This window comes from Saccharothrix mutabilis subsp. mutabilis (genome assembly GCF_039521145.1).
In the GTDB taxonomy this organism is placed as follows: domain Bacteria; phylum Actinomycetota; class Actinomycetes; order Mycobacteriales; family Pseudonocardiaceae; genus Actinosynnema; species Actinosynnema mutabilis.
In genome coordinates this window covers 171,176-228,846 of sequence record NZ_BAAABU010000006.1, presented here as the reverse complement: position 1 = coordinate 228,846, position 57,671 = coordinate 171,176, and the positions used below count along the sequence as shown (strand labels likewise).

The following is a 57,671-nucleotide window of genomic DNA, read 5'->3' as shown; positions in this document are numbered from 1 at the left end:
GTGTTCGTGCAGGTGGAGCCGGGCGTCTCGGTGCAGGACGTGCAGAAGCGCGTCGAGCCGCTGTTCGCGGACAACCCGGAGATCACGGTGCAGGACCGCAGCGCGTTCGTGAAGCAGCAGGCGTCGCAGCTGGACACGGTGTTGCTGATGATCCAGATCCTGTTGGCGCTGGCGATCCTGATCGCGGTGCTGGGGGTGATCAACACGCTGGCGCTGTCGGTGATCGAGCGGACGCGCGAGCTGGGCTTGCTGCGGGCGATCGGCATGCGGCGGGCGCAGGTGATGCGGATGATCACGGTCGAGTCGGTGGTGATCTCGGTCTTCGGCGCGTTGCTGGGTCTGGGCGTGGGGACGGCGCTGGGCATCGGGGCGGTCCGAGCGCTGAAGGACGAGGGCTTCACGGACCTGGGCATCCCGTGGGCGCAGCTGGGCAGCTACCTGCTGATCGCGGCCCTGATCGGCGTGGTGGCGGCCATCCTGCCGGCGATCCGGGCGGCACGGCTGAACGTGCTCCAGGCGATCTCGTACGAGTAGCCGATCGCCAGACGAACGCCCCGCCACTCATCCGGCGGGGCGTTCGCCTTTCCTGTCGTCCCCCTGCCGCCCCACCCCCACAGCCGCTGCCCGCGAACGTTCTCCGCCGCCGAGGACGGCAGTGCCCGCACGTCACCCGGCCCGGCAGTGGCCTCCAGCAGGGTCATCGTGTCCTCACCGTCGCCGGCAGCGTGAACGTGATCGTCTCCCGGGTCGTCTCGCGCACCTGCACGTCCCAGGCGCCCAACGCCTCGACCACCTCGTCCACCAGCCGCGGCGGCGCCGACGCCCCCGCCGACAGGCCCACCACCCGCACGTCGGCGAGCCACTCGGGCCGGATGTCGGACGCGTCGTCCACCAGGTGCGCCGGGACGCCCTGCCGGCGGGCCAGCTCCACCAGTCGCACCGAGTTCGACGAGTTCGCCGACCCGACCACCAGCACCAGGTCCGCCTCGCCGGCGATCTCGCGCACCGCGTCCTGCCGGTTGGTGGTGGCGTAGCAGATGTCGTCGGACGCCGGCCCGCGCAGCGCGGGGAACCTCGCCCGCAGCGCCGCGACCACCTCGGTCGTCTCGTCCACCGCCAGGGTGGTCTGGGTCAGGTAGGACACCCGCGTCGGGTCGGGCACCTCCAGCGCCGCGACGTCGGCCGCGCTCTCCACCAGCACGATCCGCTCCGGGTCCTCGCCCAGCGTGCCCTCGACCTCCTCGTGCCCGGCGTGCCCGACCAGCACCACCGTGTCGCCGCGGGCGAGGAACCGGCGGGCCTCGGCGTGCACCTTGGTCACCAGCGGACACGTCGCGTCCACCACGTGCAGGCCGCGCCGCGCCGCCTCCGCGCGCACCGCGGGGGACACGCCGTGCGCGGAGAACACGACGGTCGCGCCGTCGGGCACCTCGTCCAACTCGTCGACGAACACCGCCCCGCGCGCCTCCAGGTCGGCCACGACGTGGGTGTTGTGCACGATCTGCTTGCGGACGTGGATCGGACCGCCGCGCTGGGCGAGCAGGCGTTCCACGATCTCGATCGCCCGCTCGACCCCGGCGCAGAACGAGCGGGGCGAGGCGAGCAGCACCACGGGCAGGACCATCGGGCGGGCTCCTTCAGCGGTCTCGGCGGGTGGCCAGGCGCGCCAGGGAGTGAAGCTCCCGCTCGGCGCGGTCGTCGGGGTCGGCGGCGCGCAGGTGCACCCGCGCCCGCGCCACCAGGTCCTCGGCCTGCGACAGGCTCCACGCGCGGGCGCCGGTGGCCTCGATCAGCTCGGCCGCACGCTCCAGCTCGGCCGGGCCGAGCTGCGCGTCGCAGTGGTACAGCTCGTCCAGCTCGCGCGCGGCGGGCGTCCCGGAGGCCAGCGCCGCCACCACGGGCAGGGACTTCTTGCGGTTGTTCAGGTCGGAGTACACCGGCTTGCCGGTGACCGCCGGGTCGCCCCAGATGCCCAGCAGGTCGTCGGTGAACTGGAACGCCAGGCCCACCAGCTCGCCGAACGAGCGCAACTGCTCGACCTGGTGGCCCTCCGCGTCGCCGTAGAGCGCGCCCACCGCGCAGGCCGCGCCGATCAGCGCCGCGGTCTTGTTCTCCGCCATCCGCACGCACTCGGCGACCCGCACGTCACCGCGCTCCTCGAAGGCGAGGTCGGCGGCCTGACCGTCGTTGAGCCGCTGGGTGGCGTCGGACAGCGCCCGGATCGCCCGCGCCGCCGACGGGTGCCCGCTGCCCGCGAGCACGTCCAGCGCGAGGGTCAGCAGCGCGTCGCCGGCGAGGATCGCCGCGTTCACGCCGAACACGCTCCACGCCGTGGGCCGGTGCCGCCGGGTGGTGTCGCCGTCCATCACGTCGTCGTGCAGCAGCGAGAAGTTGTGCACCAGCTCGACCGCGACCGCCGCGGGCAGCGCCGTCGCCGCCGCGCCGCCCACCGCCTGCGCGGCCAGCAGCGCGAACGCCGGCCGGATCGCCTTGCCCGGGTCCGCGCCGGTCGGCTCGCCCTGCTCGTCCCACCACCCGAAGTGGTAGCCCGCGATGGCGCGCATCGACTCCGGCAGCCGGTCCACCGCGGTGCGCAGCGCGGGGTCGACGCCCGCGCGGCTCCAGCTCAGCACTTCACCCGCGGACCGGCGCGCGGGGGTCACGTCCAGGTCGGTCATGGACTCCAACTCCTGTTGGGGGGAGCGCCTCAACGTCCACACAGGACTGGAACGGGCGCAGGAGTGACCGGGCGGCCGGGTGCGCGCACCCGGCCGCCGGCAGGCGGAACACCGCTAGTAGCGGCCGATCTCGACGTGCTCCAGCACGCCCAGCGCGTCGGGCACCATGACGGCCACCGAGAAGTACGCGCTGACCAGGTAGGAGATGATGCCCTTCTCGTCGATGCCCATGAACCGCACGTTCAGGCCCGGCTGGTACTCGTCGGGGATTCCGGTCTGGTGCAGGCCGATCACGCCGTTGTCGTCCTCGCCCACGCGCATGGCCAGGATCGAGCTGGTCCCGTGCTCGGTGATCGGGATCTTGTCGCACGGCAGGATCGGCACACCGCGCCACGTCGAGACGTGCGTGCCGTCCACCAGCGCGGTCGCCGGGTAGAGGCCCCGCTTGGACGCCTCGCGCCCGAACGCCGCGATCGTCTTGGGGTGGGCCAGGAAGAACGCCGTCTTGCGCCGCCGGGCGAGCAGGTCGTCCATGTCGTCCGGGGTCGGCGGGCCGCTCCGGGTGTGGATGCGCTGCTTGAGGTCGGCGTTGTGCAGCAGGCCGAACTCGGGGTTGTTGACCATCTCGTGCTCCTGCCGCTCGCGCAGGGCCTCGACGGTCAACCGCAACTGCTGCTCGGTCTGGTTCATCGGGTGGTTGAACAGGTCCGACACGCGCGTGTGCACCCGCAGCACGGTCTGGGCGACGCTCAGCTCGTACTCGCGCGGGTGCAGCTCGTAGTCCACGAACGTGGTCGGCAGGTCCGGCTCGCCCTCGTGGCCGGACGCGATCTCGATGGCCGCCTCGCCGTGCTTGTTCTGCGGCTTGGCCCGGCCCCGCGCGAAGTCCTCCAGGTGGGCGCGCAGCGCGCCGGCGTGCCCGTTGAGCTGCTGCACCGCGCGCAGCGGCAGCCGCAGCACGATCACCGGGGTCACGGCCTTCGCGGTGAACTCCCACTCGGTCTCCTGGCCGGTGAGCACCTCGGCGCCGAAGTACTCGCCGTTGGCCAGGGTGTCCAGCACGGTCTCGTCGCCGTACTCGCCGCGCCCGCGCCGGCTGACCTTGCCGTGCGCGATGAGGTAGACCTCGTCGGCGGGCCTGCCCACCTCGACGATCGTGTCGCCGGGCTGGTAATGGCGCTGCTCGAACCGGTCGGCCAGGGCGGCCAGCACCGACTCGTCGGTGAAGTCGCGCAGGCCGGGCAGCTCGCGCAGCTCCTGCGGGATGACCCGGATGTCCGAGCCGGTGCTGGTGAAGGTCACCCGCCCGTCGCCGAGGGCGTAGGTGAGCCGGCGGTTGACCCGGTACGTGCCGGCCTGGGTCTGCACCCAGGGCAGCTTGCGCAGCAGCCACCGGGGCGAGATGGCCTGCATCTGCGGCACGGACTTGGTCGTGCTGGCCAGGTTCCGCGCGGCCTTCGTGCTGAGGCTGTGCCGCTGCTGCTCGGCCTCTTCCGCGCTGAGGCCGGGGTCTGTCACGGTCACGTCAGGTACCCAATCTCGTTCGGGGGACTAGTCTTCGCGGCCGATTTCCACGTGCTCCAGCACACCCAGGGCGTCCGGCACGAGGATCGCCGCCGAGTAGTACGTGCTGACGAGGTAGGAGATGATCGCCTTGTCGTTGATGCCCATGAACCGCACGTTCAGGCCCGGCTGGTACTCGTCGGGCAGGCCGGTCTGGTGCAGGCCGATGACGCCCTGGTTGTTCTCGCCGGCGCGCAGGAGCATCACCGAGCTGGTGCGGTGCTTGCTGATCTCGATCTTGCTGCACGGCAGGATCGGCACGCCGCGCCACGCGGGCACGCGGTGCCCGTTGAGGTCGATGGAGTCGGGGTTGATGCCGCGCTTGTTGAACTCGCGGCCGATCGCCGCGATGACCCGCGGGTGGGCCAGGAACGCCGTCGGCTCCTTCCACACCACGGCGAGCAGCTCGTCGAGGTCGTCCGGGGTGGGCGGGCCGTTGCGGGTCGGGATGCGGTTGCGCAGGTCGGCGGCGTTGAGCAGGCCGAAGTCGCGGTTGTTGACCATCTCGTACTCCTGGCGCTCGCGCAGCGCCTCGATGGTCAACCGCAACTGCTGCTCCACCTGGTCCATCGGGTGGTTGTAGAGGTCGGCGACGCGGCTGTGCACGCGCAGCACGGTCTGGGCGACGCTCAGCTCCAGCTCGCGCGGCTTGAGCTCGTAGTCCACGTACGTGCCGGGCAGGTCCGGTTCGCCCTCGTGGCCGGACGCGATGTCGATCTCGGCTTCGCCGTGGTGGTTCTGCTTGCGCGCGCCGGGCGCGGACAGGCGCTGGATGTGCGCGCGCAGCCCGCCCGCGTTGCCGTTCATCCGCTCGAAGTCGTCCCAGCTCAGCGAGAGCGCGATGACCGGGGTGACGGCCTTGGCGGTGAACTCCCACTCGCCCTGGGGGCCGGCGAGGACCTCCGCGCCGAAGTACTCGCCGTTGGCCATGACGCCCAGCACGGTCTGGTCGCCGTACTCGCCCTGGCCGATCTTGTTGACCTTGCCGTGGGCGATCAGCCAGACCTGGTCCTGCGGCCGGCCGCGCTCGACGATGACGTCACCGGGCTGGTACTCGTGCTGCTGGAACCGCTCGGCCAGCGCGGCCAGCGCCCCGACGTCCTCGAAGCCGCGCAGGTAGGGCAGCTCGCACAGCTCCTGCGGGATGACGTCGACGTCCGCGCCGATGTTGGTGAAGGTGAGCCGCCCGTCGCCGACGGCGAAGGTGAGCCGGCGGTTGACCCGGTAGGCGCCACCGGAGGCCTGGACCCAGGGGAGGACTTTGAGCAGCCACCGGGAGGTGATGCCCTGCATCTGCGGAACGGACTTGGTCGTGGTCGCCAGGTTCCGGGCCGCCGCTGTGCCGAGGCTCAGCCGTGGCTGTTCGATGTCCACGTCGGAATCGGTCACAGTCACCAGTACACCGCCAATCGGATTTGTTCATTGGGCCGGATTGACGGTAGTGACGCCGAATAGGCGTTCGGAAGGGGCCGATACGGCGACCTCCCATAGTGCTATGCGGCTGCGCTGCGTGTACGCCGGGTGGAGGTAGTGGTCGGTGCAAGCAATATCGGGTGAGTCTCGGGGACGGTGGAAGCCGTATTCGGCTCGGGCTGGAATGTGTAACTCTTTCGCTGCAACGAATCTCACTCGAAAGTGTTGTTGACCCGGGAGTGGGGTGTCGGTGGGGTCGGTTTTCCGCAATGAGGCGGGCCGGAAATCAGCCATCAGCGGGTACGGCACTGGACTCGCCCCGGTCGCCCCGTCGTAGATCGCTCACAGCCCGCCGCGCGGTTGAACACCCCGCTGTCGGGGCTGCCGCGCGAGCCCCCGCTGGAACGCCGCAAAGCTCCACGCCCGCGTCAACGCGCGCGAAAGGCCGCGGCCACCCCCTGCTCGGGGGTGGCCGCGGTGGTCGGAACCGGTGGGCTCAGGAGTGCGGGCAGGTGTCCCGGTACTCCTCGATCAGGAGGCTGCGCCCCGGGGCCGGGCACAGGAACTGCTCGTAGCGCGTGTCGTTGTCGATGAAGCGCTTGAGCCAGGAGATGCTGTACTTCGCGATCGTCGTGTTGGAGGTGTTCGGCGCGAAGTGGTCCGCCCCGTTCAGCTCCAGGTACGCCTTGTCCAACGTGGCCGGCAGGCTGCTGTAGAACGGCTCGGAGTGCGACGACACCGGCGCGATCGAGTCGTCCTCCGCCCCGATGACCAGGGTCGGCACCCGCACGCTGCCCCACGTCTTGTCGGTGTGCCACCCCGTCAGCGGGATGGCCGCCTGCAGCGCCGGCCGGGTCTCGGCCGCCCGCAGGGTGCCGCCGCCGCCCATCGAGTGGCCCATGACGCCCAGGCGGGTGGCGTCGACGCGGCTGCGCACCGTGCTGCGCTGGGTCAGGTAGTCCAGCGCCGCCAGCAGCTGGGACGCCCGGCTGTCGGGCTGGTCGTAGATCGAGTTCGTGTCGATGGTGAACACCACGAAGCCCTGGGACGCCAGGCGCGGCCCCAGCCAGGAGATGCTCGACTGGGTCCCGGTGAACCCGGGCGAGATCGCGACCGCGCCGAAGGTGCCCTCGGCGGTGCTGGTCGGGTAGTAGATGGTGCCGCCGCCGAAGCCGGTCACCGCCAGCGACGACACCGAGGTCGACGCGGTGGCGAACGGGCCGCGGGCGGCCTCGATGCTGGAGTTGGTCGGTGCCGGACCCCGTTCGTAGGGGTTCTCGGCGGCGATGGCGGTGGGGGTCGCCGCGGTCAGGAGCAGGGCCACCGCGGGGATCAGTCTGCGGAGTTGCACGTCGCTGTACACCTCGCTTGCGCAGGGAAACGGACGCCTCGACCCTGCTCCGGCCGGGGCCGGGCGCGCATCGGTGCAACCACCGGTGTCCACCCGAAAACTAACGCTGGTAGATAATTTTCGCCGCAGGTCTTCCGCCCGGCGGCGGCGTCCGGCGAGACTGGCCGGGTGCTGCACGGACGTGATCGGCAGCGCGTCGCCGTCGACGCGGTGCTCGACCGTGCCCGCGCCGGCCGGGGTGGCGTGCTGGTGCTGCGGGGCGAGCCCGGGTCGGGCAAGTCGGCGCTGTTGGCCCACGCCGCCGCCCGCTACGGCGCGGTGCTGTGCGTGGACGACGCCCACGAGTGCGACGACCTGGACGACCTGCTCGCCCTGGCCCGCGAGGTCGAGGGCACGCGGGCCGCGGTGCTCATCGCGACCGAGGGTCCGCCCTTCGGGCTGCCCAGCGTCACCCTCGACCCGCTGGACCGGGCGGCGAGCCTGCGCGTGCTGCACGACCGCCGGCCGGGCCTGCCCGCCGAACTCGCGGCCGACCTGGTGGACCTTTCGTGCGGCAACCCGCTGGCCCTGGTCGAGCTGGCCGACGCCCTGACCTCGGCCGAGCTGGGCGGCACCGCGCCCGCGCCGACCACCCTGCCCTCGGACAGCGCGTTGCGGACCCGGCTGCGGGCGCGCCTGGACGCCCTGTCCCCGGAGGCGGTGCGGGCGGTGGCGCTGGCGGCGGTGGACGACGAGGTCGACGCCGACGCCCTGCTCACCCTGGGCGTCGATCCCCGCGCGGTGGAGGAGGCCGGTCCGCTGCTCGACCCGCGGCGGCTGATCCGCTCGACCCTGCGCACCGAACTGCCGCCCACCGCGCGGCACGAAGCCCACCGGACCCTGGCCGCCGCCCTGCCGCCCGGACCGCGCCGCACCTGGCACCAGGCCACCCGGGCCCCCGGCCGTGCCGGGGCGTTCGCCGACCGGCTCTTCGAAGCGGCGCAACGGGCCCGGCTGCGCGGCGACCACGTCTCCGCCGCCCGCGACCACGACCGCGCGGCGGCGCTCACCGACGACCCCGGCCTCAAGGCGCACCGGCTGGTCTCCGCCGCCGCCGACCACTGGGCGATGGGCGCGGCGCACCGGTCGCGCGCCGTCCTGCGCGTCGCCGAACGGCTGACCGACGACCCCGACCTCCGCGCGCTCACCGACCTCGTGCGCGGCGGCATCGACCTCGGCGACGGCCTGCCCGACGTCGCCGCCCGCCGGCTCGTGCGCGCCGCGCGGGGGCTGGTCGGCACCCGGCGCGCCCTCGCGATCGCCGCCCTCGGCTTCGCGGGCGAGGCGGCCAGCGTCGCGGGCGACCACCAGCGGCACGCCGACATCGCCGCGTTCGCCGAGCACGTCCGCGAGCCCGACGAGCCGCCCGCCACCCGGATCACCCTGGACCACCTGGTCGGCATGTCGGCCACCTTCGCGGGCCGGCACGAGAAGGCGCTGCCGCACCTGCGGTCCGTGGTGGACCTGGCCGACCGGGTCGCGCACCCGCAGGCCGGCATCTGGGGCGCGCAGGCCGCCTACGTCCTCGGCGACGCCGCCCGCGCGCACGAACTGGCCGCGGGCGCGGTCACCGCCGCCCGCGAGTCCGGTCTCACCGCCCTGGTGTCGTGGGCGCTGGTGTACCGGGCGCTGTCCGCGCTGCTGCTCGACCAGCACGCCGTCGCGCTGTCCGCCGCCACCGAGGGCGCGCACGCCGCCACCGCGCTGGGCCAGCACAACGCCGTGGTGGACCACCTGACGATCCTCGCGCTGCTCGCGGCCTTCCGCGGCGACACCGACACCGCCCTGCACAACATCGACGCCGCCAACGAGCAGATCGTCCGCCGCGGCCTGGGCCGCTCGGGCACGTTCGGCGCGTGGGCGTTCGCGTGCGTGGACCTGGTCCTGGACCGCCCGGCCGACGCCCTGGACCGGCTGCGCCTCAAGGCCGCGGGCGTGCACGCGGGCATCCGGGTGATGGCCGCCCCGCAGGTGGTCGAGGCCGCCGTCGGCTGCGGCCAACCGTCCACGGGGGACCGGGCGCTGCGCCGGTTCGAGAAGTGGGCCGGCGCGACGAACTGCCCGGCGCGCATGGCGTTGTCCCACCGCTGCCGCGGCCTGTTGTCCGAGGGGCCCGGGTCCGACGAGCACTTCCGCGAGGCGATCCGGCTGCACCGCGAGAGCGGCACCGCGATGGAGCTGGCCCGCACCGAACTGCTCTACGGGCACCGCCTGCGCCGCTCCCGCAAACCCCGCGCGGCCCGGGAACTCCTGCGCGACGCGGTGAAGATCTTCCAGTCCTACGAGGCGGACCACTGGGTCGAACGCGCCCGCGCCGAGCTGCGCGCCGCCGGCGAGACCACCGCCCCGGTCGGCGGGCCCGCCGACCTCACCCCGCAGCAGGCGCGCATCGCCCGCCTGGTCGCCGAGGGCGCGACCAACCGGGAGATCGCCGCGCGCCTGTTCCTCAGCCACCGCACGGTGGAACACCACCTGCGCAACATGTTCACCAGGCTGGGCGTGCGGTCGCGGGTGGAGTTGACCAGGATGATCGGATAGGAGGTCGGGTGCGCGCGGACTACCGGCACTGGCAGCGGATCCCCACCAGGTGGGCCGACAACGACGTGTACGGGCACGTGAACAACGTCGTGCACTACGCGTTCATGGACACCGTGATCAACACGTGGCTGATCGGGGAGGCCGGGCTGGACATCCACCACGGCCCCGCGATCGGCCTGTGCGTGGAGTCCCACTGCAACTACAAGTCCTCCATCTCCTTCCCGGAGGCGGTGGACGCCGGGCTGCGCGTCGGGCGCCTGGGCCGCTCCAGCGTGCGCTACGAGGTCGGCTTCTACCCCGAGGACCGCGACGACGTGGTGGCGGAAGGGCATTTCGTGCACGTGTTCGTGGACCGGGGGTCGCGCAAGCCGGTGGAGATCCCCGCGGGGCTGCGCGCCGCGATGGAAGGGCTGGTGGTCGCGTGAAGTCCCGGGGCGCGGTGCTCACGGCGGTCGGCGAGCCGCTGTCGGTCGTGGAGTTGGAACTGGACCCGCCGGGGCCGGGCGAACTGCTGGTGCGGGTGCGCGCGACCGGGTTGTGCCACTCGGACCTGTCGGTGATCGACGGCTCGCGGCTCAGGCCGCTGCCGATGGTGCTGGGGCACGAGGCCGCGGGCGAGGTCGTGGAGACCGGGCCGGGCGCGGAGTTCGCGGTGGGCGACCACGTGGTGCTGTCGTTCGTGCCCGCGTGCGGCGCGTGCCGGCGGTGCGTGTCCGGCCGGCAGGCGCTGTGCGAGCCGGGCGCGGCGGCCAACCGGGAGGGCACGCTGCTGGGTGGCGCGCGGCGGTGGCGGCTGCCCGACGGGACCCGGCCCAACCACCACCTGGGCGTGTCCGGGTTCGCCGAGTACACCGTGGTGTCGGAGAAGTCCGCGACCCGCGTGGACCCCGACCTGCCGCTGGACGTCGCCGCGCTGTTCGGCTGCGCGGTGCTGACCGGCACGGGCGCGGCGTTCTACAGCGCGCGGGTCGTGCCGGGGGACCGGGTCGCGGTGTTCGGCCTGGGCGGGGTCGGGCTGGCGGCCGTGCTGGGCGCGGTCGCGGCCGGTGCGGCCCAAGTGGTCGCCGTGGACGTGGTGGAGCACAAGCGCGCCCTGGCGCGGACGTTGGGCGCGACGCACGACGCGGCGGGCGGGCCGGACGCGGTGACGGCGGTGCGGGACCTGACCGGGGGCGGCGCGGACAAGGTCATCGACACCACCGGCGTGGCCGCCGTGCTGGAGCAGGCGTACCTGGCGACGGCGGCGGGCGGCACCACGGTCACCGTCGGCCTGCCGCACCCGGACCGGACGGTGACGCTGCCGGCGCTGAGCCTGGTGGCCGAGGAGCGCACGCTGAAGGGCAGCTACCTGGGTTCGTGCGTGCCGCGCCGGGACGTGCCGCGGTTCGTCGACCTGTACCGGGCGGGGAAGCTGCCCGTGGACGGGTTGCTGTCCGGGCGGCTCGCACTGGACGAGGTCAACGCCGGGTTCACCCGTTTGGCCGCAGGAGAAGCCGTCCGGCAGGTCGTCGTGTTGTGATCAACCCTCCCGTTAGAGTTGCCCGGATCGGGTGATCCAGGGGCAGGGGAGTGGTCGGCGGTGCGCAGGCGGTCGATGCTCGCGGGTGTGGTTTCGACAGTGGGCGGCATGGCCGTGGCGGGCGCGGGGTCGGCGACGGCCGCGCCGCGCGGCTTGGGCGACTACAAACTGGTGAACCTGGCGCACGTCAACGACCCGGCGCGGACCAACGTCTACCCCGGCGACCCGGCCTTCACCCTGACCACGGTCACGACCGTGCCCGAGGACGGCTTCTACCTCCAGTACGCGCAGCAGGGCGAGCACACCGGCACCCACTGGGGCGCGCCGGCGCACTTCAACGCCGACCAGCCGCACGCCGACGAACTCGACGCCGAGGACCTGTTCCTGCCCGCCGTGAAGATCGACGTGCGGGAGCAGGCCCGGCGCGACGCCGACTACGAGGTGACCGTCGAGGACCTCCAGCGCTGGGAGAAGCGGCACGGTCGCATCCCGGACGAGGCCGCGGTCATCCTGTGGACGGGGTGGGAGGACCGCTGGGGCACGCCGGCGTTCTTCAACTACGACGCCGCCGGGCAGATGCACCAGCCCGGGTTCTCGCTCGCGGCGGTGCGGTGGCTGGTGGACACCGGGCGGCTCGGGCGGCGGGGCGCGCTGGGCACCGACACGTTCAGCCCGGAACCGGCGACCGACGCGACCTACTCGGTGTCCAAGCTGCTGTACCGGGAGCACCGGATCAGCCTGGAGATCCTGGCGAACCTCGCGAAGCTGCCCGAGACCGGGGCGCACGTCCTGGTCGGCGGCACGATCAACCGGCGCGGGTCCGGGTCGCCGGCCAGCGTCTACGCGTTCGTGCCCAAGCGGTGAGAGTGGTCCTCCCGGTCCTGCTGGTGCTGACCGGGTGCACCACCGCGTTCCCGGGCACGACCCCGACGCCACCGCCGCCTGGTACGGGCTCGGCCACCGCCGGCCGGGCGTCGGATGGCGGTCGTGGTGAACACGTCCGTGGTGAAACCGTCCGTGGTGGCCGCGCCCGCCGTGGTGGAGGCGGCGGGCGGCGGGGGCGTGCGGATCGCCGGCGGGTTCACGGCGGCCGAGGCGCAGGAGTTGGCGGCGCGCATCACGGGTGGATGACCAGACCCCGGCCACCGTCCCTTTTGGCTTCGTACATGGCTTTGTCGGCGCGCTTGAGGACGCACTCGGCGGTGTCCTCGGGATCGGGGTCGGCGCAGATCACCACGCCGACGCTGGCGCTGATCACCTCGCCCAGCGCGTCGAGGATGCGGAAGGCCACCTTCTCCGGCTCGTCCACGCCTTCCACGAGCACGCCGAACTCGTCCCCGCCGAGCCGGGCGACGACGTCGGTGTCCCGCACGCACTGGCGCAGCCGTTGCGCGACCCGTTCCAGCACCGCGTCGCCGTGCGCGTGGCCGGATTCGTCGTTGACCGCCTTGAAGTCGTCCAGGTCCACGAAGAGCAGTCCGAAGGGGACACCGTCGTGGTGCGCGGCCATGGCCTCGTCCAGCCGGCGCTCGAACAGGGCGCGGTTGGCCAGGCCGGTCAGGGCGTCGTGCTGGGCCTCGTGCACGAGGTCGCGTTCGGACTCCCGCAGCATCGCCGCCAGCCGCGTGTTCTCCACGATGGTCGTGAGCTGGCGCAGCATCACCGCGACGAACACCGTGAAGCCGCACCCGATCTCGACCGCGTCGGCCGGCGCGAGGTCGCCGATCAGCGTGCGGCGCAGCACGATCGCGCTGCACACGAGCAGCGGCAGGTAGGGCATCAGCAGGTAGGCCCACTGCCAGGCGCGGGCGATGTGCCGGGGCGCGGCGTGCGGCATCGGCGGGGCCAGCGCGGCCAGGGCGATCAGCGCCGGGCCGACGACGAACCCGGCGTTGGCCAGCGGCGGCACCTCGGGGGCCTGGACGCTGACCAGGTAGGCGAACGCGCTGTCCGAGGCGGCGAGCCCGACCAGGCCCAGCCCCAGCAGGTGCAGCTGGGGCTTGAGGACGACCTTCCGGTCCGCCGCGAGCACCACCACGATCACCAGCAGCACGAGGTCGGTCAACGGGTAGGCGATGGCCACCAGGAACGCCGGCGTGCTCGGGTTGCCCGACTCGACCAGGCCGCCCAGCGAGGTGGTCCAGGTCAGGGCGAACAGCGAGCCGGTCACGATCACGCCGTCGAGCAGGAGGACCAGGCGGGAGTAGCGGGAGCGGTGGTCGAGCACGGCGTCGGGGGTGCCGGAGCGGCGGTGGCCGCCGATGACCAGCAGCGCGGCGAACGCGAACGGCACGATGCTGAGGTACCCGGCGTCGGCGGGCGAGGGCGAGGGCACCGCGCGCTTCTCGACCAGCTGGTACCAGGTCCACAGGGACTGCCCGACCGACCAGCCGAACATGCCCAGCCCCATGAGCACCCGCCACACCCGGTCCGGCCCGGCCGTGCGCCGCGCCGACCACCAGCAGGCGCCGGTGGCGAACAGCCCGGTGGCGAGCTGGGCGAGGTCGTCCAGGGCGACGGCGGCTTCGCCGGTGACCACGTCGACACTCGCGGCGAGCGACGCGGCGGCGGCCGAACCGAGCACCACCGCCGCCGTGACGCCGAACCGCCGTGTCCCGAGCACCGGGCCAGTGTGCCGCATTCGCGTTCCACTCAGGGGTGAGCCCTGCGAGGATGCGCGGGTGGCAGAGCGGGATGCTTGGGTGGCGGAACCGGGTCCGACCGTCGTGGAGCCGGGTCCGGTCGGCCCGGCGGGTTCGGCTGGCTCGGCTTGTCCGGCGGCCGGTTCGGCGGGTTCGGCTGGTCCGGCTGGTCCGGCGGTGGCTTCGGCGGCCGGCTCCGCTGGTTCGGCCGGCTCGGCGGCTCCGGTGGCGGCGCACGTGCCCGTGGCCGAGGACGTGGTGACGGAGCTGGACTACGAGCGCTTCGCGCGGCACCGCATCGCGGAGTTCGGCGGCGACGCGGAGGCCTTCGGCGTCTCCTACAACGTGCTGCACCTGGCGTACAAGCTGATCACCGACTACGAGGCCCTGGTGCACCGGGAGCAGGGCTGGACGATGCCCGGGTTCCGGCTGATGTTCAAGCTGTGGATCCTCGGACCGACCCAGCCGGCCCGCCTGGCGGAGCTGTCCGGCACGACCCGGTCGGCGATGTCGAACCTGATCAACACGCTGGAGAAGGCGGGCTTGGTCGAGCGGTCGCGCGACGGGCAGGACCGGCGGGTGGTGTTCGTGGCGTTGACCGAGGAGGGGCGCCGGGCGGTCTCGGGCGTGTTCCCGACGCAGAACGCCCGTGAGGCGCGGTGGTTCGAGGTGCTCGACGCCGGCGAACGCGCGCTGCTGGTGGAACTGATCCGCCGCGTGGTCGCGGCCGGCCCGGCCTGACCCCCGCTCCCCGCCGGGAGGTGAGCCGCGCGAGGGTCGGTCTTCGCGCGGCTTGGCCTCCCGAGTGCGCGGTCAGATGATCTCGACCACGCGTTCCTTGCCGGTCTTCGGGTCGCGGAACACCAGTTCCTGACCGTTGCGCAGGTTCTCGTCGACCATCGCGTACACCGAGATGGCCCGGTTCACGACGTCGGTCCGGTTGAACTTCGTGTTCGTGATGAGCCGGGCCAGCTCGGCCCACACCTTCGGGATGATCCCGACGGTGATCCGGTTGATCACGTACTCCTGCTGGTCGTCGAGCCCGCCGTCGGCCCGCGACTCACCACGGGTCTTGGCTGCCATGCACACCTCCCTTCCTGGAGGCCGCGGCGGGTCTTCCCTGTTCGCGGCCTCGTCCCCCTGCGTAGCTTGCCACATCAGAGCGCTCACAGCCAGCGAATAGTCGCTTCTGAGACATCAAAGTGATGCCTTGAATGTGCCTAAATCGCACGGTGATGCATCTCATGTAGTACCGTGGCGGCCAAGCCCGCAGGAGCGGGTGGCCCTGTCAGAGGGAGAAGGAGATGCGAGGTCGTCACTCCTTGGAGGCACCGTCAAGTGCCTTTGTCGCCGCATTGATGGCATGGATCACCGGGTGGCAGCCGGTGATCGTGTTGGTCGTCGTGATCTTCACCGCCTTGGCGCGCCCACCGCTGTTCGTCAGCACCGGTGTGCGCGCGTGGCCGGGACGCCTTCCGCGGCCCGGTGCGGTTCGGACGCGGCGTGCCGTGCGGCCGGCTGGACCACGTGCGGTCCGGCCGTCACGAGCCGACCACCACGGCCGCAGGTCGGGGGGACGTGCGCTGTGGCACCGCCGGGTGTCCACCGGCAGGTCGGCCAGCGGGAGTTCGGCCGGTATCGACGACCACTTGAGCCAGGTGGTCACTCCCTCGGTCTTGTAGAGGGCGGACAGGGAACCTCGGGCCGATGGGAGAGGAGGGAAAGGGATGACCTAGTGAACAACCCCGACGCGCCGCCGGTGGCGCGGTCCACCTCGGACGTGGAGCAGCCCGTGCGGAGGTGGGTGGACTACGTCGCGCCCACCGAACACGCCGAGGTGATCTTCAAGGTGGAAGAGGTCGTCGCGCCGAGCGCGGCGGCGGAGGCGAGCGTGCCGGGTGAGGGCGCGAGTCTCCAGGTGCGATACCGCGATGCGCACGGGGACCTCCGGGTGCCCGAGCGGGAAGCGTCCCGGATGCTCGGCTTGGCCGGGTTCGGGGTGGGCGCCACGTGTCTCGTCGCGGGCGAGGCGGTGCTGCTCAGGTTCGGTGCCGATGTGGTGCCGGCGGACGCGCTGGTCGCGGTCTGCGTCGCGTACATGGTCGTGGTCGGGGCGCTGACCTGGCTCTTCGGGTTCCGGCGCTGAAAGGGCGAAGAGGGGTGCCGTCGGCGCCCCTCCAGCCACCCACTCACAGTTGGCCGCCTGTCGGAGGCGTCACACCAGTGGCCCATTGTGGGGAACGGTTCCCGTCGCGGATGCTGCCTCCGCACAAATCGGGGTTCGTCCTCACGGGGGGTTCACATGTCTCGTCCCGGGTCCTCGCGCGCCCAAAAGTCGCTGCTCAGACGGGTCTTGGGGGTCGCGACGAGCTTCGTGCTCGTGGCTTCCACCGTCACCGCCGTCGGCTCGCAGGCCGTCGCCCAGCCCGCGAGGGACCCGGCTCCCACGCCGCCGGTCACCAACGAAGCCCCGGACATCCCCTCCGCCCGCGCCACGGCCGCGTTGCACAAGATCCGGGTCGAAGCGCTCAGCGAGCGGACCGAGAACACCGCCACCTTCGTCAACGCCGACGGCAAGCTCACCACCGAGATCCACGCCGGCCCGGTCCGGGTCAAGCGCGGCGACGCGTGGGTGCCCGTCGACCTGACCCTCGAACGGCGCGCGGACGGCACGATCGCCCCCAAGGCCCACCCCCGCGACCTGGTGATCGCCGCCCCCGGTGGCGGGTCCGACGACGTCCGCGACCTAGCCGCCGTCAAGCACGGTGACGCCGAGGTCGCCCTCCAGTGGCGCGGACCGCTGCCCAACCCGAAGCTGGACGGCCGGAAGGTCACCTTCCCCGACGTCCGGCCCGGCGCGGACCTCGTCGTGGAGGCGACCCGGACCGGGTTCGAGCAGTTCCTGGTCCTGAAGGAGCGGCCCAAGGGACCGGTGAAGCTGTCCCTGCCGCTGCGCACCAAGGGCGCGACCCCCCAGCGCAAGGACGACGGCAACACCGACCTGGTCGACGCCTCCGGCGCCGTGATCGGCTCCGTGCCCAAGCCGGAGATGTGGGACGCCCGGCGCGACGAGAAGGCGGGGCAGCCGCTCAAGCGGGTCGCGGTCGGGATGGAGCTGGCCCCCGGGCTCGCGCGGGCCGCCGGGCAGGCCGTCACCGACCTGAACCTCACCGCCGACGAGAACTTCCTGCACGCCAAGGACACCCAGTACCCCGTGGTCGTGGACCCGGCGGTGACCGTGGGCCCGGTCTACGACAAGTACGTGCAGACCGGCACCAGCCGCGACACCGGCGGTGACACCGAGCTGCGGCTGGGCACCTTCGACGGCGGCGCGACCGTCGCGCGCAGCTACTTCAACTTCGACCTCTCGCAGTTCCGGGGCCGCCGCATCCACAGCGCCCGGCTGAACCTGTACGAGTGGCACGCCTGGTCCTGCCAGGCCCGCGACTGGGAGATCTGGGACACCGGCCTGGTCGGCTGGAACACCAACTGGGGCGCGCAGCCGCCCTGGTACACGCGCTGGTCCACCACGAGCGAGACCAAGGGCTACTCCTCCTCCTGCAACGACGGCTGGGTCAGCGGCGACATCCGCGGCCTGGTGCAGCTGGCCGCCGACAACGGCTCGGGCACGGTCGGCGTGATGGCCAAGGCGGCCAACGAGAGCGACAACTACGGCTGGAAGAAGTTCGACTCCGCCGAGGCCGGCGGCGTGCCGCACCTGTCGGTGGACTACAACTCCCGCCCGGACCCGGCGACCGCGCTGGACGTCTCCGACCGCGGCGACTCCAACGGCCAGACCTTCACCCGCAGCACGACCCCCACGCTGTCCTTCCGCCCCAGCGACCCCGACGGCGGCACGGTCACGGCCGTGTTCTACGTCTACGACGGCGACACCATGGTCACCGACTACTGGGTGTGGGGCGTCCCGTCGGGCAGCGTCGCGACCTGGAAGGTCCCGGACGGGCTGCTGCAACCGGGCAAGACCTACCGGTTCCGCGCGACCTCGTTCGACGCGCACGACTGGGCCGGTGACGCGTTCCTCGCGATCCGGCCGGTGCACTCCGGCAAGGCCGTGGACATCACGGGCTGCTCGACGGCGTCGGGCACGCACGCGATCCAGTGGGACTACTGGGGCGGCGGCTGCCAGCGGTTCGCGCTGGTGGGCACCGGTGACGGCTACTACATGCTGCGGGCGCGGCACTCCGACCAGGTGCTGGACGTCTCCGGCTGCGGCACGGCCGACGGCACGCAGATCGTGCAGTGGCCGGGCAACGGCAACGACTGCCAGAAGTGGCGGCTGGACCGCGTCGGCAACGGCGAGTACACGCTGGTGGCCAAGCACTCCGGCAAGGTCATGGACGTCCAGTGGGGCAGCCCGGACAACGGCCAGAAGGTCTGGACGTGGACCCCGAACGGCTGCCCCTGCCAGAAGTTCCGCCTCGACGCCGCCCCCGACCCGGGCGTGAACCTCCAGTGGTTGCAGTTCACCGTGGACACCGTGGACCCGGGCGCGCCGTTCGTGTCCTCGACGGACTACCCGAACGACAACAAGTGGCACAAGGGCGCGGGCCAGGCGGGCGCGTTCACCTTCACCCCGCCGGCCGGCACCACCGACGCGCACTCCTACCTGTGGGCGCTGGACGCGGTCCCGACCACGGAGGTGACCGCGGGCGCGGACGGCAGGGCCACCCCGTCGATCACGCCGAGCACGGACGGCCAGCACACGCTCAACGTCCGCACCAAGGACCGGGCCGGACGCCTGTCCGGCACCACCTCCTACACCTTCCACGTCGGCCGCGCCGGACTCCTGCGCCCGGCGGAGAACGTGCGCGCGCCGCGGCGGGTGCAGCTCCAGGTCGTCGGCGAACCGGTGTTCACGCACGTCAAGTTCGCGTGGCGGCGCGGTCCGGGCGCGGCGGTCGAGTCCGACGTCCCGCCCGCGCACCTGACCAAGGCCGACGGGTCGCCGCTGGGCGCCGGGTTCGTGCCGCTGGACTCCTTCGGCGAGTTCGCCGTGTGGAACGCGGTGGACACCCTCGGCGTGGACGCGGGCGTGGTGCAGGTCAAGGCGGTCCTGGCGACCGACGCGGCGGGCGCGGGCGCGTACTCGACGTCGTGGCGCACGGCCGTGGTCGACCCGAGCGCGGACACGGCGGCGGGCACGGACATCGGGCCCGGCTCGGTCAACCTGCTCACCGGCGACTACTCGCTGCGCTCCACCGACGCCGAGGAGTTCGGCCTGTCGGTGTCGCGCACCTCCTCCTCCCGCGACCCGAAGACCGGCTACCAGCTCCAGCGGCAGCGGCTGACCGCCAACCAGCAGAAGATCTCCACCGACACCGCGGGCTTCAAGCTCTACACCTCCAGCGCGGCCCGCAACACCGAGCGCGGCCACGACAGCACCGACTCGCTGGAGCTGACCCCGGTCGCGGCGCAGGGCTGGAACCCCGACGACACGATGGCCTCCATCGAGGACGACATCGGCGCGCTGCGCCTGGGCATGAAGCCCGGCCGCACGTACCGGGTCACGGGCTGGATCTACGTGCCCGCCGCGACCGGCCTGAACGCCACCCACCACCGCGCGCTGCGGATCGTGGCCTTCACCAAGACCGCGGCGGGCTACCAGGAGCACCACAGCAACACCGCGCAGGCGGTGGACGCCTGGCAGCAGCTGACGCTGGACTACACCGTGCCCGCCGACGCCACCGAGGCGTTCGTCCGGCTCTACAACGGCTTCACCGCCGGCAGCGGCAAGAAGGTCTACTACGACGACCTGTCGCTGCGGGAGATCACCGCGCCGTTCGGCCCGCACTGGGAGACCGGCGCGGAGGTCGACTCCGCCCAGATCGACTACACCCGGCTGGCGTTCCCGCACGAGGACACCGTGCAGGTCGAGCAGTCCGACGGCTCCTCGATCTGGTTCACCCGCACCCCGGACGGCAAGTTCTGGCCGGAGCCCGGCGCGGAGGACCTCAAGCTGGCAAGGGAGGGCGAGCTCTACCGGCTGTCCGAACTGGACGGCACGGTGACGACGTTCGCCAAGCCGGCGGGCACCGACACCTTCGTGGTGGAGAGCGCCACCCCGCCCGCGCAGGCCAACACGACCCGCTACACCTACGAGAACGTCGACGACCAGCTCCGCATCAAGCGGGTGATCGCCGCGCAGGAGCCGGGCATCGGCGACTGCACCGCGGCCACGCCCGCCCGGGGCTGCGAGGTGCTGGAGTACCACTACGCCACCGCGACCACCGCGACCGCGTCGGCCCCGGGCGACTTCGCCGGCCGGATCCGCGCCATCGCGGCGTGGAGCACCGACCCGGCCACCGGCACGGTGTCCGCGGTGGACGTCGCGCGCTACGCCTACGACGACCGCGGTCGCCTGCGGGAGGTGTGGGACCCGCGCCTGGCGCAACCGCTGAAGACCACCTACTCCTACGACGACGCCGGTCACATCACCGAGCTGGGCCAGCCCGGCGACCTGCCGTGGCGATTCGACTTCGGCACGGCGACCCCCGGCGACACCAACACCGGCCGCCTGCTAAAGGTGCGCCGCGACGCCCTGCGGCCGGGCACCAAGGACCAGCTCGACGGCGAGATCGCCACCACCGTCGTCTACGGCGTGCCGCTGACCCGCGGCGCGGGCGGTCCGTACGACCTGGACGGCCCGTCGATCGCCGCGTGGGCCCAGGCCGACGCGCCGACCGACGCCGTGGCCGTCTTCGGGCCCGAAGACCCGGTCGCGGTGGGCACCGCCACCGCGTCGAGCCCCGGCCCGGACGGCTACCGCGCGGCGACCGTGCACTACCTCAACGCCTCGGGCAAGGAGGTCAACACCGCCACGCCGGGCGGGCACATCGACACCAACGAGTACGACCGCTTCGGCAACGTCGTGCGCGCCCTGGAGTCGTCCAACCGCGCCCTGGCGCTGGGCCAGTCCCCGAACGCGGCGGCGAACCTGTCCGCGCTGGGCCTCGCCCAGTACGACAGCCGGACCCGGGCGACGTGGCTGGACACCCGCTCGACCTACGGTCCCGACGGCATCGACCTGCTGGAGACGGTGTCGCCGCTGCACCGCATCGCGCTGGCCAACGACGCGAACCGGCTGGTCAACGCCCGCAGCGTGACGGCGACGACCTACGACGAGGGCAAGCCCGACGGCGTGGCCTACCACCTGCCCACGACCGTGCGCGCGGGCGCCCGCGTCGTCGGCGTGGACGGCGACCAGGACGTGCGGGTCACCAAGAACGAGTACGGCCCCATGTACGGCGGCGCTTCGGGCTGGGTGCTGCGCAAGCCCACCAAGGTGATCACGGCCGCCGAGACCGCGCAGCCGCTGGAAGCCGCGACCAAGTACGACGACCAGGGCCGCGCGCGGGAGTCGCGCAAGATCGACTCGACCGGCTCGGACGCCGGCACCACCCGCTCGGTGTTCTACACCGCCGGCGCCAACCCGGACGACGCCGCGTGCGGCAACCGGCCGGAGTGGGCCGGGCAGGCGTGCGTCGTGCGGGCCGTGGGCGCGATCACCGGGCACGACCCGGCCCGCATGGTCGGCGAGGCGCCGGTGCGCCGGGTCGAGTCCTACACCCGGTTCGGCGAGCCGGACCGGATCACCGAGACCGTCGCCGGCAAGACCCGCACGACCGTCAACACCTACGACGCGGCGGACCGCCTGGTCGGCACGAGGATCACCGGCGACCTCGGCGAGGCGGTGCAGCAGGTCGGCACCGACTTCGACCCGGTCTCCGGCGACAACCTGACCACGAGGTTCGCCGACGGCACCAAGGTGACCCGCGAGTTCGACCGCCTGGGCCGCCTGGTCCGCTACACCGACGCCGACGGCGCGTGGACCGCCACGGAGTTCGACCGCCACGGCAAGCCCGCGAAGATCACCGACTCCCTGGGCACGACGCAGACCTTCGCCTACGACCGCGCCGCCGAACCCCGCGGCCTGGTCACCTCGGTGACCGACAGCGTCGGCGGCTCGATCGGCACCCGCTACGGCCCGGACGGCCAGGTCGTCGGCCTGGACCTGCCCGGCGGCGTGGTGATGGAGCAGGAGCTGGACCCGGCGGGCGTGCCGGTCGGGCGCACCTACCGCAAGGACGGCACGGTCGTCGCGGCCAGCACCGTCGTGGAGAACGCGCAGGGCCAGTGGCTGCGGCACTCCGGTCCCGGCTCGGACAAGCGCTACGCCTACGACGACCTGGGCCGGCTGACCCGCGTCGAGGACACCTCGGCCGCCACCGGCCTGTGCACGGTGCGCACCTACACCTTCGACCGGCGCACCAACCGCACCGGCAAGGCCACCCGCACCGGGGCCACCGGGGGCGTGTGCCCGGGGGACTCCGAACCGGCGCAAACCCAGTCGCACACCTACGACTCGGCCGACCGCCTCACCGACGCGGGCTGGGTGTACGACGCCCTCGGCCGGATCACCACCACCCCGGACGGCGTGCAGAACAGCTACTACGTCAACGACCTCGTGCGGTCGCAGCAGACCGCCGACCGGCGCATGACGTGGACGCTGGACCCGGCGCTGCGGCAGCGGTCGTTCACCGCCGAGCAGCTGGTCAACGGCGGCTGGGCCAACGCCGTCACCAAGCTCAACCACTACGCCGACGACTCCGACGAGCCGCGCTGGATCGCCGAGGACGTCACCCAGGCGAACAACGTCACCCGCAACATCTCCAGCCCCGAGGGCGACCTGGCGTTCACCACCGGCCTGTCCGGGGACGTCACGCTCCAGCTGACCAACCTGCACGGCGACGTCATGGCCACCGTCCCGGTGGTCGCCGGGCAGTTGGGCGCGGTGACGGTGCTCGACGCCGACGAGTACGGCGTGCCGTCGGCCGACACCCCGGCCGCCGCGACCGCCCGCTACGCCTGGCTGGGCGGCAAGCAGCGCTCGGCCGAGGCGCTGGGCGGCGTGGTGCTGATGGGCGTGCGGCTCTACCACCCGGGCACCGGCCGGTTCTGGCAGCCCGACCCGGAGGAGGGCGGCAACGCCACCGCCTACGACTACTGCGCCGCCGACCCGGTCAACTGCACCGACCTCGACGGCCGGTGGGGCTGGCTGAAGAAGGTCGCGAACGTCGTGGCCAAGGTCGCCGAGGTGGTGTCCTACATCCCGGGCCCGATCGGCGCGGTCGCGGGCGCGGTGTCGTCGGTGGCCTACGCGGCGACCGGCAACTACCGCAAGGCCGCCGAGATGGCGGTCACCGCGGCGGCCAACCTGGTCGGCGCGGGCGCGGCGGTCCGGGTCGGGGTCGCGGCGGTGAAGGCCGCGGCGAGATCGGTGCCCAAGGCGGCGTCCTCGGTGGCGAAGTCCGCGCGGTCGCTGGTGTCGCGCGGCCGGTGCAACTCGTTCGCGCCCGAGACCCGGGTGCTGATGGGCGACGGCGGCACCCTGCCCATCGCTGAGGTCGAGGTCGGCGACCTGGTCGTCGCGACCGACCCGGTGACCGGCGAGGTGCGCGTCGAGCCGGTCGTGGACGTGGTCGTCGGCCACGGCGACAAGCACCTGGTGCAGTTCACCGCCGAGGGCGGCGGCCCGGTGACCGCGACGGCCAACCACCCGGTGTGGGTGGACGGGCGCGGCTGGACCGCGGCGGCGGACATCGGCATCGGCGACCGGGTGCTGCTGCCCGGCGGCGGCACGGCGTCCGTCCGGCACGTCAAGGACCTCGGCACCAGCCGCGAGACGGTCTACAACCTCAACGTCTCGGGACCGCACACCTTCAGCGTCGTGGCCGGCGCCGTCGCGGTGCTGGTGCACAACGCCTCGGCGGCGTGCATCGCGGCCAACCGCAAGGCCGGAAAGGTGCTCGAAGGCCGCGTGGAACGCATCCTGGTGAAGAAGTACGGGCGGGCCAACGTCCAGAAGCAGGTGTATTTCAAGGTGCCCGTGCTCGGGAAGCGGTTCGCCGATTTCCAGGTGAAGGGCCCGCGCGGGTCGTTCCTGGTCGAGGTGAAGAAGGGCAAGTCCCGGTACACTAAGATGCAGCAGCTCAAGGACGCGTACATCCACCGGAAGTACGGGTTGAAGACGCACGTGTACCGGAGGTAGGACGTGAAGAAGGCGGACGTCGACGCGGTGCTCCGGGAATTCGACGGTGTGTTCCGGGAGAACGGGTTCACCGGTGCGAAGGGGACCTACAAACTGCCCGGCGGCGTCCGCCTCAAAGTCCAGCTCGACCGCAACGGGTGGGACCCCGACCTCGGTTGGGGTCTGCTCTTCACCGCCGAGGACACCGCGGCGGCGGACGAGGTGGGCAACACCCCGATGGACTCGCGCCTCCAGGTCACGCCGCAGGCGCTGGACAAGGCGCTGGGCAAGAAGGCCCTGGGCGCCCTGTACGAGGACAACCCGCGCGTGCGCAGCCGGTTGAAGAGCGGGTGGTTCGCCTTCGAGCACGCCGACCGGCTGCGCGCGGTGCTCACCCTCGTCCTGGGGCCCGCGCTGGCGCACGTCCGGGCGTGGGCGGAATCGGTCCGCTCGGTGTCGTGAGCCGTTGGCGGGTATGCCGGAGGCGTTCGGGGGCATAACACCGGGCCATTCGACCCGATCCGGGCGGCCGGTGACCCGAAAGATTTCGTTGAAAGTCGCACCAAATAGCCGGCGATGTGGTCATCGGACGTTGTGGCCAATTCTCGCCGGCTTTTCGCGCGGTCCGGTCAAGCGGTAGCCACTCTTTTGGCGGAACGGGTGCGGAGATATCCGTGCGCTACATTTCGTGCGCGCCGCCGCGTGGACTACGCAGCAGAAAGGCCTCCCATGCTGACCATCATGGCAGCGGCCACCCTCACCCTGTCCACCCTGGTGCCCGCGGACGGCCCGACCGTCCAGACGGCGCCCGACTACGTGCGCGTCGAGGTCGTCACCGTCAACGGGTCCGGGTGCCCGGCGGGCACGGCCGCCGTCGCCACCGCCGAGGACCGCACGACCTTCACCGTCACCTACAGCCAGTTCCTCGCCCAGGCGGGCGGGAGTTCCGAGCCGACGGACTTCCGCAAGAACTGCCAGCTCGCGCTGCAGTTGAGCTACCCGCAGGGCTTCACCGTCGGCATCACGCAGGCCGACTACCGGGGCTTCGCGCACCTGCTGGCCGGGGCGTCCGGGATGGAGCAGGGCAACTACTACTTCGCCGGCACCTCCCCGACCGCCCGCAAACCGCACCACTTCCACGGCCCGCTCAGCGACAACTGGCAGGTCACCGACACGACCCAGTGGGACGCGATCGTGTACCCGCCGTGCGGCGAGCGGCGGATCTTCAACGTCAACACCGAGCTGCGCGTGCAGGCGGGCAGCTCGCGCGGCACCAGCTTCATGGTGATGGACTCGACCGACAGCAACGTGAGCACCCGCTACCACTTCTCGTGGAAACGCTGCTGAACCCACCGCCCCTCCCGACCCCCGCCGCCACCAGCGTCCAGTCGGAGGTGCTCACATGCTCGAAAGCTTTGCCGCAGCCGTCCTGGCGGCGACGACGATCGTCTTCCCGCCGGGTGGCGCCCCGAACACCACCCCGCCGCCGGACCACATCACCATCGAGGTGGTGACGGTCAACGGGTCCGGCTGCCCGGCGGGCACCGCCGCGGTGGCGGTGTCCCCGGACAACAAGGCGTTCACCGTGACCTACAGCGAGTTCATGGCGCAGGTCGGGGTGGGCGCGCAACCCACCGACTTCAGGAAGAACTGCCAGCTCAACCTGAAGGTCAACGTGCCGCAGGGCTTCACCTACGGCATCGCCCAGGCCGACTACCGGGGCTTCGCCCACCTGGAACGGGGCGCGACCGGCGTGGAGCGGGCGAACTACTACTTCCAGGGAATGTCGCCCACGGCCTACAAGACGCACAACTACAGCGGGCCGTTGAGCGACGACTGGCAGGCGACGGACACGGTGGAGGTGGCGGCGATCGTCTACCACCCGTGCGGTGAACGGAGGAACTTCAACATCAACACGGAGTTGCGCGTGAACGCCGGCACGTCGAACCCGAACACCACGACGAGCTTCATGTCGATGGACTCGACGGACGGCAGCGTGAACACGGTCTACCACTTCGCCTGGAAGGTGTGCAGGTAGCAGCTTTTGGTGGTGCTCGCACGGCCCACCCTCGCGGGGCCGTGCGAGCGCCCGGTCGGCGACCGCGCACCGAGCCGGCCAGGTGAGAGCACTTTGGACGCCGAGCAGGTCGTCCGAGTGTGCCAAGGCATGTGCACCCTGGCCATCGCCACGGTCACCCGGCGCGGTGAGCCGCGCATCAGCGGCGCGGACGGGCACTTCCTGCACGGCCGTTGGATCTTCGGCACCCACCGCCAGGCCGCCAAAGCCCGTCAGCTCGCGGCACGGCCCGGCATCAGCGCGACCTACATGCGCGGCGAGCAGCTCGGCATCTTCACGCACGGACACGCCGTTCCGCTCAACCCCGAGGGGACGAGCAGCGACCCGACCTGGCCGGCGATCCGCGACCACCTCGTCAACCACTACGACGGCGACAGCGACGACCCGTTCTGGGACGAGAGCATCTATTACCGCATCGACCCCAGCTGGATGGTCGCCTACAGCAACGACCCCGCCGGGCTGCTCGACCGGCAACCGCCAGCCTGAAGGGAGCTGGTCCACCTCGGGTGTCACTCCGGGGCCAGTCGAGGTCGACATCTCCAGGCAGTGTTCGGTGGTGCTCTCGCCGGTCGCCGGTCGGTTCGGCTGTCAACTGCCGCCGTTGCCGATGCCGATGTCGGTTATGCCCTTGGCCAGGGTCAGGTACACGTTGGAGGCGGCGGCGGTACCCTTGCCCGCGATCAGAACGGCCAGTGCGATCCGCATCGCCCGCGCCTTCTTGGCGCCCAGGACCAGTCCTGTGGTGGCCGTGTTGCAGAAGCCGCCGACGAGGACGAACCCGCAGGAGTACCCCGCGTCCTTGCCCTCGCAGTGTTCCGGGTAGGCGCTGAGGGTCACCGCCACCCCGGAGCAGGCGTCGAGGACCGCGCGGGCGTAGTTGGCGGCGTCCTTGATCTTGGCGTTCTCGAACGGCCACGCGAGCGCGGTGCTGACGGCCGACAGCACCCAACCGATGCCCTTCCACAGGTTGGGGCTGTAGATCACCCCGGGGATCGAGTAGACCGCTTTCAAGGTGCCGAAGAACACGTTGAACACCTTGCAGCTGCGGATGAAGCCGTCGTCCTTGCCGCTCTTCTTGCCCTCTTCGAGAAGCGCGGCGGCGGAGAAGAGCCCACCGCCGATCGTGAAGATCGTGCCGACACAACCGCACGCCCACACCAGCGGTTTCCAGGCGTCGGCCGCGACGTGGGGCGACTGGCCACCGGTCGGCATCATGTCCTCCCAGGTCCCCCGCTTGCCGATGAGGTCGATGTCCGCGGGGCACCGGGAACCGGTCAACGCCCTGCTCAACTGGGCAGCGGGGATCGCGACCGCGAGGGCGAACACCCCCACGACGCTGCGGTCCCGGGGCGGGGGGAAGCCGAGGTCGTCCAGGAAGTCGAGGATGGCTTGCACCCAGGGGTTGTCGAAGGGCTGCCCCAACACCTCGACCATGCCGCTCAGCAGCGGCGGCACGTGGTCGATGAGCCCGCAGAACAACTCGGCGGCCAGCGCCACGCACTCTTGGGCGAGACTGATCATCCCGTTGTAGACGGCGCCGATGGTCTTGAAGTCCGGGTTGTCGGCGAGTGCCTGCCAGTCCTGGATGATCTCGGCGCCGGCCTTCGCCGCGATCTTGGCGAGGGTGTCGCCGACCAGGGCGCCCATCGCGTCGATCTCCTCGTCCACCGGGCCGAAGTCGATCCCGGCCTGGAAGCTGTCCATCAGGCTGCGCATGGCGGGGCTGAGCAGGCCGCTGACCGGCGCGGAACCCAGGACGCCGATGGCGGAGGCCAAGGCCTCGGACTTGACGTGGCTGAGCCGTTTGCCGGCGTAGGCGTCGGGCAGTTTCGCCTTCTCCAACTTCCTGTTGAGGTCCCCGGCCCAGCCGTTCACCCTGCTCTTCCAGCCGGCTGCCTTCGACCGCGTCACCTCGCTCAGCCGGGTGAGGCACTCGGTGACCCCGGACGCCGTGGCGTCGGCGATCTTGACGATGTCGTCCCAGCCGAGCGCCTGGCGTATCCACGCGAGCAGGTCGATGCCGATGAGCTTGAGCAGCGAGTTGACGGCCTTCAAGACCTGGGCGGCGGTTTTGAGGGCGAACCGGAAGACCTCCTCGCCGATCTTCACCACGCAGTCGATGCCTTCCTCGACCGCGTTGCAGACGATCTCCGCCGCCTTGTCGATGTCCTTCTTCAACTCCTCGATCCACCGCTTGAGGTCCTCCCAGCGGTCGCACGCCCAGTCGTAGGCGTCCTCGAAGATGTCGCTCGGCTCGGGCGGGGGTTCGGGCGGGAGGGGAACGGGGAAGGGCGTGCCGCGGGTCTCCAGGGTCCACTTGTCGCCCTGGACCCGCTTGACCTTCACGCTGGTGGTGAAGGCGTGCAGCGTTTCGCCGCCGTCGGAGCTGGGGGTGGGCTCGTACCTGGTGTGCACGCAGCCCGGATCCGGCGAGGTGCCTCGGGCGGGGGTGGACAGGGCGGGCAGCAGTCCCGCCGCGGTCAGGACCGTCTCCTGCGGGACGTCCGCGCCGATGATCGGGTTGCCCGCGTTGTCCCGGGCGCCGCGGAGGTCCTCCTCGGAGGTGATCGCCCGCATGATGCCGTACGCCTTGCCGCTGGGCCGGACGATGAGTCGCCCGGGGAAGGCCGGGGAGGTCAGGTGCAGGGCCGCCGGGGTGGCGCCCGAGGCGACGGCCACGACGGTGAGCTTGCCGTCGGCGTCGGCGTGCAGCGTGGGGCCGGCGTCGGGGGACAGCAGGTGCATGTGGTTGTCGACCAGGACGTAGAGGTGCTGGGAGGCGCGAAGCGTCACGGGCTTGTCGGCCAGTGGTGTGCCGTGGTCGTTGGTGAGGGTGATGACCGAGGTGTACGACTCGACGCACCGCTGCTGCGGCTTGTTCATCGCCTCGACCAACTCCGCGTCGAGCCGGGTCAGGGTGGCGAAGTCCGTCGCTCCGGTGGGCTCGGGCAGTGATCGCGCGTTGCCGACCGGGCGCGTGTGCCACATGCCGTGCGTCGGGTCCTGCCACACGTGGGTGAGTTCGCCCGCGGTGTTGGCGATCATCATTTCCAATGGGTGCGCGCGGTTGCGGCTCGCGCCCAGCGCGGCGACGTCCTGCCGCAGCAGCACGGGCCGCGTGAACCGCAGGGTGTTGCCGGTGCGGGTGCCGCGCACGTAGTGCAGGCGGCGTTCCGATGCGCCCTCGGGTCCGCACAGCGCCCACACGGCGACGGTCTTCGCGCCACCGTGGTGGGTTTCGTTGACCACGAGCGACCGCACGTCCTTCAGCCCGACGGGGAGCTGGAGGGGTGCGCCGCGACCGTTGAGGAACACCCGCACCCCGTCGGCGGTGCCCACGTACACGTCGGAGGTCAGCGCCCTGGTCTGCCCCGGGTAGGTGATCGGTGTGACGCAGGTGTAGCGCAGGTCCTTCGGGATCTTCGAGCTGCCGGGGCTGAAGTTCCACTTGGTCCCCTTGCCGACCGCGACGGCGTACATCCGCTGTGGTGGCGGTCCCTCGATGCTCTTTCCCGTGCCGAGCAGCCACACGGCGCGCATCCCGTTGTGGTGGCCGACCGCGACCTGGCTGACCGACGTCATGTCCTCGGGGATCGTGCGGCGGGTGGCGGACCCGGCGGTGGGGTCGGCTTCCACGTAGATCTGGGCGCCGCTGGAGTCCTTGCCGACGACGGCCAGCACGGGGCCTTGACCGCCCGCGTCCGGCGCGCTCACCGGCACCCCTTCCGAGTTGCCCAGCCGGACGTGTTCCACCGTCAGGTCCTCGGGGATGATCTGGTCGTTGCCCACCCGTTGGAGGTGGCGCTCAGGCAACTGTTCCCAGTCGGCGTCGGACGTGTCGGGGGGCAACAGGCCCGTCGCGTACACCCGGAGCGCCGACGTGCCGTCCTTGAACAGGAAGCGCAACGCGACCGCGAGGGTGATCCGGCCGTGGGAGTCCTGCACGACGTCGAACGCCTCACCGCGCGCGGTGTACTCGCTGGTGATGTAGCCGTTGCCCAGGTGGATGCGGCGCCAGCCGTCGCGGTGGCCCGCTCGGAAGCGGTGCAGCCACAGTTGGCCCATCTCCCCGAGGGTGAACACCAGCGGGTTGCCCTGGGCGTCCTGCGCCAGGCAACACCCCTTGCGCGGGTCGACCGGGATGGTGGGCAGCAGGTTGGTCATGGCCTCGCACGACACCGTCGCGGTCACCGGGGCCGGGCCCCGCGTCAGCCGCAACCGGTCCACGGGGACGGAGGTCGACAAGTCCACACCGCTCATGGCTGTTTCCTGTTCGGTTCAACGTTCCGCCTGGTAGGTGATGTCGATCGACATGGAGCCGTGTTCGCGGAACAAGGCGTTGCGGAAGAAGAAGGTGTCGCCGGCCGGCAGCAGCACCGGCACGTTCGCCAAGTCGTCCGCGCACCTGTCGAAGTGGTCCCACGAGTGCTTGAACAGGGACTTGAAACCGTGGCGGTAGGGTTCGTTCACCGTGGCCGCCCAACTTCGCAGGGCGCTCTTCAGGTCTTCCTCGACTCCGTTGTCCCGGCAGTTGCCGGACTCTGCCCGCTCGTCCAGTTCGTTCCGGAAGTGGAAGTGCTCGGACTGCCGCGCTCGGAGGACCGGTCTGCCGTCGCTGTCCAGCGCGAGGTCCGCGTAAAGCGCGTCGGCCCACTCCTGGCAGGACGCTCGCAGCGGCACCACGCAGCCGTCCTTGGCCGCGTCGAGCGAGTCGAGGATGAACTTGCCGGTGACGATGACGTTGTTCCCTCGGGGTATGGCCATCAGGACCACGCGTGCGGCCAGCCGCTGGAACGGAGCCGCGCACGGAGAGCCGGCGAAGCGCCTGACGACCTCGACTTCGACCTGGCCGCGGTGGGCGTCGAAGGACACCACCTTCCCGAAAGGGAACGCCTGGGCATCGGGCGCCACCTCTTGCACCGGTGGTAGCGCTCGTTGCCTCAGCTGGTCGAACATCGGCTCCAGCACCGCCGGGAAGAGGAACGCGTGCGGGCCGACGGTGAGCACCCCGTCCACGTCCCGGTCCTGGTCGACCCAGTTGTCCCGGTGCCTCGGCGGCTCAAGGTCGACGTCGTGCTTGTTCCGCCACCTCGTCACCGCGAAGAAGTTCAACGTGCTCAGGTCCGGGTCCTGGTCGTCGCGCATGGTGGAGAACGTGGCGTTCACCGGCACCATCCAGTCCGACGGTCCGCCCGCCGGGTCCGCGCCGGCGCGCGCCAGGCTCTGCTCGGTGTGGCTGACCGAATAGCCCGCCACCACCGCGCGCTTCCCGCTGGGGGAGTTCGCGGCCGAGAAGTGGTGTTGCAGGAAGCCGCCGAGGATGTCGAGCTGCTCGACGTCCGGTGGCATGGTGCCCTCCCACCAGCTGTTGATCTCCGACCGGTTGCGCTTGGAGAAGTCCAGATCGCTCAGGCCGCAGTACACGTGCCGGACGGCGAAGTAGTCGTCGACCAGTCCGTCGAGCGTGCGCCGCAGCGAGTCGGACACGTAGGTCCGATCGGCTTGCTCCTTGTCCCACTTCGCCATCCGCAGTCGTGCCCGGACGCTGAGGCGGTAGCGGTTCCCGGGTGAGCTCTCGATGGTGTACCGCCGCACTTGCGGCGCTTGGTCGCCCTTCCCGTAGAGCGTGAAGAGCGCCTGGCCCTTGGTGAGCACGACGCCGAAGAGGACGTCCTGCTCGTTCTTGCGGTCGAAGTGGATTTTCGGGAGGAATTCTACGTCCAGGTAACAGTCGTACTTCCCGAGCTTGTCGTCGTCCGGCAGCTTTTCGTCATCGGCCAGGTAGACCCACTGGCCTCCATCGGATTTCATCCGGAGGCGTCCGGGAATCGTGCCGTTGTTGACCAGGTTCTCCAACTGCTCGTTGATCGCTTTTTGGGTCACGGAGATGACCAGGTCGAAGTCGTCGAACACCTCGTCGTTCTGTCCCATGTTCCGCACCTCCGGGCGGGGTGAGCACCGCGGTGCCGCGCCACACCGGGAAGACCACCCTCGTGCTCGGTTCAGCGACCGGCCATCGCCGTTCCCGCTGCGTGATGTCGTCGGCGCCTGCGCTAGTGGTCGCCGCTTCATGGTGGGCACATCCAGTCGGCCCGCTCAACATGAGCGCACGACATACACCCTAATAAGCGTCTGGCGACCCTAGTGGGTGAGCGCGGAAGTAGCTGGCGTGAGTTGGCCGAGAACGTCGGCTAGTCCGCAAAAATTCGGTGTCCCACTATGGGAATTCGTTGCTGCCGGTCTGGTTCGACGACGTCGATCACCGGTCACCACGCCTTGCGCCCCCAACGGTGCCCAAGCGCTCCCGCGAACGGCGGCTACCGGGGGTCGGCCTGGTGCGGCTGCGGGGCTCGGCGTGTGGGTGGTGTACGTGATGCGCTTGGAGCAACAGGCGAAGGGGCGCTCGCGGGTCGCCGCCCGCTCGTGGGTTCACGTCGGCGGCGTGGTGTGGGCGCGCAGCACGAGGTCGACGGTGCGTTCGGCGAAGTCGCGGGTGAGTTCGGCGGTGGAGATCAGGCGGCGGTGGAACAGGGGGCCCGCGAGCAGGTCGAGCAGGTCGGCGGGGTCGGTGTCGGCGGGGAGTTCGCCGCGGTGGACGCCTCGGGTGATCGCGTGCAGGACGACGTGGTGGCGGCGCTCGGCTTCGCGGCGGTGCAGGGCGGCGAAGGCGGGGTCGCGTTGGGCGGCGTCGATGAGGGCGGGCATGAGGGCGGCGGCGGGACCGGTGGTCAGCGCGTCGGCCAGGGCGGTGATCAGGTGCAGCAGGTCGCCGCGCAGGGTTCCGGTGTCCGGGTCGACGGGCGGGGCGAGGATGGTGTCGAAGGCGTCGAGGACGAGGGCGGCGCGGTCGGGCCACTGGCGGTAGATGGTGGTCTTGGCGACGCCGGAGCGCTCGGCGACGGCTTCGACGGTGGTGGCGGGGATGCCGCGCTCGGCCACCAGTTCCAGGGTGGCGCTCAGGACGGCGGCGCGGCTGCGGGTCATCCGCGGGTCGATGCGCGGTGTCACCCCCGGATTGTCGCTGGTGGACCCTGCCCGCCGGGCAGCCAGGTCGTCCGGTGGTCGTGGATGTACTGCCGCAGGGTGCGGGCCGGGCGGCGCAGCAGCGTGGGCAGGGTGTGGTCGACGGTGGCGGCCTGGCCGTGCCGCAGGCCTACGTGGAGCACGGTCTGCACCAGGCCCTGGGCCAGTGGCAGCCCTCGGGCGCGCAGGTGTCGCAGGTAGCCGAGCGTGGTGGCGGGCTGGTAGGAGATGGTGCGGTCGAGTTCACGGGTGAGCAGGGTGGCGACGGTGGTGAAGTCGAGTGCGTGCGGGCCGGTGAGCCGGTAGGCCGAGCCGTGGTGCGCGGCGGGGTCGGTGAACACCTGGGCGGCTGCGTCGGCGATGTCGCGGACGTCGATGAACGCGACGCGCCCGGTGCCCGCGGGCACGTGCAGGCGGTCGTCGTCGACGATGTCGGCGCGGTAGGCGTCGGCGAGGTTCTGCGCGAAGAAGCCCGGCCGCAGCACCGTCCACGCGACGCGGGAGGTGCGCAGGTGCGCCTCCACCCGGTGGTGGGGCACGAGGCGGTTGGAGTCGGCGCCGGCGACCGAGGCGAACACCACGTGGCAGTCGGCCGCGTCGATCAGCGCGTTGAGCGTGTTGCCCACGCGGGTGATGTGCGGGGGTCTGACCAGGAACAGCCCGGAGGTCCCGCGCAGCGCGGGGGCGAAGGTGGCGGGGTCGGCGAAGTCCAACCGGACGGCCTCGACACCGGGGTGGCGCCGCGCCACGGCCTCGGGATCGCGGGCTGCCGCGCGCACCGCCACGCCCGCCGCTTGCAGCGACCGCACGGTAGCCCCTCCCAGGTTGCCCGTCGCCCCGGTGACCAGGACCGGGCCGGTCACGTCCGCCGGTCCAGGGTGAGGTAGACCAGCGACAACCCGTCGCGGCGGACGGCCTCGGCCAACTCCTCCAGCGTGGGCGTGCGGTCGACGTTGATCCGGATCCCCATGCGCCGTCCGGCCCGCCGGTGCCCCGCCTGCTCGATCAGCTCCCGGTACACCCGGGCCACGGCCGCGGGGTCCTCCACCAACTCGGCCCGCGCGCCGTGGCGCACACCCGACAGGGTCACCTCGACATCCGGCCGATCGCGCAGGTTCACCCGCCACGGCGAGTTGGTCAACACCAGCAACCGGCCGTCCGCCACGCGCCGGTACGCGACCGGGAACCGCAACAGCCGTCCGGTCTTGCGCCCCACGACGTGCAGCAGGATCAGGTGCTCGCCGACGCGCGCGGAGCGCCGGGGTGACGACAACAGCGCGCCCAGCACGCGGTTGACCAGGACGTAGGGAGCCTTGGGCGGGCGCATCCGCTCGACCGCCGGACGTGGAGTGGAGGACACGACCACCAGACTACGCTACGCGGGCGTAGCGAAGTTCCGGTTGTGCTCGTGCCGACGCGCTCGAACGACGATCACTGAACCCGGTGCTCTCGACCTTCCGGCGGCTGCGGGACCGCGTGATGCCGCTCAGCCGTGCCCACAGGACCGTATTGACGCGGTGGAGTGCCCGGTCCGCACTGGAAGGATGGCGCGATGGGCGGGCGGAAGGACGATGACGAGGGCGACGCCACCCCCGAGATCATGCAGAACGCCATGGCCTCGGGCGGTTCGATGGTGGTGCAGGCCGGACGTGACGTGTACCTGACCAGGGTGCCGCCGAGCGGTCCGGTGGGGGTGCCGCTGGAGCAGGTGGTGGACCCGTTCGCGGTGGAGGTGCACCGGTCGATCACGTTGGACGAAGGGCATTTGCCCGACTTGCCGCTCTACGTGCCGCGTGCCCACGACACGCGGCTCCGCGTGGTGGTCGAGCGGGCTGTGCGGGGCCTGAGCGCGATGGCCGTGCTCACGGCGGGATCGGCGGCGGGCAAGACCCGCGCCTGTTGGGAGGCGTTGGCGCCACTGCGCGCCGCGGGCGGGTGGCGCTTGTGGCATCCGCAGTCCCCCACTCGTCCGCAAGCGGCTCTGGACGGGCTGGACCGCGTGGAGCCGCGCACCGTCGTGTGGCTCAACGAGCTTCAGGAGTACCTGGGCGCAAGCGGGGACCAGGGCGAGCGGGTCGTCGGCATGCTGCGCGCCCTGCTCAATGATTCTCGTCGGGCGCCGGTGCTGGTGCTGGGCACGCTGTGGCGCGAACACCACGAGGCCCTCACACAGGGACAGGGCTCGCAGACGATCGCGCTGCTCGCGGGACATGTCATTCCCGTGTCCGACGAGTTCGAGGACGTCGACCTCCCGGCCCTGGCACAGGCCGCGAAAGCGGACCCGCGGCTGGCGTGGGCGAGCAAGAACGCCGAGCGCCGGCAGATCACCCAGTCCCTGGCGGGCGCACCGGAACTGCTCGACCGGTGGCGCACGGCGCCGCGCGCGGCCGAGGCCGTGTTGCGGACGGCGGTGGACGTCCGGCGTCTCGGGTATTCCGAAGACCTGTCGGCGCGTTTCCTGGCACAAGGCGCCCTGGCGTACCTCAACGAGGTCGATGTCGACCAGCTGGGCGAAGACTGGTTCGAGCGCGCGTTGGGCTACGCCACACGCCTGTGCAAAGGCGCGCCGGGACCGCTGATCCGACACCCCGCCGGGACCGATCGCGCACCCCTGTACCGGCTGCACGACTACCTCTACCAGCAAGGCAAGCAGGACCGCGAACGAGAACGGTGTCCGGCCGGGCTGTGGGACGTGCTGGTCGAGCACGTGACCGGTGTGGACGACCTGGTGACCCTGGCCGAGCAGGCGCAGCAGCGGGGCCTCTACGCGGTGGCCGCACGGCTGGCCGATCGGGCCCTGGGCGTGGCGTCGGACGGTAGTGGCGCCGCCACCGCGAGGGCGATGCGACTGCTGGGGTGGCTGCACGAACAGCGAGCCGCCACCGCCGAGGCGGTCGCGTGGCGCGCCCGTGCCGACACCTTCGATCCGCCGCTGCGCCTGGGGTTCGTCCTGACCTCGACCGACCTTGCGGAGGACGAAGACGAGCTGCGTGAACGCGCGGCGGCCGGCGACCGCGCAGCGATGATGCTGCTCGCGGACGGGCTGTCGGCCACAGACCCCGAAGAGGCCCTCCTGTGGGCACGGCGCGCGGCCGAAACGGGGGAGTCCGAGCCGGTTCTGCGGCTGGCCGACGCGCTGGAGCGCGTCTACCGGACGGAGGAGGCCAAGCGGTTGCTGATCTCCCTGGCGGAGGCCGGCGACACCGGCGCCATGTGGCGGCTGGAGCACCTGCTGACCGGGCAAGGGAAAACCGAGGAGGCGTTCCACTGGCTCGGGGCGCGCGCGGAGACCGGCGACCCGCTGGCCGTGTCGAAGCTGGCCACCGCGTTGCAGCGGCGAGGCGACCGGAACGGTGCGGAACAACTGCTGCGGCGGCACGCCGAGGCGGGCGCTACCCCGGTGATGTGGCACCTCGGGGGATTCCTCGTGCGGCAGGGCGATCTCGCCGAGGCGATCACGTGGTTCCAGCGCAGCGCCGCCGAGGACCCCATGGCCGCGCGGCTGATCCTCGACAAGTGCCGCGAACTCAACCGCGTCGCCGACGCCGAACCCCCACTGCGCGCCCAGCACGACAAGGGCAACTGGTCGGCCACGAAACGGCTCGCCGAGACGCTCATGCTCCTCGGACGGCACGACGAGGCGGAACTCCTGCTGCGCTGGATGGTCGAGGCGACCACCGACACCCACGCGCTGGGCATCTCCGATCCGTACGGGATGCGTCAACTGATCAACCTGCTCGACGCGACCGGCCGCGGCGCGGAAGCCGTTAGGTTGCACGCTTACGGGATCAACCCGGGTGGCAAGACCGCCGACGCCTTCACCCTGCCCAAAGCGACCTGACCCGGATGTGCGCCGATCTCGGGGGCCGGCGTGGTGACCAGGTCACCGAGCGCGCCGAGTAGGTGGAGCCGGCCGCCAGGTCTCCGCGCACGCGGCGGCCGGACCGCGCACCCGCGGTGAGTCGCGCCGCCGACGCGCGGCCTGGGCAACGCCGCGCGGGTGCTGGGCGGCGCGGGTGGTCAGCGGCGGCGCAGGGGTCAGTGCGAGGTGGGTGCCGTCGGGTAGCTCTCCGGGTTGGAGCAGGGCGATCCAGCCGCCCCGGCTGAGCACGATTTCGATGAGTTCGTCGACGGCGTCGTCGATGACGTCGGTGTGGGTCCTTCGGCGGTGCGCTGTTCGATCAGGTCGAGGGCTTGTTGTGCGCGGGAGCGCAGGTGGTCGCGTAGGACTGGGCTGATGAGATCGACGAGGGTGTCGGTGGGGGTGGTGAGGTGGTTGCCCTTCACCAGGCCGGCGAGGCGGGTGGTGTTGCGGGACAGGCGGCGGAAGTTGCCGGCGGTGGGTTCGGCGGCGACGAGCAGCAGCGGCATCGGGTAGCGGCGCAGTGCGGCGCCCAGTGCGCGGTCGACGCGGCGCAGGAACTCGATCGGCTTTTCCGCGCCGCGGCCGGCATGCCTGCCGTCGGTACGGCGTCGGGCGGGGAAGGCGCTGCCGGGCGCGGGCACCAGGGTGGTGCCGTGGCCGTGCAGCAGTCGGGCGTGGTCGGTTGAGAGCAGCAGCACGGTGTGGCGCGGGGTGTGTCGCAGGGCGCGGACGAGGTCGCGGGTGGCGAAGGTCGGGTCGATCACGCACCGGTCCACCACGGGGATCGGGAGGTCGAAGCGTCGGCTGTGCGCGGCGCTGGCGAACAGCGCCACCGCCTGGTCGGTGGGTCGCCCGGCCGCGTCGCGGATCATGGTGTCCAGGGCGTCGAGCAGTGGGCGCGGGTTGGTCATGTGTTCGGCGGCCAGTCGCTGCCGGGCCTGACCGGCCAGGGTCCGCAGGGTGGCCAGATCCTCGGGGTGCATGACCGGGCCGGGGCGGGTCCGGGCCAGGAGCGAGATGCTCGGATAGGCGCGCAGCGCCTGAAGTGCGGTCACCGCGTGGGTGGTGACGGGCGTGATTCCGGCGCTGTCCGGCGCACCGGGCGACACCACGGTGCCGGTCGGGTTGGTGGGTTGTGAAGCGAGAGGGGCCATGGTGAGGGTCCTGTCCGCAGGACGCCGAGCCGCACCGCACAACCCCTCGTCGGGCGTGGTGTGGTGGTGCCGGCGTCGGTGGAGTGAGGTCTTCCTCGGCCCGCGCGGTGGGACGGCGGGTGCTCGCGCCGGATCCGGATCGGCCGGATCGTGCTGACGACGCGGGGCTCGATCGTCGAGGTACTCCCCTCGCCGTCGAGAATGACGAACTGTGGTTCGCCTGTCAAGGGTGGTGGATCATCCGGTGCGGCGACGACGCGGAGGAGTCGAGGCGCCGTCACCCGCGGCATCACGAGCACTGCCGTCGGGGGTGGCGGGACCGACGGCGGTGATGAGGTCGGCGATGCGGTGGTGGGCTTCCAGCGGGTGGCGCAGGTGGCCGTCGGGGTTGATGCGGTAGTGGTTGCGGCGGCCGACCTTGGTGCGCTCGATGTAGCCGCCCTGGATGAGGTCGGTGAGGATGAGCTGGACGGCGCGGGTGGTGATGCCGACCTTCTCGGCGATGACGGGCAGGGTCTGGTGCGGGTCGGCGGCCAGGCACAGCAGCACGTGGGCGTGGTTGCTCAGGAACGTCCACGACCCGCCTGAAGCCTGCGACGCGGTGGCGCCGGCGTGGTCGGTTGGGGGTTCTGCGGGTCGCATGTGGCCGACCATAAGGCATTTGTTCCACTCCCGATGCCGCTGCCGGCGAGCGGGCCTCAGGCTGGGATTGACGAACCGCAGTTCGCCGGTCAAGCCTTGACAGGTGAACTGTGGTTCGTCATTCTGGTGGTGCGGAGGGGAGTACCCACCCGGTCCGGGATCGTCATTACGGCAGCTCGACGGCTGCCCGGTCCCGACGCCACCACGCACGACATTTCGTGTCCTGGTGGTTGGGGAGACCTCCGGTTCACTCGACGTGACCGGAGGTGCTTGAAAGTGGTTGTGCCGTTGTGGGCGTGGGCCGCGGTGCTCGGCGTGATCCTGGTGATGCTCGCCGTCGACCTGTTCGCCCACCGCCGCGCGCACGTGGTCGGGGTCCGCGAGGCCGCCGCCTGGTCGGCGGTGTGGGTCGCGCTCGGCCTCGGGTTCGGCGCGATCGTGTGGTGGGCGTGGGGCGCGGAGTTCGCGGGCCAGTACTTCGCGGGCTATGTGATCGAGAAGTCCCTCGCGGTGGACAACGTGTTCGTCTTCGCGATCATCTTCGGCTACTTCGCCGTGCCGCGGGAGTACCAGCACCGGGTGCTGTTCTACGGCGTGCTCGGCGCACTGGTGTTCCGGGCGGCGTTCATCGCCGCGGGCTCGGTGCTCATCGCGTCCTTCGCCTGGATCCTGTACGTGTTCGGCGCGTTCCTCGTCGCCACCGGCGTCAAGATGGCGGTGCACCGCAACGAGACCATCGACCCCGACCGCAGCGTCGTGCTGAAGCTGTTCCGCAAGCTCATCCCGACAACGGATGAGTACCACGGGCAGAGGTTCCTGGTGCGCCGGGCCGGGCGCTGGGTGGCGACCCCGCTGCTGACGGTGCTGGTGCTGGTCGAGGTCACCGACATCGTCTTCGCCGTCGACTCCATCCCGGCGATCTTCGCCGTCACCCAGCAGCCGTTCCTGGTGTTCACCTCCAACGCCTTCGCCATCCTCGGCCTGCGCGCCATGTACTTCCTGCTCGCCGACCTCATGCACCGCTTCGTCTACCTCAAGCTCGGCCTTGCCCTGGTGCTCGTGTGGGTCGGGGTGAAGATGCTGCTGCTCGACCTCTACAAGATCCCCACCGGCCTCTCGTTGGCCGTGGTCGCCGTCCTGCTCGCCGTCGCGGTCACGGCCAGCTGGATCCGCACCCGCACCGCACCCGCCACCGGGGCGCCCGCGGCCGAGGCGGCCCCGGTTTCGCGGACACCGTGACCGGCGGTCCGTGCGACCGCTCCACTGTGGACGGTTGTGGTCATCACCGGGGTGAAGGTGGCACTCAGCACCGGTCGCCGCCCGTCGGTCTTTGCCGCCGGGGTGCGGGGTGCCTACGCTGGCCGGGCCGCAGGCGCACGTGCCCCACGGACCGACCACCGAAATCCTCGGGAGCGTCAAGTGGAACGCACCAGAACCGTGCTGTACGCCTTGCTCATCGCCTTGGTCGCGGGCATCACGCCGGCCGCCGCGTCATCGAGCGCTTTCGTCCTGTCCAGCCCGGCGTTCGCCAACGGCGGCACGATCCCCAAGGTCCACGAGTGCACCAGCGGCGGCGGCAACGACCCGGCGAAACGCAACGAGTCCCCACCCCTGACGTGGACCGGCGCCCCCGCCACCGCGCGCAGCTACGCGATCGTCATGCGGGACCTGGACAACAACAACCTGATCCACTGGGTCATCTACGACATCCCGACCACCACGACCTCGCTACCCCAGAACGTGCAGCACGCCTACCGCCCCGCGGTCCCGGCGGGTTCCCGGCAGGTCTACTACCGGGGCAGCGCGAGCCTCTACGGCTACCAGGGCCCGTGCTCGCCTTCGACGGTGAACACGTACGAGTTCGTGGTCCACGCGCTCAACCAGACGTCGCTGACCACCCTGACGTCCAGTTCCTCCACCCAAACCGCCGCCAGGACGATCGCCGCGGCCTCCCTGGGCTCGGCGCGCATCACCGGCGAGTCGTGACCGGCCCGCGCCGCCCCGGTCCGACGGGGCGGCGCGACCTCGGGGTCACGGCATCAGGCCGTCGCCGAGCAGCTCGGTGACCCATCGGTGGGCCCGCAGGCACATGTCCGCCTCGGACCCGCGCGCGTGCCCGGCCACGACGTCACCGGACCACAGCACGAGCGCCGCGACGCCGTCCCGGACCGGGTCAACCCGATCACCCAGCGCCGCCCGCCGCGGACCACGCGGCGTTCGGCGGTGAGCCACCGGCCCCGCCGGTCGGTCTCCACGGCGTGCCCGGGGCGGCCTACCGGACCTCCTGCAGCCGTTGGAGCGCCAGCCGGGCGGCCAGGATGGGTAGGAAGGCGTGGACCTTCGCCCGCGCGGCGAGCTGCCGGTAGGCGTCCGTGACGGCCTCGCGGACGACGCCGTAGCTCCTGGTGCCCGCCAACCGGCGGGCGACCTCCTCCGCGGCCTGGTCCAACTGGACCTCGACGCGGGTGTGCAGATCGTGGGGATCGCGAACTTCGTGACCGTCGAGCCTGTCGCCCATCGCAGCCCTCCAACCCGAGCCCGCCAGGCCGCCGTTCGACCTCCGCCGAGCCCGCAGTCCGGATCGACCGTAAGGTTGAACGTTGGACAAAGACAGTCTGGACTTTCCCCGAACGGATCCGCATCATGCGGCACCCCGAAGCGCGAAGGCGTCGAGAAACCCCGGGTCAGCCGCACTCCGCCGCGACGCGTCGACCATGATCCGCATTTCCGCGGAACCGCTTTGCGCCGAATGCCCGTCCGGGGAGGAGGCCTTGGCCGCCGTTTCCGCGTGCACCGACCCGCCGGCCCCGGGCACTGCGGGGAGCACCTGACCGAAGCGTGAACGGTGATCCTTCTTCCGAGTGGTTTCCCGGCACGTCGGGCGGCCGGACGGGGGAGTGGGGCGCACGCTGGTGTCCGTTGTGGACCTTGGGTGTCGTGGTGGGGGTTCGGTGAGCACTTCGCAGGATCGGCGGGACCAGCGGCGGGCGGCGGTTCGGCGGACCGGGCCCGCGCCTCGGCGGCGGCGGAGGTTCCTCACGCTGGGGCGGGCCGTGTTGTTCGGGGGGATCGCGCTCGTCGTGGGTGGCGTGGTGAAGCTGCTGGTGCCGGCCATGACGCCCCTGTTGACCGCGGGGCTGGCGGTGGCGCTGGGGGCTGTGCCGCTGATCGTCGACCTGCTGCGGGAACTGCCGGAGCGGCGGCGGGCCCGCGGGGCCACGATGGGGCCGTTCGCGGCGGCGGCGTTCGTCCTGCTGGTGGTAGGCGGTGGGACGGCCTACGCCCTGTCGTGGACGATCGACCGGATCACCGGCGGGGAGGGCGTGCGGGCGCAGCGGTTGGGTCAGCCGGTGGAGGGGACGCTCGGGCCGTTGTCGCTGAAGGTGGAGAAGGTCGAGGTCACGGACAACTTCACCAAGGTGACGTTCACCGCCGTCAACCGCGGCGCGATGGCGGCCAAGGTCAGCGTGGTGGACTCGTGCCGGCTGGTCGCGGGGGAGTCGGAGTTCCGGCTCGACGGGCTGTTCGACGTGCTGCGCGAGCCGTTCTTCCTCGACGTCCCGGGCGGCGCGGAGGTGCGCGGGACGTTCGCGTTCCCCGGCACGCCCGAGCCGGGCCGGACGACCGTCACGATGAGCTGCGGTTCGGTGTCGTGGACCGGCTCCGACCCGCGGTGGCCGGGCCGGGACTTCGTGGGTCGGCCGCTGCGCGTGGCGGACGTCGAACTCGCGCCCGTGGGCTGATGTGGAACCTCCGATCCCCGCGCGGTGCAGAGGGGGTATGACGGCGACCGCCACGGACGTGGCCGAAGGGCACGGTCGAGTCGCGGGCCGCGCGGGCGCTCAAGCGGCTGCGGCGCAGGTGGAAGGCGAGGCGGACCGTGGCTGAACGGCTGGAGGACGAACCGCGCCCCCGCGGGCGCGACGGGGACCGCGAGCCCGACGACGCCACCGTGGCCGCCAACACCGAGGCTGCGACCAGCGCTTCGGAGCGGGAGCGGCGGTTCGGCGACATCGGCGTGCTCGCCGCCGCGGCGGCCCTGCTGACCGGCGTGACGGTGGCCGGCGTGGTCGTGCCGTGGGTCGTCGCCCGGGACGCCGTGCCCGCCACGACGACCACCTCGACACCCTCCACGACCCACACCGGCCACCCGTGGCGGTCGGCGCACTGCGAGGGCTTCGGCGAGCCGTGGGTGGCCACCGCCGACGAGGTGGCGGAGCGAACCGGGTGGCGACCGCCGGGGGCCGGCACGCCGTGGGGCGAACCGGAGGAGTTGCGGTTCTCGGTCGTCCGGCCGCCGACCGGGTTCGTCGTGGCGAGGTACCGGGTCGACGGCACGCCGGTGACCGTGGAGCGCTACCCCGAGGCGGCCCGGTTGGTGCCCGAGCCGGGCACGCCGGCCGCCGAGGTGCCGCTGGCCGGCGCGACCGCGTTGCTGCTGGAAGCGGAGTCGGACAGCTGGTACCACGTCGACCACCCGGACCGGTCCGGCTCGGGCGGACCGGCGAGGTGCTCGGCCCGCAGGCTGATGTGGACCGCCGGCGACGGGGTCGGCTGGGCCGTCACCGGGCACCTGTCCACCGACGAGCTGGTGGCGCTGGCGGAGACGCTCTGAGCGTGGTGGCCCCGCGGTGGGCGGACTCCGTTGTCCACCCACCGCGGAGCCGGCTCACGCGATCGGCCGGTCGGTCGGCTCGATCGGTCGGGGCAGCACCTGCCGCCCGGTGAGGAACGCGTCCACGCCCGCGGCGGCCGAGCGGCCCTCCGCGATGGCCCACACGATCAGCGACTGGCCGCGGCCCATGTCGCCGGCGACGAAGACGCCGTCCACGGTCGTCTTGAACTCCTCGTCGCGCACCACGTTGCCGCGCGCGTCCAGCTCGACGCCCAACCGCTCCAGCAACCCGGCCTTCTCCGGCCCGACGAAGCCCATCGCGAGCGTCACCAGCTGGGCCGGCAGCTCCCGCTCCGTGCCCGGCACGGGCTGGAACCCCGAGTCCACCTCGACCAGCTTCAACGCCCGCACGGCGCCGTCGGCGTCACCGAGGAACTCCACGGTGGACACCGAGTACAGCCGCTCGCCGCCCTCCTCGTGCGCGGAGGTCACCCGGTACAGCATCGGGTAGGTCGGCCACGGGTGCGCCTCGGACCGCGTCTCCGCGGGCCGCGGCATGATCTCCAGCTGGGTCACCGACGCCGCGCCCTGGCGGTGGGCGGTGCCGACGCAGTCCGCGCCGGTGTCGCCGCCGCCGATGACCACGACGTGCTTGCCGGCCGCCGAGATCGGCGAGTCCGGCAGCTCACCGCGCGCCACCCGGTTGGCCCACGGCAGGTACTCCATCGCCTGGTGCACACCCGAGAGTTCGCGGCCGGGCACCGGCAGGTCCCGCCACGCCGTCGCGCCACCGGCCAGCACCACCGCGTCGTACGTGGCGCGCAGCTCCTCCACCGTGACGTCCACGCCGACGTTGACGTTGGTCTGGAACCGGGTGCCCTCCGCCCGCATCTGGTCCAGCCGGCGGTCCAGCCGCCACTTCTCCATCTTGAACTCGGGGATGCCGTAGCGCAGCAACCCGCCGATGGCGTCCGCCCGCTCCAGCACCACCACGTCGTGGCCCGCGCGGGTCAGCTGCTGCGCCGCCGCCAGGCCCGCGGGCCCCGAACCCACCACGGCCACCTTGAAGCCGGTGCGGGTCCGGGGCTCCTGGGGCGTGACCCACCCCTCGTCGAAGGCGCGGTCGACGATCGAGATCTCGACCCGCTTGATCGTGACGGGATCGCCGTTGATCCCGACCACGCAAGCGGCCTCGCACGGGGCGGGGCACAGCGTCCCGGTGAACTCCGGGAAGTTGTTGGTGGCGTGCAGCCGCTCGATGGCGTCGCGCCAGTCCTGCTGCCACACCAGGCTGTTCCACTCGGGGATCAGGTTGCCCAGCGGGCAGCCCTGGTGGCAGAACGGGATGCCGCAGTCCATGCAGCGCCCGGCCTGCTTCTCCAGCTTGGGCCGCTCGAACTCCTCGTAGACCTCGCGCCAGTCGCGCAGCCGCAGGAACACCGGACGGCTGCGCGGGGTCTCGCGCTCGGTGGTCAGAAAACCGCGCGGGTCAGCCATGTGCGGCCTCCATGATCGCCTCGTTCACGTCGCGGCCCTCCTGCTCGGCCCGCGCCCGCGCGGCCAGCACCCGCTTGTAGTCCTTGGGCATGACCTTGGTGAACCGGTCGACCGCGAGGTCCCAGTCCGCCAGCAACCCGTGCGCCACGGCGGAGTCGGTCTCCGCGTAGTGCTTCTCCACGACCGTCCGCAGGAAGTCGCGGTCGGCGTCGTCGAGCGGGTCCAGGTCCACCATCTCCTGGTTGACCCGCTGCTCGCGCGCGTCCAGCACGTAGGCCACGCCGCCGGACATGCCCGCCGCGAAGTTGCGCCCGGTCGGTCCGAGCACGACCACCCGGCCGCCGGTCATGTACTCGCAGCCGTGGTCGCCCACGCCCTCGACCACGGCCAGCGCGCCGGAGTTGCGCACGCAGAACCGCTCGCCGACCTTGCCGCGCAGGAAGATCTCGCCGCTGGTCGCGCCGTAGCCGATGACGTTGCCCGCGATGATGTGCTGCTCGGCGGTGAACTGCGCGTCGGGCACCGGCCGCACCGTGATCCGCCCGCCGGACAGGCCCTTGGCGACGTAGTCGTTGGCGTCGCCGATGAGCCGCAACGTGATGCCGCGCGGCAGGAACGCGCCGAACGACTGCCCGGCGGTGCCGGTGAACGTCACGTCGATGGTGTCGTCGGGCAGGCCCTCGCCGCCCCACCGCTTGGTGACCTCCGAGCCGAGCATGGTGCCGACGGTGCGGTTGACGTTGCGCACCGGCAGTTCCAGCCGCACCCGGTCACCGGAGGCGATCGCGCCCTCGGCGAGCTGGATCAGCGTGTTGTCCAGCGCCTTCTCCAGCCCGTGGTCCTGCTCGACCACCTGGTGCCGCGCGGCGTCCGCGGGCAGCTCGGGCACGTGGAAGATCGGCGACAGGTCCAGCCCGGCGGCCTTCCAGTGGTCCACGGCCTTGCGGGTGTCCAGCAGCTCGGCGTGGCCGACGGCCTCCTCCAGCGACCGGAAACCGAGCTGCGCCAGCAGCTCGCGCACTTCCTGGGCTACGAACTCGAAGAAGTTGATCACGTACTCGGCCTTGCCCGCGAACTTCGCGCGCAGCGCCGGGTTCTGCGTGGCCACGCCCACCGGGCACGTGTCGAGGTGGCAGACCCGCATCATGATGCAGCCGGACACGACCAGGGGAGCGGTGGCGAAGCCGAACTCCTCCGCGCCCAGCAGGGCCGCGATGACGACGTCCCGGCCGGTCTTGAGCTGGCCGTCGGTCTGCACCACGATCCGGTCGCGCAACCGGTTGGTTAGCAGCGTCTGCTGCGTCTCGGCCAGCCCCAGCTCCCACGGGCCACCCGCGTGCTTGATCGACGACAGCGGGGACGCGCCCGTGCCGCCGTCGTGGCCGGAGATGAGCACGACGTCCGCGTGCGCCTTGGACACGCCCGCCGCGACCGTGCCCACGCCGACCTCGGACACCAGCTTCACGTGGATGCGGGCGGCCGGGTTGGCGTTCTTCAGGTCGTGGATGAGCTGGGCGAGGTCCTCGATCGAGTAGATGTCGTGGTGCGGCGGCGGCGAGATCAGGCCGACCCCGGGCGTGGAGTGCCGCGTGCGGGCGATCCACGGGTACACCTTCGCGCCGGGCAGCTGGCCGCCCTCGCCGGGCTTCGCGCCCTGCGCCATCTTGATCTGGATGTCCTCGGCGTTGACCAGGTACTCGCTGGTCACGCCGAACCGGCCGGAGGCCACCTGCTTGATCGCCGAGCGCCGGATCGGGTCGTAGAGCCGCTCCGGGTCCTCGCCGCCCTCGCCGGTGTTGGACTTCGCGCCCAGCCGGTTCATCGCGATGGCCAGCGTCTCGTGCATCTCCTGCGAGATCGAGCCGTAGGAGATCGCGCCGGTGGCGAACCGCTTGACGATGGACGACACCGGCTCGACCTCGTCGATCGGCACCGGCGGGCGCACGCCGTCCTTGAACTCGAACAGGCCGCGCAGCGTCATCAGCCGCTTGGACTGGTCGTCCACGGCCTTCGTGTACTCCTTGAAGATGTCGTAGCGGCCGGTCTTCGTGGAGTGCTGGAGCTTGAACACCGTCTGCGGGTTGAACAGGTGCGCCTCGCCCTCGCGGCGCCACTGGTACTCGCCGCCGACCTCCAGCTCCCGGTGGTGGGCGCGGACGCCGTCGGGCGGGAACGCGAGCCGGTGCCGGCGCGCGACCTCCTCGGCGATCACGTCGAACCCGATGCCGCCCAGCCGGGACGTGGTGCCGGTGAAGCAGGACTCCACGACCTCCTCGCCCAGGCCGATGGCCTCGAAGATCTGCGCGCCGGTGTAGGAGGCGACGGTCGAGACGCCCATCTTGGACATCGTCTTGCGCACGCCCTTGCCCAGCGCCTTGATCAGGTTGCGGGTGGCGGTCTTCGGGTCGAGGTCGGCCATCTCCTCGACCGACGCCATCGCCAGGTACGGGTTGACCGCCTTGGCGCCGTAGCCGATGAGCAGCGCGATGTGGTGCACCTCGCGGGCGTCGCCGGACTCCACGATCAGGTCCACCTGGGTCCGGGTCTTCTCCCGCACCAGGTGGTGGTGCACCGCGCCGGTCAGCAGCAGCGACGGGATCGGCGCGTGGCCCGCGTCCACGCCCCGGTCGGAGAGCACGACCAGCCGCGCGCCGTCGCGGATCGCCGCCGACACCTCGACCTTGATCTCCGCCAGCCGGCCCACGAGGGCGTCACCGCCGCCGTTGACGTCGTAGGTGCCGTGCACGGTGTAGGTGCGGAACTCCGGCAGGGTGCCGTCGTCGTCCACGTGCACCAGCTTGGCCAGCTCGTCGTTGTCCAGCACCGGGAACGGCAGCGAGATCCGGCGGCAGGAGGACGCGTCGGCCCGCAGCAGGTTGGGTTCCGCGCCCAGGGTCGCGTGCAGCGAGGTGACCAGCTCCTCGCGGATCGCGTCCAGCGGCGGGTTGGTGACCTGCGCGAACAGCTGCGTGAAGTAGTCGAACAGCTGCCGGGGCCGGTTGGACAGCGGCGCGAACGGGGCGTCGTTGCCCATCGAGCCGATCGGCTCCGCGCCGGTCTTCGCCATCGGCCGCAGCAGCAGCGACAGCTCTTCGTCGGTGTAGCCGAACACCTGCTGACGACGCACGAGGGACGCGTGCGTCGGCACCTCGCGCTCGCGCGCGGGCAGGTCGGACAGGTGCAGGATGCCGTCTGACACCCACTCCTGGTACGGGTGCTCGGCGGCCAGCTCGCCCTTGATCTCCTCGTCGTCGATGATCCGCCCCTGGGCGGTGTCGACGAGGAACATGCGGCCCGGCTCCAGGCGGCCCTTGCGGACGATGGTGGTGGGGTCGAGGTCGAGCACGCCCGCCTCGGAGCCCAGCACGACCAGGCCGTCCTCGGTGACCCAGTAGCGGGCGGGGCGCAGGCCGTTGCGGTCCAGGACCGCGCCGATCAGGGTGCCGTCGGTGAACGACACCAGCGCCGGGCCGTCCCACGGCTCCATCAGCGTGGAGTGGAATTCGTAGAACGCGCGCCGCTGCGGGTCCATCTCGGCGTGGTTCTCCCACGCCTCGGGGATCATCATCAGCACGGCGTGCGGCAGCGACCGGCCGCTCAGGTGCAGCAGTTCGAGGACCTCGTCGAAGGTCGCCGAGTCGCTGGCGTCGCGGGTGATGACCGGGAAGATCCGCTCCAACTCGCCCGGGATGAGGTCGGTGGCGAGCATCGACTCGCGCGCGTCCATCCAGTTGCGGTTGCCGCGCAGCGTGTTGATCTCGCCGTTGTGCGCCACGTACCGGTACGGGTGGGCCAGCGGCCACGACGGGAACGTGTTGGTGGAGAACCGGGAGTGCACCAGGCCGATCGAGCTGGTGACCCGCTCGTCGGTCAGGTCGGGGAAGAACCTCTCGACCTGCGGCTCGGTCAGCATGCCCTTGTAGACGATGGTGCGGCCGGACAGGCTCGGGAAGTAGACGCCGGTGGCGTGCTCGGCGCGCTTGCGCACGACGAACGCCAGGCGCTCCAGCTCCATGCCGTCTTCGCCACCCAGGAAGAGCTGGCGGAACCGGGGCATGGTGGTCTTGGCCGTGGGGCCGACGTGGTCGGCGTCCACGGGCAGGTCGCGCCAGCCCAGGACGGTCGCGCCCTCTTCCTCGGCGATGCGCTCGATCCGCGCGCGGACCTCGTCGTCCTCGTGCGGCAGGAAGGCGGTGCCGACCGCGTAGGCGCCCGGTTCGGGCAGGTCGAAGTCGACGACCTCGCGGAAGAAGGCGTCGGGCACCTGGATCAGGATGCCCGCGCCGTCGCCGGTCTCCGGCTCCGCGCCCCGCGCGCCCCGGTGCTCCAGGTTGCGCAACGCGACCAGCGCCTGGGCGACGATCGCGTGGTTTCTCCGACCGGCGAGGTCGGCGACGAACGCGACGCCGCAGGCGTCGTGCTCGAACTGGGGGTCGTAAAGACCGTGCTTCGGCTGGTGGTGGTGGGTCACAACGGGCCCTCCCGTGGCATCGCCTGTCTCGACTGTTTTCGGGCAAACAGACATGGCCGGGTGCCTGGTGCGCGCTTCGTCGACGCGCGGCAGCTCGGCCTGCAGGACTGCTGGCTTGGGGGTCCACGCCGGGGGAGATGGGGGCGTGGGGCCGCACTCCGTTGTGCGGGAAACTGCACTTCCTTGTGCGCGTGTCCGCGAGGCCTGATCGGGCCGCTTGGTCACGCGGGGCGGTGCACCGGGGTTGCCGGGGTCTTGTGACGATAGTGTGAATTCGCGGTTATGGCTCTAGTCCGACAGGGCGTCGTGGTGAATCCCACGCCCAGTTGACATCGTTCCGACCAACGGGTTACGCCCGGTCGGACTAGTTCCTCACCCTCTTCAGTGGTGACTAAACCGCTCCGGGCACCCGGTGGGCGACTCTCGCGCAGCCCGCGGCGGCGAGGATCGACAGGCCGGCCAGGCCGCCCTGCCACACCTGCGCCTCGGACAGCGCGACGATCCCGTTCACGCCCGCCACCAGGATGAAGAGCAGGGCGAGCAACACCCAGAGCCGCCGTTCGGCACGCGCGCTGCGCGGGACGAGCAGGGTCGTCGGGGGATGGGTCACGGCTAGCACCTCCACTCCTGGTCTTGACGCGCCCAACGGCGTCAAGCCAGCGGCGGTTACCCGCTTCCTGCGGTCTTCACACCTCCGAGGGACAACTTTTTTCGCGCACCCACCTCGGGTGCGCGCTCTGCGTGACCGCTGTCACAGCGCGGGCGGTCGGGCGCCGGTCGGCTGACGGAACGCGGGGCGGATCGCCGGCGTCGCGGACGGGCTCAGGCGACGGCCACGCCGAACAGCAGGCCCACGTAGTAGGTCACCAGCATGGTCAGCGTCCCGACCACGACGTTGCGCCGCACCGCCCGCCACACCGGGCTCGCGCCCAGCCGCGCGCTGACCACCCCGGTCAGCACCAGCCCGGCGATCACTGCCGCCGCGCACGTCCACACCCGCCACGACAGCGGCGGCAGGACGATCGCGACCAGCGGGATCAGGGCGCCGACCGCGAAGGCCACCAGCGACGCCCACGCCGCGTGCCACGGGCTGGTCAGGTTGTCCGGGTCGATCTGCAACTCGGCCTCGGCGTGCGCCCGCAGCGCGTCCTGCTCGGTCAGCTCGCGCGCCACCTGGGCGGCCAGCTCCGGGGACAGGCCCTTGTCCGCGTAGATGTCGGCGAGCTCCTGCTCCTCCTCTTCCGGCATCTCGCGCAACTCCTGCGCCTCCAGGCGCAGGGCGGCGCGCTCGGTGTCGCGCTGGGTGCTGACCGAGACGTACTCGCCACCCGCCATCGACAGCGCGCCCGCGACCAGTCCCGCCACGCCGGCGGCCAGGACGGCGGTGCGGTCGGTGGTCGCGCCCGCGACGCCGACGACCAGACCGGCGGTGGACACGATGCCGTCGTTCGCGCCGAGGACGCCGGCGCGCAGCCAGTTGAGCCGTTCGGAGAGGTCGTCGTGGTGCGCTTCGCCGGCGTGGGTCATGGCGTGATCGAACCACTTCGGCGGCGGTTATGCTCCGCCGGAGCTTTGGGGGGAGCCATGCGCAGCCGGGCGTTGGTGAGCAGACGGGCGTTGCTGGGCGCCGGGGCGCTGGCGGCGGTGGCGTGGCCGTTGCCGGCGGCGCGGACGGTCGCCGGGTGCGCGGAGTGGGGCGCGCGGGTTCCGGCGGAGCAGCCCGAGGTCGTGCCGCGCCGGCCCGAGCGCGTCCTCGTGCACCACACGGCGACGGAGAACGTCGGCGACACGTCCGAGCGGCACGCGTTCGAGCTGGCTCGGTTCTTCCAGCGGCTGCACACCGACGACCGGGGCTGGGGCGACACGGGCCAGCACTTCACGATCTCGCGCGGCGGCCGGGTGCTGGAGGGCCGGCACGGGAGCCTGGCGGCGCTGCGCTCGGGGGACCGGTTGGTCGAGGGCGCGCACTGCCCGGGCCAGAACCGGACCTCGGTGGGCATCGAGAACGAGGGCACCTACGTCACGGAGACCCCGCCGGCCGCGCAGTGGGACGCGTTGGTGTGGATGTGCGCGCGGGTGTGCCGGCAGTACGACATCCCGCCGACGGAGATCCACGGGCATCGCGACTTCTACGGCGACACGGTGTGCCCCGGGGACGCCTTCTACGCGTTGCTGCCCCGCTTGCGGGCAGACGTGGCGCTGGCCCTCTGACAAGGGGCCGGCGCCACGTGGGCACCCGCTAGAACGGCCAGTCGGCGTCGCGCCTGGCCTCCAGCAAGCCGATCGCCCGGAACGCGTGGTCGTTCAGCCCGCCGAACGTGTGGCGGTGGAAGGCGCCCGACGGTGCGTGCCCGCGTCGGTAGCCCGCCAGGTTCCACGTGTAGAGCGGGGTGCCGTTGGGCACGGCCCGGTTCACGTCCTCGCCGTCCGCCTGCTCGTCGGTCAGGACCACCACGCGGTCGTGGCGGCGCAGGTGCTTGCGGATCGCGTACGCCGTCGCCGTGCCGCCGTCGAGCAGGTAGCCCTCCGCCCGCCACCTCGTCACGGCGGCGAGCAGGGACTCGTCACGCCGCGGTCGGAACCGCTTCGTCGCGGTGCCGTAATAGGGGCTGGAGAACGACACGACGTCCGCGTGCTCGCACCGCGTCCCCAGGGCGAGGCCGAACACGACCGCCGCGTCCCACCGCAGCAGGGTGCTGTTCCCGGCGAACGGCTCCCGCATCGACCGGGAGGTGTCCACCAGGACCAGCGTGCGGCCGGGCAACACCGGGACGCCGGCCAGGCAGTGGTCGAGCGCCCTCTCCAACGCCGGCCCCCACCGCGCCGAAGCCGCCCGGTGCGCCGACAGGAACCGCAGGGGCAGCTGCCGGGACCGGGCCACCTCGTCGGGGTCGGCCAACCGCGCGGCGACGGTCGCGGCCACCTCGTCGGACACCCCGGCCCGGTCGAAGTTGCGCAGGTTGCGCAGCAACGCCATGTACCCCATGGACGGGATCAGCGCTTCCCACACGTCGGCGGTCATCGGGCCCTTCAGCCAACCCGCCACCGACTCCCACGTCATGCCCGCCCCGCGCAGCACCGCCGCCGCGTCGTCCCGCCCGAACAGGGCGCGCCGCCGCTCGACCGGCCACGACAGCAACCCCGCCCGCCCGGTGAGCACGCCCAGCGACGCCGGGATCGTGGAGTCGTTGCCGTGGCGGCGATCCAGCGCGTGGACGAACAGGTCCGACTGCCGGGACCGGCGGGTGACCGGGTGCACGAGGTTGAGCACGTCGCCGAAGCGCAGGCCGTGCGCGGCGCTGTCGTACTTGACCAGCGAACGCTCGTCGTACAGGCGCAGGACCGCGTCGGCGACACCGCGCTTGACCGGCTTGGGGACCGCCCGCCCGTGTCTGCTCAGCCAGCACGCGAGCAGTTCGCCCGGCTCGTCGGCCCGGAGCAGGACGCTGCCGATCACCGAGCGGTTCGACGGTCCGCGCTCGTCGCCCGCGTCGAGGCGGGCGCGCACGTACTCGGCCGCGCCGACCGCGGCGGCGGAGCGCAGGTTCGCGTCCCGGCGCAGCCAGGCGAGCAGGCGGGCGGTCCAGTCCGGGTCTTCCAGCGCCGCCGCTCGCACGAGCGCGGTGTACCGGTCGTCCCGGTGGCCGGCGGACTCGTAGAAGGTGTCCTCGCCGACCATGTTGGTGACGGCCAACAGGAACAGCTCCGAACGGGTGTCGCGCGCGTAGCCCGCGCCGCGCTCGTGCGTCGGCCCGGACGGGGCGCGCTCGGACTTGACGAAGCTCGTGACCAGGGTGCGCAGCGCGCCGACGATGAACTCCGCCAAGGGACCCACCTCCGTCGCGGACGAGAACCGCGCACGCGCCCTCCGAAGAGGACGCGTGCGCGGGTGCGATCCCGAGATCAGAGGTCGACGAAGGTGACAGCTGCTCTGCCAGTTGAGCTACGACGCCCGAAGCGCCGACGGGATTCGAACCCGCAACCCGCCCATCAGGAGTGGAAGCAACCCTCGTCTGCGCACCGGGAGCGCTGCTTGAGCATGCTGGGCGCCCCGGTCGGGTCACAACCGATTATCCGCCTACCACCCGAAATTCTGCGTCCAGTAGATGCCGTACGCGCCGCCGCGCGCCATGCCGACGCCCAGCGTCTTCAGCTTGCAGTTGAGGATGTTCGCCCGGTGGCCCGGGGATTCCATCCAGCCCTTCACCACGGCCTCCGGCGTGCGCTGGCCCGCGGCGATGTTCTCCGCGCCCGGCGACGGGTAGCCGGCGGCCTTGATGCGGTCGGCGAAGGTGCGGCCGTCCTTGGAGGTGTGGCTGAAGTAGTTCTGCGCCGCCATGTCCGCGCTGTGCCCGCGGGCGGCCTTGTCGAGGCGTTCGTCGATGCCCAGCGCCGGGCAGCCGTTGGCCACGCGTTCGGCGTTGGTCAGGTTGAACACCTTGGCCTCGGCCAGTTCCACCTCGGTCCTGGTGGGGGTCGCCGGGGGCGCGGGCTGCTGCTGCGGCGCCTCGGTGGTGGTGGCGGTCGGCTCGGGTTCGGTCGTGGTGGTCTCGGTGGTGGTCGTGGTCGTCGGGGTGGCGGACGACGCGGACGGGGGCGAGGACGACGACGCGGCCGGGGTGCCGGCCTGGGACGTCGTGCGGACCGACGTGGTGGCCGTGGCGGTCACCAGGCCGATCTCCTCGGGTTCCTCGCACCCGGCCAGCGCCAGGCCGGCCAGCACGACGACGACGGGCAGTGCACGCTTGTTGCGGAACACGCGGAAAACCTCATCTGCATTCGACGGCTTTTCGGGTGCGGCGACCGCGGTGGCGTCTTTTCGCAGGGTAGACGCTCGCGGTCGCCGCACCGAACGTGGAACGGTGGCCGGGCAAGGGGGAGAGCGCTGCGGTCGTCACCAATTCCGCTAATGACCTTGGCAGCCATTTCCGCGAATGTCAACAAGCGATTTATTTAAGGAACATTTAAAGGTGCCATCAGGTGCGCCAAAGAAAGCGCCGGCTAGCCTTGGTGCTCCGGTAGCCGGGTCAGCCGCAACTGCACCCGGGTGCCCCCGAGCGGCCCGCGGTCCACGACCAGCGAGCCTCCGGTGGACTCGGCCGCGCGGCGGGCGATGTCGAGTCCGAGACCGGTGGAGCCGGCGCTGCTGCTTCCACGGCGCAGCGCCGTCTCCAGGTCCTCGATGCCCGGTCCCGCGTCCTCGATGACGATCACCACCTGCTCGGGCCGGTGGAACAGCGCCACCACGAACCCCGTGCCCTCCGGCGTGTGCCGGAAGATGTTGCCCAGCACCACGTCCATCGCCGCGGCCAGGTCGCTGCGGGTCAGCGGCACGAACGCGGGCCGCTCGGTGCCGCGCAGGTTCCACAGCCGGTCCTGGTCGTCGGCCAGCGCGGACCAGAACACCAGCCGGTCGTGCACGACCTGCGCCGCGTCGCACCGCCCGCCCGCGGGGTCGTCCAACTCCTTGCGGGCGGCCCGGACCAGCTCGTTGACCTCGCGCTCCAACGCGTGCACCGCCTGCCGCACGCGGTTGGCGCCGGGGTCGGCGCCCAACGTCTCGGAGTCCAGGCGCAGCGCCGTCAACGGGGTGCGCAGCCGGTGCGACAGGTCGGCCAGGATCTCCCGTTCGTTGGCCATCAACTGCCCGATCCGGTCGGCCATCCGGTTGAACGCGCCGCCCGCGTCGGCCAGCTCCGGCGGACCGGTGGGCGTGACGCGCGTGGTCAGGTCGCCCTGCTCCATCCGCCGCGCCCCCTCGGCCAGCGCCCGCGACGCCCGCACCACCCGCGCCCCCAGCCGGTCGGCGACCAGCACCGACGCCAGCACCAGCGACACCGCCACCCCGGACAGCGCGAGCCACGCCGAGGTGACGTTGCGCGACAGCTCGGCCGACGGCACGAACGCCTCCACCACCGCCACCCGGTCCTCACCCAGCACCACCGGCTGGAGGTGCACCCACCCGTCGGACACGGACTCGCTGAACGCCAACCCCTTCTCCCGCGCCTGCCGCAACTGGTCGCCGGTCGCCTTCACCTCGCCCACCACCTGCCCGCCGGGCAGGTGCACGGCCACCCGGCCGGAGATCGACGCCAGCGCCTGCTGCACGGTCACCGGGTCGTCGGTGATCACCAGCACCGGCGTCAGCGCGCCCGCCTGCCGCTCGGCGTCGGTCACCGCCCGGTCCTCGGCCAGCTGCCGCACCACCAGGGCCAACGGGATCAGGAACGCCAGCGCCACCATCGACGTGACGGCGAGCGAGACCAGGGCCAGCGACTTGCGCACGTCACTCCGCCGCGGTCAGCTTGAACCCGACACCGCGCACGGTGTGCAGGTAGCGCGGCTGCGCGGCCCGCTCCCCGAGCTTGCGGCGCAGCCACGACAGGTGCACGTCCAGGGTCTGGTCGTCGTGCCGGCCGGGCAGGTTCCACAGGTTGGCCAGCAGTTCCGCGCGCGGCACGACCTTGCCCTCGCGCGCCGCCAGGTAGGCCAGCAGGTCGAACTCCTTGCGGGTCAGGTTGAGCTCGCGCCGGCCCAGCCGCGCCTCCCGCCGGTCCAGGTCGATGCTCAGCTGCCCGATCCGGATCGGCTCGGGCCGGTCCTCCTTGCGCGCCCGGCGCAGCACCGCCGACAGCCGCGCCGCGAGGTGCTCGCTGGAGAACGGCTTGACCAGGTAGTCGTCCGCGCCCGCGTTGAGCAGCCGCACGATCTCGGCCTCGTCGTCGCGGGCGGTGGCCACGATCACCGGCACGTCGCACACGCCGCGCATCATCCGCAACGCGTCCGCGCCGTCCATGTCGGGCAGCCCGAGGTCCAGCACGACCAGGTCGAACGTGGCGCCCGCGACCTCCCGCAACGCCTCCAGCGCCGTGCCCACCGGCAGCACCGCGTGCCCCAGGCCGGACAACGCGCGCGTCACCGCCGACCGCACCACCGGGTCGTCCTCGACGAGCAGCACCGAGACCATGGCGGGCACCGTAACGCCCCTGTGCGCGACCGACGGGAATGCCCCACGCACATGTGGCGCGATTGACGTGTTCGGCACCACGAAGTGCCTGGTCCTTCCGCGCGTGAGCGGGCCGGCGTAGAGGTCAAGGGCACCGCTTTTCCGCACCGCACGACCGAGAGGGCCGTGATGACCGTTCTCGCCGCCGCGCCGCCGACCCCGATCGGCGCGCACCAGATGCTCGTGTTCCTGCTCCAGCTCGCCGTGCTGCTGGGCGTGGCGTTGGCGCTGGGCAAGCTCGCGGCCCGGTTCGGGTTGCCCCAGGTGGTGGGGGAGTTGGCGGCCGGTGTCCTGCTCGGCCCGTCGCTGCTGGCCCACGTCCTGCCCGCGCTGTCGGGCTGGCTGTTCCCGCCGGTGGCCGACCAGATCCACCTGCTCGACGCCGTGGGCCAGCTCGGGGTGCTGCTGCTGGTCGGGTTCACCGGCATGCACATCGACATGCCGATGGTCCGCCGCCGGGGCCGCACCGCGCTGTGGGTGTCGCTGGGCGGGTTGCTCATCCCGTTGGCGCTGGGCGTCGGCGTCGGGTTCGCCCTGCCCGCCTCGCTGCTGTCCGGCGGCAACGAGACGCTGGTGTTCGCGTTGTTCCTGGGTGTCGCGATGTGCGTGTCCGCCATCCCGGTCATCGCCAAGACCCTGGTGGAGCTGAACCTGCTGCACCGCGACATCGGCCAGCTCACCATCAGCGCAGCCGCCGTGGACGACATCGTCGGCTGGTCCCTGCTGTCGGTGGTGTCCGCGATGGCCACCACCGGGCTGCGCCTGGGCCACGTCGCCCTGACCGTCGGCAGCCTGGTCGCCGCGCTGCTGGTCGCCGTGCTGCTCGGCCGCCCGGTGGTGAAGACCGCGCTGACCCTGGCCAACCGGTCCACCGACGCCGGCCCGACGGTCGCGGCCGTGGTGCTGCTGCTGGTCGCCTCCGCCGCCGGCACCCACGCGCTGGGCCTGGAGCCGATCCTCGGGACGTTCCTGTGCGGCATCCTGCTGGGCACGTCCGGCCTGCTGGACCGCCGCAAGCTCGCGCCGCTGCGCACCATCACCATGGCCGTGCTCGCGCCGATCTTCTTCGCCACGGCCGGGCTGCGGATGGACCTGACCCTGCTCGGCCAGTGGCCCGTGCTGGTCTCGGCGCTGGTGGTGCTGGCCGTCGCGATCGGCGGCAAGTTCGCCGGCGCGTACCTGGGCGCGCGCCTGTCCAAGCTGACCCACTGGGAGGGGTTGGCGCTGGGGGCGGGGCTCAACGCGCGCGGCGTGATCGAGGTGATCGTGGCGATGGTCGGCCTGCGGGTGGGCGTGCTGACCACAGCCGGCTACACGATCGTCGTGCTGGTCGCGGTCGTGACGTCGCTGATGGCGCCGCCGATGCTGCGCTACGCCGTGAAGCACATCGAGACCACCGACGAGGAGCGCCGCCGCGAGCAGACCTTCGCCGGCTGAGGTCGGTCGGATCAGGTCGGTCGGCTCAGGTCAGCGGACGCGGTGCAGGACCTCCGTGCGCAGGAGGTGGGCCGGGGTGGTGGCCGGGTCGTC

Annotated in this window: 46 protein-coding genes (2 of these 46 running past the window's edge); 20 read left to right on the top strand and 26 right to left on the bottom strand. The window is 71.9% G+C overall.

The annotated features are described in order from the left end of the window. Nucleotides 1–534, top strand: partial view of an ABC transporter permease gene (locus tag ABD126_RS17120; protein WP_343934845.1) — the 3' portion only. The gene continues 2,004 nt to the left of window position 1, outside the view; 534 of the gene's 2,538 nt are visible here — the last part of the coding sequence; its start codon lies off the left edge, out of view; the stop codon is at nt 532–534. Between the two features lie 163 nt (nt 535–697). Here the strand turns inward: ABD126_RS17120 and ispH are convergent, their stop codons facing one another. From ispH to bdeA, 5 genes are all read right to left on the bottom strand, one after another. Continuing rightward, entirely contained in the window at nt 698–1,624 is a 927-nt protein-coding gene (gene ispH, locus ABD126_RS17115; protein ID WP_343934844.1) for a 4-hydroxy-3-methylbut-2-enyl diphosphate reductase, read from the bottom strand. 13 nt (nt 1,625–1,637) lie between these two features. Further along, nucleotides 1,638–2,678, bottom strand: coding sequence for a family 2 encapsulin nanocompartment cargo protein polyprenyl transferase (locus ABD126_RS17110; protein WP_343934843.1), 1,041 nt, complete (start codon nt 2,676–2,678; stop codon nt 1,638–1,640). A 114-nt stretch (nt 2,679–2,792) separates the two neighbouring features. Further along, nucleotides 2,793–4,202, bottom strand: coding sequence for a family 2B encapsulin nanocompartment shell protein (locus ABD126_RS17105; protein ID WP_343934842.1), 1,410 nt, complete (start codon nt 4,200–4,202; stop codon nt 2,793–2,795). Nucleotides 4,203–4,229: 27 nt separating this feature from the next. Beyond that, a complete protein-coding gene (locus ABD126_RS17100; RefSeq protein ID WP_343934841.1) occupies nt 4,230–5,636 on the bottom strand; it encodes a family 2B encapsulin nanocompartment shell protein in 1,407 nt (468 codons plus the stop codon). A gap of 514 nt (nt 5,637–6,150) precedes the next feature. Beyond that, nucleotides 6,151–6,990, bottom strand: a complete 840-nt coding sequence (gene bdeA, locus ABD126_RS17095; protein WP_343934964.1) for a bis(hydroxyethyl) terephthalate hydrolase — start codon at nt 6,988–6,990, stop codon at nt 6,151–6,153. A gap of 183 nt (nt 6,991–7,173) precedes the next feature. Here bdeA and ABD126_RS17090 point away from each other — a divergent pair, with 183 nt between their 5' ends. The 5 genes from ABD126_RS17090 to ABD126_RS17070 all read left to right on the top strand — a co-directional run bounded on the left by ABD126_RS17090 (nt 7,174) and on the right by ABD126_RS17070 (nt 12,232). Continuing rightward, complete coding sequence (locus ABD126_RS17090) at nt 7,174–9,582, top strand: helix-turn-helix transcriptional regulator (RefSeq protein WP_343934840.1); 2,409 nt, start codon at nt 7,174–7,176, stop codon at nt 9,580–9,582. Between the two features lie 8 nt (nt 9,583–9,590). After that, entirely contained in the window at nt 9,591–10,007 is a 417-nt protein-coding gene (locus tag ABD126_RS17085) for an acyl-CoA thioesterase (protein ID WP_343934839.1), read from the top strand. Beyond that, complete coding sequence (locus ABD126_RS17080; RefSeq protein WP_343934838.1) at nt 10,004–11,101, top strand: zinc-binding dehydrogenase; 1,098 nt, start codon at nt 10,004–10,006, stop codon at nt 11,099–11,101. Before ABD126_RS17085 ends, ABD126_RS17080 begins: the two co-directional genes overlap by 4 nt. An 87-nt stretch (nt 11,102–11,188) precedes the next feature. Beyond that, nucleotides 11,189–11,965 (top strand): cyclase family protein, encoded by a 777-nt coding sequence (locus ABD126_RS17075; protein ID WP_343934837.1) that lies wholly within the window; start codon nt 11,189–11,191, stop codon nt 11,963–11,965. A 123-nt stretch (nt 11,966–12,088) separates the two neighbouring features. Next, complete coding sequence (locus ABD126_RS17070; RefSeq protein ID WP_343934836.1) at nt 12,089–12,232, top strand: hypothetical protein; 144 nt, start codon at nt 12,089–12,091, stop codon at nt 12,230–12,232. On the opposite strand, the gene ABD126_RS17065 is transcribed toward ABD126_RS17070, so the two are convergent. Beyond that, complete coding sequence (locus ABD126_RS17065; RefSeq protein WP_343934835.1) at nt 12,219–13,724, bottom strand: diguanylate cyclase domain-containing protein; 1,506 nt, start codon at nt 13,722–13,724, stop codon at nt 12,219–12,221. The two genes, ABD126_RS17070 and ABD126_RS17065, sit on opposite strands and share 14 nt — an antisense overlap. 196 nt (nt 13,725–13,920) lie before the next feature. Here ABD126_RS17065 and ABD126_RS17060 point away from each other — a divergent pair, with 196 nt between their 5' ends. Beyond that, nucleotides 13,921–14,484, top strand: a complete 564-nt coding sequence (locus tag ABD126_RS17060; RefSeq protein ID WP_343934834.1) for a MarR family winged helix-turn-helix transcriptional regulator — start codon at nt 13,921–13,923, stop codon at nt 14,482–14,484. A 72-nt stretch (nt 14,485–14,556) separates the two neighbouring features. Here the strand turns inward: ABD126_RS17060 and ABD126_RS17055 are convergent, their stop codons facing one another. Together ABD126_RS17055 and ABD126_RS17050 are read right to left on the bottom strand one after the other, a co-directional pair. After that, nucleotides 14,557–14,826, bottom strand: a complete 270-nt coding sequence (locus tag ABD126_RS17055) for a hypothetical protein (protein ID WP_343934833.1) — start codon at nt 14,824–14,826, stop codon at nt 14,557–14,559. A gap of 232 nt (nt 14,827–15,058) precedes the next feature. Beyond that, the gene (locus ABD126_RS17050; protein ID WP_343934832.1) at nt 15,059–15,409 is read right to left on the bottom strand and encodes a hypothetical protein; all 351 of its coding nucleotides are present in this window, start codon (nt 15,407–15,409) and stop codon (nt 15,059–15,061) included. A 69-nt stretch (nt 15,410–15,478) separates the two neighbouring features. Here ABD126_RS17050 and ABD126_RS17045 point away from each other — a divergent pair, with 69 nt between their 5' ends. The 6 genes from ABD126_RS17045 to ABD126_RS17020 all read left to right on the top strand — a co-directional run bounded on the left by ABD126_RS17045 (nt 15,479) and on the right by ABD126_RS17020 (nt 26,354). Continuing rightward, on the top strand, nt 15,479–15,889 hold the full coding sequence (locus ABD126_RS17045) for a hypothetical protein (protein WP_343934831.1): 411 nt from the start codon (nt 15,479–15,481) through the stop codon (nt 15,887–15,889). A 234-nt stretch (nt 15,890–16,123) separates the two neighbouring features. After that, nucleotides 16,124–23,812 (top strand): RICIN domain-containing protein, encoded by a 7,689-nt coding sequence (locus tag ABD126_RS17040; protein WP_343934830.1) that lies wholly within the window; start codon nt 16,124–16,126, stop codon nt 23,810–23,812. A gap of 3 nt (nt 23,813–23,815) precedes the next feature. Next, nucleotides 23,816–24,253 carry a hypothetical protein gene (locus ABD126_RS17035; protein ID WP_343934829.1) on the top strand — a complete coding sequence of 146 codons (438 nt, stop codon included), beginning with the start codon at nt 23,816–23,818 and terminating at the stop codon, nt 24,251–24,253. Between the two features lie 267 nt (nt 24,254–24,520). Then, nucleotides 24,521–25,138 carry a DUF4360 domain-containing protein gene (locus ABD126_RS17030; RefSeq protein WP_343934828.1) on the top strand — a complete coding sequence of 206 codons (618 nt, stop codon included), beginning with the start codon at nt 24,521–24,523 and terminating at the stop codon, nt 25,136–25,138. Between the two features lie 55 nt (nt 25,139–25,193). Beyond that, entirely contained in the window at nt 25,194–25,829 is a 636-nt protein-coding gene (locus ABD126_RS17025) for a DUF4360 domain-containing protein (RefSeq protein WP_343934827.1), read from the top strand. 129 nt (nt 25,830–25,958) lie between these two features. Beyond that, nucleotides 25,959–26,354: a pyridoxamine 5'-phosphate oxidase family protein gene (locus ABD126_RS17020; protein ID WP_343934826.1), complete on the top strand. Its 396-nt coding sequence runs from the start codon at nt 25,959–25,961 to the stop codon at nt 26,352–26,354. Nucleotides 26,355–26,456: 102 nt separating this feature from the next. Here ABD126_RS17020 and ABD126_RS17015 read toward each other — a convergent pair whose 3' ends face one another. The 5 genes from ABD126_RS17015 to ABD126_RS16995 all read right to left on the bottom strand — a co-directional run bounded on the left by ABD126_RS17015 (nt 26,457) and on the right by ABD126_RS16995 (nt 34,251). Beyond that, nucleotides 26,457–30,128: a hypothetical protein gene (locus tag ABD126_RS17015; protein WP_343934825.1), complete on the bottom strand. Its 3,672-nt coding sequence runs from the start codon at nt 30,126–30,128 to the stop codon at nt 26,457–26,459. A gap of 18 nt (nt 30,129–30,146) precedes the next feature. Continuing rightward, complete coding sequence (locus tag ABD126_RS17010) at nt 30,147–31,799, bottom strand: hypothetical protein (RefSeq protein ID WP_343934824.1); 1,653 nt, start codon at nt 31,797–31,799, stop codon at nt 30,147–30,149. Between the two features lie 498 nt (nt 31,800–32,297). Continuing rightward, nucleotides 32,298–32,876, bottom strand: a complete 579-nt coding sequence (locus ABD126_RS17005) for a TetR/AcrR family transcriptional regulator (RefSeq protein WP_343934823.1) — start codon at nt 32,874–32,876, stop codon at nt 32,298–32,300. Next, nucleotides 32,873–33,754 carry an NmrA family NAD(P)-binding protein gene (locus ABD126_RS17000; RefSeq protein ID WP_343934822.1) on the bottom strand — a complete coding sequence of 294 codons (882 nt, stop codon included), beginning with the start codon at nt 33,752–33,754 and terminating at the stop codon, nt 32,873–32,875. Before ABD126_RS17000 ends, ABD126_RS17005 begins: the two co-directional genes overlap by 4 nt. Then, complete coding sequence (locus tag ABD126_RS16995; RefSeq protein ID WP_343934821.1) at nt 33,751–34,251, bottom strand: nitroreductase/quinone reductase family protein; 501 nt, start codon at nt 34,249–34,251, stop codon at nt 33,751–33,753. Before ABD126_RS16995 ends, ABD126_RS17000 begins: the two co-directional genes overlap by 4 nt. A 192-nt stretch (nt 34,252–34,443) precedes the next feature. On the opposite strand from ABD126_RS16995, the gene ABD126_RS16990 reads away from it, so the two are divergent. Next, nucleotides 34,444–36,732, top strand: a complete 2,289-nt coding sequence (locus ABD126_RS16990) for a tetratricopeptide repeat protein (RefSeq protein ID WP_343934820.1) — start codon at nt 34,444–34,446, stop codon at nt 36,730–36,732. A gap of 197 nt (nt 36,733–36,929) precedes the next feature. On the opposite strand, the gene ABD126_RS16985 is transcribed toward ABD126_RS16990, so the two are convergent. Together ABD126_RS16985 and ABD126_RS16980 are read right to left on the bottom strand one after the other, a co-directional pair. Then, nucleotides 36,930–37,811, bottom strand: coding sequence for a baeRF3 domain-containing protein (locus tag ABD126_RS16985; RefSeq protein WP_343934819.1), 882 nt, complete (start codon nt 37,809–37,811; stop codon nt 36,930–36,932). Between the two features lie 336 nt (nt 37,812–38,147). Beyond that, nucleotides 38,148–38,552 carry a helix-turn-helix transcriptional regulator gene (locus ABD126_RS16980; RefSeq protein ID WP_343934818.1) on the bottom strand — a complete coding sequence of 135 codons (405 nt, stop codon included), beginning with the start codon at nt 38,550–38,552 and terminating at the stop codon, nt 38,148–38,150. 276 nt (nt 38,553–38,828) lie between these two features. Here ABD126_RS16980 and ABD126_RS16975 point away from each other — a divergent pair, with 276 nt between their 5' ends. Together ABD126_RS16975 and ABD126_RS16970 are read left to right on the top strand one after the other, a co-directional pair. Beyond that, nucleotides 38,829–39,791, top strand: a complete 963-nt coding sequence (locus tag ABD126_RS16975; RefSeq protein ID WP_343934817.1) for a TerC family protein — start codon at nt 38,829–38,831, stop codon at nt 39,789–39,791. 180 nt (nt 39,792–39,971) lie between these two features. Continuing rightward, nucleotides 39,972–40,538: a YbhB/YbcL family Raf kinase inhibitor-like protein gene (locus tag ABD126_RS16970; RefSeq protein WP_425542836.1), complete on the top strand. Its 567-nt coding sequence runs from the start codon at nt 39,972–39,974 to the stop codon at nt 40,536–40,538. Nucleotides 40,539–40,583: 45 nt separating this feature from the next. Here the strand turns inward: ABD126_RS16970 and ABD126_RS16965 are convergent, their stop codons facing one another. Together ABD126_RS16965 and ABD126_RS16960 are read right to left on the bottom strand one after the other, a co-directional pair. Then, nucleotides 40,584–40,784 carry a hypothetical protein gene (locus tag ABD126_RS16965; RefSeq protein WP_343934816.1) on the bottom strand — a complete coding sequence of 67 codons (201 nt, stop codon included), beginning with the start codon at nt 40,782–40,784 and terminating at the stop codon, nt 40,584–40,586. A 40-nt stretch (nt 40,785–40,824) separates the two neighbouring features. Continuing rightward, the gene (locus ABD126_RS16960; RefSeq protein WP_343934815.1) at nt 40,825–41,070 is read right to left on the bottom strand and encodes a three-helix bundle dimerization domain-containing protein; all 246 of its coding nucleotides are present in this window, start codon (nt 41,068–41,070) and stop codon (nt 40,825–40,827) included. 433 nt (nt 41,071–41,503) lie between these two features. Here ABD126_RS16960 and ABD126_RS16955 point away from each other — a divergent pair, with 433 nt between their 5' ends. Together ABD126_RS16955 and ABD126_RS16950 are read left to right on the top strand one after the other, a co-directional pair. Beyond that, complete coding sequence (locus ABD126_RS16955) at nt 41,504–42,295, top strand: hypothetical protein (protein ID WP_343934814.1); 792 nt, start codon at nt 41,504–41,506, stop codon at nt 42,293–42,295. Nucleotides 42,296–42,432: 137 nt separating this feature from the next. Then, nucleotides 42,433–43,167 (top strand): hypothetical protein, encoded by a 735-nt coding sequence (locus ABD126_RS16950; RefSeq protein ID WP_343934813.1) that lies wholly within the window; start codon nt 42,433–42,435, stop codon nt 43,165–43,167. Nucleotides 43,168–43,221: 54 nt separating this feature from the next. Here the strand turns inward: ABD126_RS16950 and ABD126_RS16945 are convergent, their stop codons facing one another. The 4 genes from ABD126_RS16945 to ABD126_RS16930 all read right to left on the bottom strand — a co-directional run bounded on the left by ABD126_RS16945 (nt 43,222) and on the right by ABD126_RS16930 (nt 50,662). Next, a complete protein-coding gene (locus tag ABD126_RS16945) occupies nt 43,222–44,664 on the bottom strand; it encodes a glutamate synthase subunit beta (protein WP_343934812.1) in 1,443 nt (480 codons plus the stop codon). After that, nucleotides 44,657–49,135, bottom strand: a complete 4,479-nt coding sequence (gene gltB, locus ABD126_RS16940) for a glutamate synthase large subunit (RefSeq protein ID WP_343934811.1) — start codon at nt 49,133–49,135, stop codon at nt 44,657–44,659. Before gltB ends, ABD126_RS16945 begins: the two co-directional genes overlap by 8 nt. Nucleotides 49,136–49,526: 391 nt before the next feature. Beyond that, on the bottom strand, nt 49,527–49,745 hold the full coding sequence (locus ABD126_RS16935) for a hypothetical protein (RefSeq protein WP_343934810.1): 219 nt from the start codon (nt 49,743–49,745) through the stop codon (nt 49,527–49,529). A gap of 212 nt (nt 49,746–49,957) precedes the next feature. Next, complete coding sequence (locus tag ABD126_RS16930; protein ID WP_343934809.1) at nt 49,958–50,662, bottom strand: VIT1/CCC1 transporter family protein; 705 nt, start codon at nt 50,660–50,662, stop codon at nt 49,958–49,960. A gap of 57 nt (nt 50,663–50,719) precedes the next feature. Between ABD126_RS16930 and ABD126_RS16925 the strand changes: the two genes are divergently transcribed. Further along, nucleotides 50,720–51,346, top strand: a complete 627-nt coding sequence (locus ABD126_RS16925) for a peptidoglycan recognition protein family protein (protein WP_343934808.1) — start codon at nt 50,720–50,722, stop codon at nt 51,344–51,346. 28 nt (nt 51,347–51,374) lie between these two features. Here the strand turns inward: ABD126_RS16925 and ABD126_RS16920 are convergent, their stop codons facing one another. From ABD126_RS16920 to ABD126_RS16905, 4 genes are all read right to left on the bottom strand, one after another. Next, entirely contained in the window at nt 51,375–52,970 is a 1,596-nt protein-coding gene (locus ABD126_RS16920) for a TROVE domain-containing protein (RefSeq protein WP_425542835.1), read from the bottom strand. A 243-nt stretch (nt 52,971–53,213) separates the two neighbouring features. Next, nucleotides 53,214–53,894 (bottom strand): CAP domain-containing protein, encoded by a 681-nt coding sequence (locus tag ABD126_RS16915; RefSeq protein WP_343934806.1) that lies wholly within the window; start codon nt 53,892–53,894, stop codon nt 53,214–53,216. Between the two features lie 242 nt (nt 53,895–54,136). Then, nucleotides 54,137–55,420: a sensor histidine kinase gene (locus ABD126_RS16910; protein WP_343934805.1), complete on the bottom strand. Its 1,284-nt coding sequence runs from the start codon at nt 55,418–55,420 to the stop codon at nt 54,137–54,139. A 1-nt stretch (nt 55,421) separates the two neighbouring features. Further along, nucleotides 55,422–56,102 (bottom strand): response regulator transcription factor, encoded by a 681-nt coding sequence (locus tag ABD126_RS16905; RefSeq protein ID WP_343934804.1) that lies wholly within the window; start codon nt 56,100–56,102, stop codon nt 55,422–55,424. A gap of 168 nt (nt 56,103–56,270) precedes the next feature. Between ABD126_RS16905 and ABD126_RS16900 the strand changes: the two genes are divergently transcribed. Continuing rightward, nucleotides 56,271–57,578, top strand: coding sequence for a cation:proton antiporter (locus tag ABD126_RS16900; protein WP_343934803.1), 1,308 nt, complete (start codon nt 56,271–56,273; stop codon nt 57,576–57,578). A 30-nt stretch (nt 57,579–57,608) separates the two neighbouring features. Here the strand turns inward: ABD126_RS16900 and ABD126_RS16895 are convergent, their stop codons facing one another. After that, nucleotides 57,609–57,671 carry the 3' end of a MerR family transcriptional regulator gene (locus tag ABD126_RS16895; protein ID WP_343934802.1) on the bottom strand. 714 nt of this gene lie beyond the right edge of the window, so 63 of the gene's 777 nt are visible here — the last part of the coding sequence; the start codon falls outside the window, past its right edge; the stop codon is at nt 57,609–57,611.

Coding starts and splice junctions, on each gene's coding strand:
- ispH (WP_343934844.1), bottom strand. CDS start 1,624: ATGGTCCTGCCCGTGGTGCTGCTCGCCTCGCCCCGCTCGTTCTGCGCC.
- ABD126_RS17110 (WP_343934843.1), bottom strand. CDS start 2,678: ATGACCGACCTGGACGTGACCCCCGCGCGCCGGTCCGCGGGTGAAGTG.
- ABD126_RS17055 (WP_343934833.1), bottom strand. CDS start 14,826: ATGGCAGCCAAGACCCGTGGTGAGTCGCGGGCCGACGGCGGGCTCGAC.
- ABD126_RS17030 (WP_343934828.1), top strand. CDS start 24,521: ATGCTGACCATCATGGCAGCGGCCACCCTCACCCTGTCCACCCTGGTG.
- ABD126_RS17025 (WP_343934827.1), top strand. CDS start 25,194: ATGCTCGAAAGCTTTGCCGCAGCCGTCCTGGCGGCGACGACGATCGTC.
- ABD126_RS17020 (WP_343934826.1), top strand. CDS start 25,959: ATGTGCACCCTGGCCATCGCCACGGTCACCCGGCGCGGTGAGCCGCGC.
- ABD126_RS17015 (WP_343934825.1), bottom strand. CDS start 30,128: ATGAGCGGTGTGGACTTGTCGACCTCCGTCCCCGTGGACCGGTTGCGG.
- ABD126_RS17010 (WP_343934824.1), bottom strand. CDS start 31,799: ATGGGACAGAACGACGAGGTGTTCGACGACTTCGACCTGGTCATCTCC.
- ABD126_RS16990 (WP_343934820.1), top strand. CDS start 34,444: ATGGGCGGGCGGAAGGACGATGACGAGGGCGACGCCACCCCCGAGATC.
- ABD126_RS16980 (WP_343934818.1), bottom strand. CDS start 38,552: ATGCGACCCGCAGAACCCCCAACCGACCACGCCGGCGCCACCGCGTCG.
- ABD126_RS16960 (WP_343934815.1), bottom strand. CDS start 41,070: ATGGGCGACAGGCTCGACGGTCACGAAGTTCGCGATCCCCACGATCTG.
- ABD126_RS16945 (WP_343934812.1), bottom strand. CDS start 44,664: ATGGCTGACCCGCGCGGTTTTCTGACCACCGAGCGCGAGACCCCGCGC.
- ABD126_RS16930 (WP_343934809.1), bottom strand. CDS start 50,662: ATGACCCACGCCGGCGAAGCGCACCACGACGACCTCTCCGAACGGCTC.
- ABD126_RS16925 (WP_343934808.1), top strand. CDS start 50,720: ATGCGCAGCCGGGCGTTGGTGAGCAGACGGGCGTTGCTGGGCGCCGGG.
- ABD126_RS16905 (WP_343934804.1), bottom strand. CDS start 56,102: ATGGTCTCGGTGCTGCTCGTCGAGGACGACCCGGTGGTGCGGTCGGCG.
- ABD126_RS16900 (WP_343934803.1), top strand. CDS start 56,271: ATGACCGTTCTCGCCGCCGCGCCGCCGACCCCGATCGGCGCGCACCAG.